Genomic DNA, 57,428 nt, shown 5'->3' with positions numbered 1-57,428 from the left:
TCTCTTTCCAGTGCGCAAACGTAACCTTCCAAGGGCCATGATGCTCGTCCTGATACTGGGACTGGCCGGCGGATTCTCCTTGTCGCTCACCGGATGCGGAGGCAATGGTTACAAGTATCCTGGGACCCCAACCGGAAGTGCGGTCCTGACCGTTACGGCGTCATCAGGAACCATAACGCAGAGCCAAACCTTCACCATCAACGTTTCGAAGTAATTGGGACGTTGCTGCAAGAGAGGCACGCAAGGATTTTGCGTGCCTCTCTTGCTATTTGCGAATATGCAACATCGACATTCATCCGATATGTAACGTGTCTCTTGCCCGTCCGAAGATCTTTCAAAATAGCTGAGTGCTTCAGGACAAAAAGGCGGAAGACACGCTCATTTGCGCGCCTTCCGCCCGGTTATGTCCTTCATGAGTGCAAGTACGGCAGTGATACTCAGTCAGCGCACAGAAGCTGACGGCCTATTGCTGGTGCGCCTCTTACTTTTTCGTCACATTGACCTGTACGAGAACGGCATTTGCAATCTGCGTCGTACCGGAGGTTCCCGTTGCGGTGATTGTGACGAGCGCTGTGCCGGTAGGAGTTCCCCGTGAAGAGGAGTCACCGCCGGAGCAGCCGGTCATCATTGCCAGCATACCTCCCATTGCTGCAAGCAGAACCAGAGCAGCCGGCAATCTCTTGCGGCGTATGCCGAGTGGAAGCGCTTAAGCCCTATCGTTCGTACGATTGCAAAGGGGACAAGAGTGCGGATGTAGACGACCTGTTTTCGACTACGGACAAAGGCCCTAAAAATATGATGCCCTGAATATATGTTTAACCTATATAACAAGTTGTTGATTTCTAGATTCCTGAAGTTTGCGGTTGCCCCTTAAACCACACAGTTTCGGTTGCGCAATTTGTCTACTCATTCTGGGGAGTTCAGGCACATTCGCAATTTAGATACAGACAATTCAAGCAAATCGCTCGAAGGAATATCTCTGTGCGCGGCCCATCGCGCTGCCGTTCATGGCCTATCGGAATGCTTCCTCTAGTCGGAAAGTAAGCGTTACGGCCTCGGGCCAGGCATGTTCGGTGAAGAGGTTCAATAGTCCGGCTACAGCAGTTGCTACGCTCGATTGTTTCAAGAGATCACGGAAATCAGCGATTGCCCTTAGCGTCAGGTGCTGCTCGAAGGGCAATGAGGCGAACTGAAAAAGAACAGGTTGGAGGACGCCACCGGCTGCCGGACCGAACTGCGCGCGTAAAAAAGCAAGAACTCATTGCCAAGTTCGTGGCCTAGCTTGTGAGCGAGCTGCAGGGGTGAATGCTGGTAGCGGTTTCGGATAAGGTCTACGTTGATCTCTCCATCCCGCACTTCCACGACTCTCGTCTCAAGCCTAGCAAGCAGTTGTGACCAAACCGGGTATCCCGCCCAGGAAGAAAGCCCCGCGCCGGTCATAGAAAACATCCGACGCGACCGCAGACTCTCTATCAGCCGCAGTATCGCTTGCTCGTTTAACTCTGGGCGAGAAATCGGCAAGATCGCGCTCCTAAACTTCACATTCTCTTAGGATAAATTGTTTATAAAGAATCCCTTGAAAGAATATCTTCTAACGACCGGTCATACGGGCTGCAGGAATAATAAAGTGTCATCCTCTTCAAAGCTCGTCCATGTAGTTGGTGCACTCATAGTCAACAAAAAGCCCCCGCTCTCTTCCGTCAAACTACACATTTTGTGTAGGAAAAATTACGCATCACCGATGTATCGGTCTTGCGTAGTTTGCAAAAACTCTGACTTATCCTATTGATTCTTCGCGTGTTGCGAGATGCAATGCGCCTTGAGTTTCCGACACTAGGAAGCTCGACCAACCCAGTCAACCAGCAAGAAGGCCACCCGTGAGGGTGGCCTTCTTTGTGCCTCTAAGCCAGGAGCGCGCACGATGTTCCGAGCTTAGGGCCAGCGGGCTCGTTGAGTTCTGCTAGCAATCGGCAGGATTCGTTGACAAGAAATCAAACAATTCTACAAAAAAGAGGAAATCATCATGGAGTTCCAGACGTACCAATACGCAGACATTTCGACCGCATATCTCGCCGAGTCCGATTTGGACTTGATTTCAAATTTCAATGCCCCTAACCATATCGCTGAGCACGACACCGGGCGCGCATCTTTTTTCTTCCCTCCGCCGCAGGATCAGGCCGTTCGCCAGCGTTTCGCAGAGGAATCCCGCGCATTTGGACTTAGTGAGCAGTTTATTACGATCATGCTTGAGTTAAGTCACCAGAGGATTCAATATGTGCGCTTCGACGCGGATGGCGGAACCGTCGAGGGACTCGATAGACGAGATGATGGCGATTCCAACTAGTATTTTCCGTCATCTGATGGGCCGACTCCTCCATGGGACGCTCGTCAGTCCGTCCAGTCGTTATTCAGAGATAGTTGTTGCCAACACAGCTCTGAGTTGAGGCGATGGACCCATCGCTTCACGTACTCCTGGTCTTCAGCGCGGTCGTGCATTCGCAATAACCTCGGAATCCTCTTAATCTTCACAAACCGTGATAACCGGGATTCTGTGTAAACGCTCCAGTGGCCGTAGCTCCAGATAAGGTTTCCCATGATTTCGTTGACATGACCAGCAACTTTACCAAGTGGAGTGGGCGTTTCATATCGAAGCAGTAAAGCAGACAATCCACTTCCGCCCGTGTGATCCACATCGATCAGAACTCGCGGATGGCAATTCTGGGCGGTAAAAACTGCCAGCAGATAGGTGCGACGACGTGGGCCGCAAAAGGAAAAGGCTGAGCCATAGTTCAGATAGTAAAGCCCTCTTGTCAGAGTCAACCCTGAATAGCTGTGTTCCACTTTGCCGAGCGTTTCATGCAGCAGTCCAAGGTCGCCGATTTCAGTCCACGGCGCCAGCGGGAGTACAGAGAAATCAACTGGGGGAAGCGCGTGGCCGAAAGCGACTTCCCCTACGCTTGCCGTCTGCGGGATTACTATTGGCCGCTTAGGAGTGACCTCTCGGGCTCCACTTATTTGCTGATTTCGTCGATTATTGGGCTCAGTTCCACTGCCAGATTGGAATGGGCTGAAACGGGTGCGGGCCTGCTTGACGATAAACGCATAATTGGCGAAGGAACCTCTTTTGCCGCCAAGAAGGAGCACATCCTGATTACGCCGTGTCTTGGACCCGACATTTCCATCAACAATATATTCACGGTTCCGGCGCGTGCGACCTGCGTTAACCTTGGACCGTCGCGCGCCACTGCCGGCATATAGGCTTTTACGCGATTTTTCATAGACGGCCGGATGAGTCCAGGTAATCGTCTCGGCAGGCAATAGCCGGCCAGAAATTGACAGTATCTCAAGCACGAGAGATTCTCCTTCGTGCTCAATGCCGCGGAACTCAATGCAACAGTTCTTTAACGCAGGCGGATTGAGGGCGAGAAAGTGCTCGCCTGCACTTCGTCTTCGGATGCTGTCCCATGCTCTGCGGCCGTCTGGATCGATGGCCAGCCACGCAAATTCATTCACGAATTCGAGTGAGATTGCTTTTCGAGCCAAGCGATCAGTAAATTCGATAGTAACTTCCTTATATCTGCCAGGGAGAGGCACAACTGCTAGATTCATCAGGCCCGACGGTAGCAGCAAATGCTCGGCCAAAACGCGGTTGTGGAGGAATAAGAATCGGATCAACTCAACAGTCGGCACGAGATATTCCTTTGAACCAGCCCTATAGCGCAGAATTCTCTGGTCACCACCACTGTGGCCAATCCGATAATGCTCTTTGAAGATATTGCACGTTTGCGCTGTGATTTCTTCTGCCAGCGACAAGTCCCCAAGGATAATTTGAGATTCCTTGCCTGTACGGCGTGCCATTTGTACTTCGCCCCTCGACAGAACAAGCCCAGGTGTAAGCAGTGGCAGCAGGCTAAATGGAAGTTCCACTCCGAACATTGCGCCACCGGTATGGCTGAGGAATTGGCCCTGAACTTGCAGCCCCTTTGCAGGATTGTCAATGTAACCGTCAATCCAGCGCAATTCCAGGTCGCCCCTATGACGGATTAACGATTTGATGACCATGCTGCGCTCCGTTCGGATGCAATCAATGCGGCCTCCACGGAAGGGGCGCAGTTATCAGACAATCCCGCAAGGCGCCGGATGCGCCAGGCGACTGTGGGCATTTCGGTGAGGCGGAGTTCATTAGCGGCCCACATGACACGACGACATTGAATTGCTTCTACTGATTCAGTTACCTCATTGAGTGCTGCTACGCAGAGAGGTAGCTTCTCCAGACGAGACTCAAACCAATTCGGTCTACCAAGCAGCCGCTCTAGCGCCGCTCGGGTAACTGGAACGGGTGGAGTCTTGGCACGAAGATGAGTCGCGCCGTCCTTCAATTCAGCAGCGAGCAGCGCATCGATTTTGGACCAGTTTTTCCGTGGCCTTGCTCCGCGTTTTGGCAACGGAAGAGGTGGCTGTGATTTCAGCCAATCTGCGTCATGGCGATAAAGCCAGGTGTAGACAGCCGGCATCTTCATACGGAGTTGCTGGCGTGACAAATTGGGCCAGACCTCGTGTCCCGAAGACCATTTGGCACGCATCCTATCTCCATCGTGCTTGGGCGGCTTGGGAACTACTGACCATCTCTTCCAGTTTGCTTGCAGGCCAAATTTGCTCGTATAGCGGCGAACGGTATTGGTATCGACTGACAAGGCACGGGCGGATGCACGTAAACCCGTTCCGGCGGCCACCAATTCACGCAGGCGCGCCTCGAAAAATGGCCCCAAGTCGAGAATCCTGATGCGACTTCCTAACTCAGTCGATTGACTGAAAGCATAGCCGCAAGTACAGCGAAACACTTCGATTGTCTTCCCACCTTCTTTATGAACGCCGCTCTTCGTCATAGAGAGTAGCTCAAAGTGCTTTGCTAAAGGGTTTCTACATGGCAAGAGGTCACGAGTGGAAAAGTACACTGGCTTACGCCGTGGCGTTGCTTCTAACAATAGCTGCAAGAGAATGTGCCGCAAAGGTGAGAACGATTTTCTATGCTTGCGCGTGATTGCTGACAGCCATTGATCTGGATCAGCGAACGGAAGAATGGTGATAATCGGGTCAAAATGCGACGTGTATGCCTCTAGCAATGATTCCTGATTGAGATGTGAGCTTCCTTTACAGAATCCGCGCTCCACCAATTCCGAACGATATAGGTTGCCCCACTGCTGTAATGAGCGAGGAGCCGGCGGATTAACCAGAACATCGACACTCTTCTTTGCTATATCAACTAGGAGCTTTACTGCCCTCGGGCTCCATTTTCGTCCTACTCGGCGCGGACGTGGCGGACAGTTGCTCACGTCGGCAACGATGAATTCATGTTGATTTGTCGCGGATGGAGTGACCGTACTATCGAGAAGAGGGACTTCGTGATGCGGACAAACAAGTACGCCGGGGAGTTGGTGAGATCTCATCCAATAGAGTTCTTTGAACTTAGCCAGCATTTCAGCTCTGCATATTGGGCAGTAGCGCAAATAACAGGAAAGCTGCACGTTTCCAGACACGAGTCCAAGACGGTAATGCACACCATCTGCTTTGCCTTCAGTTAAGAGCGAAAGCGCCCACTCCTGAACGTCTGGAGGATGAAATGCAGAAAGATAGGGAAAGAGAGTGGCACTCTTCGTGAGGCCTTCAGGCGTCAACAGCCTTTTAGCCGGAAGATTCCTGCAAAGGCGCGCCAGGTTGGTTTGCATTGCCACTCCCGCGCGCACACGCCTACTGCCAAAAAGATAGTCCAAGCTATGCTTAGGACTCTCGCTGCATGTAAGCCAATGGACGCGAGCCAGTAAGCTATACAGCAATTCATCAGGATGAATTGGGGGTAAGAAAACAGCCATTACGATGCTCGAAAGAGTTTCTCCGCTGGTGAAATCATGCCGGCAGATGCCAACGCTTCATGGGCCGTGATTTTCTTGCCTTTGCCATCCTTTACAATTTGACGGACATCACCATCCTGCAGGACAGGCTTTGGCTTTCGCTTGGTGGTAGCCGGCTTTTTAGACAAGGGGAATTTTGGAGTTGGAATTGATTTGGTAGGCTGCATTTGACTGAGAATCGCTGACATCAACATGGCCGGATCATCGGTCTGTACTTGCGCACAGGCTGTAGAAAGCAGCGTCTCAATGATGTCCTCGCCTATCTCAAGTTCTGCCAAGGAATTGCGAACCCTCTGCCGAGCATCCGTGGATTCTGCGGGAGTCCGAGGAGTACTCGGCGGTGCATACGGTGCATCCCTGTGGGCGCTTGACGGCACAGAGGTCATGAATATTTCTTGGATATGCTCATGAAAAGGTCTAATGTCGTCATATTGAGCAATAGCCTCCCTGTCACCTTTTTTCAGTGCAGTCAGCATCGACCCCAATAGCTTGAAATTCTCCTTTGCAACGTGCTTAAGCAACTTTGGAGTGAGTTCCTCTGAGCGAGGAGCATCGTGATTTGATTCAGAGTTAGTGATTACAGTCATCTGGGCAAGAATGAACAGCTTCACTGCCAAATCGAGAATTCCTTGCGTCTCTTCGTAAAATGTATTGATAATTTCATCGTTGATTTTGGTCTGCTTTGTTGTCCACTGGAATTTCCAGAGTTGATTAATAAAGTAGTCCCACCCTTCTGTGCGGTCGAGGCGGTCCCAAATACGGCTTCCGAGGCTACTGGCCCGGCGCGCCACTCGCAGCGAATCTATCAACAAAGGAGAGGCGGCCAGCGTGCCAACCAGCAACATCGGAACGCCAATCTTATTGATTAGTGTCAATAGGAAATTGAGCAGCTTTGCGCGCTCCTTATCACTCTGCCCTCTGTATCTCCGGTTGGGAGAATCCTTAGTGAGCAGGTTTTGTAATTCATCTATCACCAGCAATCCGAGCCCGTGTCGTGTCGCAACACTTCCCATCTGCGTTGCAAGCACGTCGAGATTGGATCGGTGATACTGGCGAAAATAGTTTGTGCCAATCAACGCATCCATTGCCTGAAAGAACTCAAGGCAGAGTTGACGGGCAGATCCGGCGTGCGGACATTCCAACTTTAGCCACACAACCTGCTGGAAGCTGAAAGGATTTACGTGCTCGATAACCTGTGGATACAACTTAAGGATTCTTCTGGCGGTCTCTGTCTTACCCATTCCAGAGCACCCAATCAGGGTTAGGCCCGCCGCAGTTGATGATGCTGAGTTTGCTTGAGCTAGCAGATTACGCTGAACGACTCGTGCATGGTTATTCTGCAGATGCTTTAAGTAGCTCCCGTCGCTGATATTCCGCCCATCATACCCATCGCGAATAAGATGTGCCAATAACGTCTCCAGTTCAAGATGCCTCCTCATCGGCCTAAAGAAGTGCCGATTTAGTCGCAATACGCACGCACGGCGCAGATGATGCGGATACTTTCTTTCTCTGACACTGAATATTGGATCTTCTGAGAGTTTCGCGATTGCATCTTGATTCGACATCAACGGAGGCAAACTTGCGATGAAGGGGTTACCTAAGTGCTCCGGCAGTATTGTCGTGGGAGTATTGATCTTCTTCATTTGCTTTTCCGGCTGAAATTGAGAATGTTGGGGGTTATTTCAGGAAGCCTATATTCATCTACATCAGGCTCCGACACGCCATTTTCTTTCGAGATCCCGAATTCGTGACCACGCGAATCACGCACAAATGCGTCGCGCTTGCGCAATGCCTTCTTTTCTTCTGCGCGGTTTGCTTGAATATTTGCAGTCTTTGCACGCTTACTCATCGGTGACGATGTTTGCCGGCCTTTTGCCGCACGCGCCTCCTTGACTACGCTTTCAACATGGCGCTTCAGATCGATTTTGCTTGCCATCTCCTTTGGGGCGTGATTGGCATTCATCTCTCGCTCTGACTCGCGTATTTCGTCGATTTCCCACAACGACATTGATCTAAAAACGAGACTGCGGTCAGTAAGATCGCATTTAATGAACTTTCCTTGGCCGTGCAGATAAATCGCATCCATGCAGCGCGGGTCATAGGAGATACGCACCTTCCAGACCCCGCGCTGACGCGCTCGCTCAAACCAGTGACTGCTCAAAGCCTCATTGCAGGAATAAAAGCATCCATAGAAGTCGATACCGGATGCCGTGATGGTTGCTTCGTCCGTTGGCAGTAGGCTCAGTTTGACTTGCTCATGCGGATACTGCAAAGATCGGCCATTGCGCCTCTGGACGCCCCACTCCCACAGTTCTACAGGGATTGGTTTAACCCCATCGGCAAGCATATCCAGATCACGAGGATAATCCTTGATTATGTGAGCATTATTGTGGTGCAGTACACAACCAATGACAACGCGGGTAAATTCATCGATATTCAACTCGGCGTCCAGTCGGTAGCAAGCATTCGCAGCCACTGTAGATTTTTTGTGAGAATAGGAGAGAAATCTTGTTCTGTAAAAATGTGAAGCGGAATCCCTTGCTCGGCCCACGCGCGGCGCTCGATTTCGAGTTTCTCCAGCACACGGTCTTTTTCGAGTTCAGAAGCCGGCTTCACAAAGCAGGCTTCCAGATTCGTCTTCCCATGTCGGCAAACGTCTACAAGGAAATCCGTAGTCATCACGATCTGCGTTTTCGTAACATTGTCAGCGGGATGGCGGACGCCTAGTTCCTGCGCAATGCGGCGAGTAATCTCTCGATTCAGTGGAAATTGCTCACGAATGTCCGTTACATAGTCGCACCAGTCCAAACGCAGGAACAAATTCCGCTCTAGGTCAGACAAAAAGTGATGAATGCGACCTGTCTTGCGGCCAAAAAACACGGTGTGAACGCCCTCTGGAGGAGACGTCTTGAACCGTGAGCCAAGGAAGATACTCTGCACCGCGCCCACGTCCTCTCCCTTCTTTTACCCACCGGGCAATTTTCTTTTCATCTATCCGTCGATTCCGATTAGCCATGACTAATCCCGAGCACATGGCATTCCAGTCGCGCCATCTTGTACATCACAAGTCTTTAATCTTCCTCTCTATAGCTTTTCCCGCAAGATTCTTTCTTCGGAGCGGCACGTACTTATTGTTCCCGATGTGAGAGGAACTTGGTTTCACAACTGTTTTCTGGTTATGGAGCAAATGCACTGAAATAATGCTGCGAGAATACTGATCCCGAATAACCGCGATATATGGCGGAAATATTTTGCCTTTGATTCCTAGTTCTCCCACAGTATCAAGGAGCATCAGGTCAAGCTGAGAATGTGTAGTCACAGGACACCTTGACGGCTTTCTATAACCTCAAATGTAGAGATTGCTATGACGAAGATCACATAGAAAAGTGCCCAATAATCGACCGATGTTGTCGGCTTAAGCTTGGAGCGTTGGATATTCTCGCTGCCAACTCCTCTCCCACCGCTTCCATGCCAAGGTTATTCGGATGCGAGTCGTCAACAGTTCGATTTCTCTGCGAAGAACCGAGCAGACCGGTGTTTCAATCGGGCGGAGGCACTTGTTTCTACAACGATTCGTTGCGCGCCAACCTGCCGGCGAGATCAGTGTCCCTATTTCTTCGACATTGGAAGTGATGCCCAATTATGCGAAACCGCATAATGCGATTTTGCATAATTGGTAACTGCTTCCAAGAATGGCTAGAACAACATCGGTGGTTAGTCAGGTGACTTAATCGGCTCGATTAGATCGGGATGATTGACGCGGACATTTTCCGCATCGGGCTTCACACGCCAGATTTTCATCAGCTCGGAATCGTATGGTCGCAATAAATCAACTGGAGGTTGCTGCGGACGCCGGGCTCAAGCCAGCGATTGTAGTCGTGCGGATCGAGGATATCGACATTGCCGCCGGCCTGCTCGGAGTAGACCTTTTCGATGGTGCCGCTGGTGGCGATGAGGTAGATGGTTCGCATGACTTCCTTAGCACTCAATCCTGTGGAGTTTGGCACTTTACAACTCTATCGCCGGCCAACTCCAAGTTCAGAATGAAACTTTATTAGTAAGGATGAGACTTTATTATCGAGGATGAAACTTTATTATTCTCGAACAGCAACAACGATTCGTCAGACACTGCTTATTCTACGGTTACAGATTTGGCCAGGTTGCGCGGCTGGTCCACGTCTGCTCCGCGGCGGACGGCGATGTAATAGGCCAGCAGTTGCAGGGGCACTACTTCGAGAAGCGGCGCCAGCAGTTCCGGCGCTGGTGGCACGAAGATTGTCTGCTCCACGAGGCCGCTGATTGTTTCGTCGCCTTCAGTGGCAATCGCAATGACGCGCCCTGACCTCGCTGTAACCTCCTGCACGTTGGAGAGCGTCTTTTCGTAGCGCAGCACGGAGGCTGGGTCCGATTTATCCCGCGTGGCCAGCACTACTACCGGCAGCGTTTCATCGATGAGCGCGTTGGGTCCGTGCTTCATTTCGCCGGCGGGGTAGCCTTCGGCGTGGATGTAGGAGATTTCCTTGAGCTTGAGTGCGCCTTCGAGCGCGATAGGGAAGTGGATGCCGCGGCCAAGGTAGAGAAAGTCGCGTGCGTTGGAGAAATGCACCGAAAGCTTTTCGCAGAGGTCGGAGGAAGTCTTCAGCAACTCTTCCAATTTGCCGGGGATTTTATTCAGCTCTTCCATCAGCACGACCGACTGCTCTTTATCCATGTGGCCGCGCAGTTGCCCGAGCTTGAGCGCGAGAAGGAACAGCGCTGTTAACTGCGAGGTGAATGCCTTGGTGGAAGCCACGCCGATTTCTGGGCCGGCGTGGGTATAGATGGCTCCGTGCGCTTCTCGCGCCACCATTGCGCCGACTACGTTGCAGATGGCGATTGTTTTTGAGCCTAGGGATTTCATTTCGCGCTGCGCTGCGAGAGTGTCCGCTGTTTCTCCTGATTGCGTGATGAGCAGGCCGAGCGCTGTTGGGTCGGGGATTGGGTTGCGATAGCGGTATTCGCTTGCGTAGTCCACGTCTACCGGCAGACGCGCCAGACGCTCAATCATATATTTGCCGGCAAGGGCGGCGTGCCAGCTTGTGCCGCAAGCTGCGATGTTGATGCTGGTGGCGCGTGCCAGTTCTTCATCCGGCAGGTCCATTTCGCCGAGGAAGACTTTGCCTGAGTCGAGCGAGATGCGGCCCATGGTGGTGTCGCGGATGGCTCTTGGCTGCTCCCAGATTTCTTTGAGCATGAAATGCTTGAAGCCGCCCTTTTCCGCCTGGATGGGGTCCCAGTGGATGCGTGTCAGCTCGCGCTTTACGGGGTTGCCGTCGAAGTCTGAGAACTCCACGCCCTGCGGGGTGAGGATGGCCATATCGCCGTCGGCGAGGAAGGCCATGTTGCGCGTGTAGTGGAGGATTCCAGGCACGTCTGAGGCGACGAAGGATTCGCCTTCGCCTACGCCGATGACAACGGGAGGGCCGGAGCGCGCGACGATGATTTTGTCCGGCTCAGAGGAGGAGAGCACGCCTAGCGCGAATGCGCCGGTGAGCATTTTTACTGCACGGCGCACGGCATCTTCCAGCTTTAGCGGGGCACCTGCGGATTCCGCGTCTTTCTGAATCTGCTCGATGAGATGCGCGATGATTTCGGTGTCGGTTTCGGTGACGAACTTGTGCCCCAGCGCTGTTAGCTCGCGCTTCAGCTCCAGGTAGTTCTCCACAATTCCGTTGTGGACGACCACGATGCGGCCTGTGCAGTCGCGGTGGGGGTGCGCGTTTTCTTCCGTGGGGCGGCCATGGGTAGCCCAGCGCGTGTGGCCGATGCCATAAGTTCCATCGAGGGGGTGCGTTTTGAGAACGGCTTCGAGGTTTCCGAGCTTGCCCGGGGCGCGGCGGAGTTCAAGCAGTGCCGCGTTGTGCCCGCCTACGGCGATGCCGGCGGAATCATATCCGCGATACTCCAGCCGACGCAGGCCTTCCACGATAACGGGAACGACTTTTCTGGGGCCCACATAACCGACGATTCCACACATGGGACGATTGTATGGGAGACCCGCTACTGAGTTGTAAGCGGAAAATAAATGCCGCTCGTTCTCAGCTAGTCCTCAATGCGGTACGTGTACTCTTCGATGACGGGGTTGGTGAGCACGTCGCGGGCAATCTGCTCTACGAGCGTCTTGGCCTGCTCGGCGGAGAGCCCTGCGGCGAGGTTCAGCACAAAATACTTGCCCTGCCGGACGCCTTCCACGTCGTTGTGGCCAATTTTGCGGAGAGCATTCTGGATGGTCTGGCCCTGGGGGTCCAGGACTGAGGTCTTCAGCGTAACGTAGACATGCGCCTTCATTATCCTTGATGATAGTAGGACGATACTCTTCACGTCCAGAACCCCAATAAAAATGCGGGTTTTGGCCGATAACTTTGCTGTCCACTGCTGTCCAGCAGCGTGGACAGCAAAAGGAGAGAATCGACCAGTGTTTTTCGATAGCCAAAGAAACACCTTTTTTTCGGTGCTCGGCCCTTTGGTGCGCGTCCAGCGCCGCCAAAGAGCGGCGGCACAGTCCGCGCAAGGGGCCTCGGTCAGTTCCGCCCGTTCGCGTCGCCGCACGCTGCGTCACCGAAACGCGCTGAACGCGCATTCGGCTCCTTGCTGCCAGTCGCTTCGCTCCCGGCTCGCTCACTCCCCTCCGGGCTGCTCGGCCCCCTCGCGGGGCGTCCGGCTCGTGCCTCGCCTACCTGCGCTCCATTCGTCGCGCCCCCGCGTCCCGCCTCGCCCCGCTCCGCTTCGCTACGCGGCGGGGCCGAAAAACAAAGACGGCCCCGGCCCTTCGTACACCAAGCCATAAAAGGCAACGGCAACAGCAACGGCAAAAGCCAAGACACTCGGCGTTGCCTCGCCACTGCGCCGCTTCGCGGCGCTGCCGCGTGGCGCGGTTCGGGTGCGCGTGTGTTCGCCTCAGTGTGTCGCACCTTGTCAAGGGCGCTTCGCGTGGCTTCGCCACTCCGCTGCGCTACGCCCCTGACTGGCGGCGCGGTGGGAAGCATCCATGAACACACGCGCTGTTGCTTCTCTCGTCACTCGTCGTCCTTGCCACTGGTGCTCGGTCCCAGTCGGCACGCACTCCCTGTTCGTTCGCACAGTCGGCCAGGTGTCCCGGGTCCGTCACTTCTGCTCAGTCGGCTGTCTTGCCGCATGGTCCCACATCACGGCAGGCCAGCCGCACCAGCCGCCATAGCAGCGCGGCGCTGGTGCGCCGCGCTGTCCAAAATAGTGCTGTCCAAAAATCTTTGGACAGCAATGGAAAAGCGCATAAATGCTGAACTTTACATTTTCCTCTTGACTCCTTGATGATAGTAGGACGGGTTGGGGCTGGAGATTCATCCAAATGCCTGGCCCGTGCATCTATCTATTCCGTACACTCTGTCTTTTGTTGGTCTGGCGGCAGCGCGGTAGTTGGAGGATGTGCAAGATTTCATGCCCCAGCCGGATAGAAAGAGAATCCCCCTGAAGAAGATAGGAGAAAGATTATGGTGAATTATCTGGAGTTGCCTATTGGCGACCGCTTTCCTGAGGCATTCCGCACGGTAATCGAGATTCCCAAGGACGGTACCAACAAATACGAATATGACAAGCAGCTCCATGTTTTTAAGCTTGATCGCAACCTGCACTCGCCTGTGCATTATCCCGGCGATTATGGTTTTATTCCGTCTACGCTGAGCGACGATGGCGATCCGCTGGATGTGCTGGTGCTGGTTCCGAATCCGAGCTTCCCGGGGTGCATTCAGGAAGTGCGGCCTATTGGCTTGCTGGAGATGCTGGATCAGGGCGTGCTGGATGAAAAGGTGCTTTGCGTTGGTACAAAGAATCCCCGCTATTCCAATGTGTGGAACTATACGGATATTTACCCCCACATGCTGAAGGAGATTACGCACTTCTTTTCGATCTACAAGGATCTGGAAGGCAAGCGCGTAGAAATCAAGGGCTGGCATGATGCTGCTTATGCTCGCGAGCATGTGATTCACTCTGCCAAGCAATTTGAAGAGAATGCAGCCAAGGTGGCTGCTGCTGCGGCGGCTAAGTAAAGGCTGTGTGGAAGAATGCAGGGCCGCTCCGAGGAGCGGCCCTGTTTATTTTTGGGGAATGTCTGCCGGGAGTTTGGGAGGCGGGCACACAAAATGCCGGAATTTGTAACTCCCTGGTACCCATATTGCGCGGTTCCGGTATAATCCAAGCAGACCCGGAGAGATGGCCGAGAGGCTGAAGGCGGCGGTTTGCTAAACCGTTATAGGGTTGTAAAGCTCTATCGAGGGTTCGAATCCCTCTCTCTCCGCCAGCGTCTCCCCTTCTGTCTATTCCCTAAATCCAAAAATACTGCGGCCGCGCTCTACTTTGGCGCTGTTTCTGTTGGGGCCGGATTGAGCCGGGCCTTGGCGCGCTTGTCCAGGCGCATGCGAATCCACGGAACGATGAACAGGCCGAGCACGAAGGTGAGCGGAACCAGCAGCCATGGGAACTCGCGCAGCCAGTAGCGCAGCATGTCCCACGGGGGTAAATAGCCAACATGATAGAAGCGATCGCCTACGCGGTAGGAAATAAATGTTGAGTCGTGCAGCACGCTTACGGATTCACTGATGTCGCTTGTTCCGGCGGATGTCCAGAAGGCGCTGATGAATGCGTCGGCAGACTCGTTTTGCTTGAGAGTGATGGTGACAACCGACCTGTTGTGGCTCCACGGAGATTCAATTCCCTGTATCAGCGCGTCTGGTGAAGCGCCGATGCTCTCAATCAAGCCGCTTCTCTGGCCCGACTGGCCGAGCTTGTACCACCAATCGGGGCGCAGCTCCGACACCTGCCACCAGGCATGCTCGATGGTCTGGAAGAATCCGCTTGTATCTTTGACGCTGTATCCATTTTGCTGCGGTACAACAGACAGCTTGTCTTTCAGGCGGTCAAATGCAGGCTGATCATTCGGCGTGCCAATTATCAGGTAATCCGAATCCTGACCAAGCTCTGCAGAGTTCCCTACTTGTACACGTAAAGCCGGATATCCTGTCTGCTCACTGAAGTAGCTTGTCAGCGCAAGATACGTTGCAATCTCATCCGCGGAAGCTTGCGCAGGCAAAATAACCCTCGTCTGCCCCAGATCCGCAAAGCGCGTGAATGGGAAGCCTGCGTTCGCGAAGAGCTGCAAGTTCGGCATCGGTGCCCAGTGCGGAAGCCCCTTAATATTCAGGTATGAACCGCGCAGAATTGCTCCCTGCAGGTTGATGGGTGCGGTGTCTTCGCATTGGCCTTTCTTGGCTATCTGGAAGTAGAAGTGGAACAGCAGCGTATTGGCAAAGGGCCGCATGTCCTGCAGTGGCACAGCTAAATCCGCAGCAAGTTGCTTGCTTGGATTGTCTTCGTGCGGCAACGGTACCTGCTGCACCATCGAGCCATTCGCATCAATGCGCAGAGTGGATTCATTGGCCAGCGCAATTGCGTTATAGCGGTAATCGGTGTGCAGTTGCAGCGTTTTTTTCTCGCCGTAATAGAGGTCAGGCGGGACGCGCAGGTAAACGGCTACCGGCGCGGAACCATCGCTTTGCAGTTCGGATATGCCTGCATAATCCCAGAACGGTACGATGCGGTCGGTCTTCATCCACAGCGGGGCATCGTCGGCCTGGCGCGCTGCAGGTAGCTGGAAATTGCTGATCTGTGCTGTGTCGCCTTGCAGAAGGATATTGCCGTTCGCAAGCGCCTGCGCCGCAGTCAGCATTTGCGCGGAGTCTGTTCCGCCAACAATCAGGATTTCGCCATACGGATCGTTGGGATTTGTACGCATGGCAAGCACTGGCCCATTGATTTGCAGATTGAGACCCGCTGGAAGTGCCTGCGCACTATCTACAAACAGCACGGCATGGCCTTTGGGGAGAGTTGTGCCTACCGTTATTGGAAAACGCAGCGGTTTGGATTTGACCTGCGTGCCAAACCAGGAGGCCACCACTCCCGCGGCACTGAGGGCCTGCTTGTTGGGCTGCGCTGTGAACATCACAGGGATTGAAACTGTGTCGCTGCCCACGGAGCCGTCATAAAACGGTAGCGGAAGGATCTTCAGATCGTCCGTGACATCTACTCGCGCGCCGGAAAGCTCAATCGAGCTGGTGTTTTCTATACGGCTCCAGAGAGACGAGTGCGATGGGTCTTCGCATTGCAGCGTGTAATGCCCAATAAACTGGAATTTTAAGTTGTTGTTGCGAACGATCATGTCCGTGGGCAGGGGAATCTCCGCATCCAGCTCTCTTTGCGATGGGCCGATATTCTGCGGAGCCGGCAGAGTCCCAACCAGCGTGTCGTTCAGCATCACGTTAATGTGGCTCAGCGAAGGAATCAGGCTTGGCGAGAAAGTATAGTGAAGCTTCAGAACTGCTTTCTGAACAACAGCAGTGTTCGGCAGCGTGAACGGAACATTCTGCGACGCATCTACTCCGCGAAAAACAATTGCCTGCGGAACCCCCACATCATGCAGCGCAAATCTGGTTTGATAGGTGCCGCCATTGTTGCTGTTGTCAAGCGTGCTTGCTGTCGCCGGAACCGGAGCAGGAAAGGCCTTCGGCGCATTTTGCCCATACAGCACTGCTGCTCCTGAAAGCAACATCCCAAGCACCAGCAGAGTCGCAGCCGGGGCAGTGCTCTTTTTCGGAATCCAATCAAAGAGTGCCCAGCGCACACCGTTCACCGAGAGTTGAACAAGGCGGAGGAAACTGTGCATCGGTCGATCCGTAAGACGATTTGCAGCGCGGCTTAACCAGGCATCAGCATCGGCATAAAGCACAAGCGTCAGTACCTCCTTCTCTTCTTCTGAGAGTGCATCGAACTTCACCTGCAGATCATTGCCCGGCGCTGCTACCACGCGCATCGGAAAGGTTGCATCACCATCTGCTCTCTGGAATGTAATGCGAATCTGGGTATCTTTCGCCAATGCAGTCGGTTGTTGAAACTTCAACCGGGCGCCGCCCAAGGACAGGTCCACAGTCTCTCCCGCTAGCTTCGTTCCATCCGGCAGCTCAATCTCGATCGGCTTCTTGGTATAAATACGAATCTCCGAGCGCACCTGCTTCGACTCGTAGGCAACCGCATTTGCCGTTCCCACAATAATCGTATTGAACAAAATCCAGACAACATTCATGATGACCGTGCCCGGCTGCCCAGGGTTCCACCAGAACATCCGAATCGGCGCAACGACCAGCCCCAGTACGTTCAGCAGAATCAGGAACACATACGGCCGCGCAATCGAAGCATCAAAGTAGCTGCTCTTCACAATGCCGCCCTTGGCCGTAACGTTAAACTTGCCCAACTTCGGATTGATCATCGCCATCAGCGTTGGCCCCAGGATGTAAGGCGCCAGCACTGTCTCATAGACCTCGTTCCAGAACGAGTAGCGATGTTTCCCTTGTACGCGGAAGTTTGTCAGGTTGGAAAGAAACAGGTGCGGCGCAGAGTAGACAAGAATCGCAGCCCAGAACCCCGGAATGTTGATCTTCCCCAGCAGCATATAAATCAGCGGTGAAGTAAGAAACACAAGCCGCGGTCCTGCATAGAGAAAGTGAATCATTGCATTGAAGTAGCACAGCCGCTGCGGCATCCGCAGCCCTTTTGCAAACAGCGGATTATCCGTACGCATGATCTGGATCATGCCGCGAGCCCAGCGGACGCGCTGGCCTACGTGTCCGGAAAGACTCTCCGTAGCCAGCCCAGCGGCCTGCGGAATGTTGATATACGCCGTGCTCCAACCGCGCGTCTGCATGCGCAGTGAAGTGTGCGCATCTTCTGTCACGGTTTCTACCGCGATGCCGCCAATCTCATCAATCGCGGTACGCCGCAAAATTGCGCACGAACCGCAGAAGAACGTTGCGTTCCACAGGTCGTTGCCATCCTGGATCACTCCGTAGAACAATTCGCCCTCGTTGGGAATCTTCATAAACTGGTGAAGATTCCGCTCAAACGGGTCTGGCGAATAAAAGAAGTGCGGTGTCTGCAGCATGCCCAGACTTTTATCCTTCAAAAACCATCCGAGCGTTAACTGCATAAAGCTGCGCGTAGGAATGTGATCGCAATCGAAGATCGCCGCATAAGGCGCATCAAGCTGCTGCAGCGCATGGTTAATATTGCCCGCCTTGGCATGCTTGTGCTCTGCGCGGATGATGTATCCGCATCCCACCTCTTCACAGAATGCGCGAAACTCTTCGCGCGTGCCGTCATCGAGCACGTACACATGCAGCTTGTCCGGCGGATAGTCCATATTCAAAGCCGCAATCACCGTCGTACGCACAATTGTCAGCGGCTCGTTGTAGGTCGGAATCAGCACATCCACATGCGGCCAGTCATTCACATCCTCGGGCATAGCCACCGGCGGACGATGCAGAGGACGGATCGTCTGGACATAGCCCAGGAAGAGAATTACAAACGCATAAACTTCCGCAGAAAGCAGAAGCAGCATGAAACCAATATTGATGAAGCCAAGCTTATGGCCGTCCTTCGAAATTGCTTCCACCACGCCGGAGATGCGCCAATACGCATAGCGGGCTGTGGACAGCATCGAAGCCAGCATCAGCGCAAGCGTAACGCCTTCCGAGTTCGAGATGCGGTGAATAAAATATCCCGCAAGAATGGTGGCCACAGCCAGCACAGCTTGCTCAGGCCATTGAAAGACAAGAGTAGCCACCTCGTAGCCAAGAAAAAGCAACGTGCAGTAAATGAACAGCCGTGTCAGGCGGGCAAAGTAGCCCTGGCCCGCACCAATCATGTCCCATCTTTCGATGATTCGAGTCATGCTTCACTCCACCGCCCAGAGTGCGTAGCGTGCTGCGTTACAGGTAAAGCTTTCTGAACCCACAAAGCCAACTCAGTAAAATCATTTGCGATTTCCGATTCCGATTCATAATCGACAACGGTCATTCTGCCCGAAATTGCCTCGGTTACAGCCGCGCTACGGCGAAGAGAGATAGGCAATAAACGGTCGCCAATCTGACGCTGAATCAGTTCCCGCCCCTGTTGTTCCCTCTCGCTCTGCTCATCCAGCTTGTTCAAAATGTAGAGAGGCTCGGGCAGGTCGGGCTGGCGTTCATGTACGGAACGGCTGAAAGCCTCCACGCGCGGAATACTCATGATGGAATTGATATCCACCACCAGCGGAATCAAAAACATCGAGCATAGGGGGAGAATTTCAGGCAGCAATCCAAGCGAAGCCGGACCAATATCGAATATCGTCCGCTGCGAGTTCTGCATCGCAGGCTTGACTTCTTTTTCCAGCCACTCGTGGGTAATGTTTTCTGCGCCCAGGATGCGGATGGGAGGAGTGTTTGACTCCGGCGAGTGAAACACGCGCATTCCGCGGCGCATATCCTCGGCACCAAAATAATACGGCAGCAAGCTGCTCCATGTAGCGTCCACCAGCAGCACATGCTCATTCCGTGCGCTCAGCACCCGCCCCAAGTTCGCAGCAATCGTAGTCTTGCCCACCCCGCCTGCAATGGACATGATTGCAATCGCCGGCCGATTCACGGCTTTGGGTTTAGTCGGGATCGGCGCAACCGGCGGCACAGAAACATGCACTGCAGGAGGCGCAACTGGTTCTACCACCGCAGGCTCTGCCTGCAGTGGTGGATCAGGCGCGGCTATAGGTGCCGCAGGTGCGGGTACAACTGCAGCCGATTCGGCCGGAGTCTCCGCCGGAGCCTCCGGCACGCTTACTTCCGCTACCGGATGCATCGTTGGGCGTGCTTTTTGAGCACGGGTAAATACACGATATGGCACATCTTCGGCATGGGCAAATGAGTATAGCCGAGCTACATCCCGTGCCAATCTTTCTGCCGATTGATCGTCCGTTTGAGGGTGTTCCGTATCTGCCACAGGGGAGCCTCTGTTCAGATTTAGCAGTACTGTCTATCAGTTTGGATGCACTCTACGACGTAAGTGTTGATTTCGTTAGGAGTTTCGGTGAAATTTCAAAACCCCTTTGGGCGGCAGAATAGCATGATTGCTATGCTGGCTGCGCGGTTTTCAGGCTATTCCGTGGCAAAGAGTGGCTCGGCTGCTACCTCTTGTGCCATGCGGTCCACGACGCTGGCCAGGGTTCGCGTCATGCGATAGAGGGCTTGCTCGCGCTCTGTAAACTCGTCTCCACATTCTTTCTTTAACGCATCGAGGTACGCGGCCAGGCCGCTCTCTGGAATGCTGGCTACGGGGCGCTTTCCTGTTTCCACTGCGGGTTTGCCGGGGAGCTGTTTTTCCAGACTTGCGGCAATCCAGCGCAAGTCGGCTACGCAGACTTCCCGGAAGCGGTCTTCTACGTGATAGAAGGCGCGGGTGCGCTCGGAGGAGTCGGCGAAGACGCGGAACTGCAGCAGAGGTGCTTGCAGCAGGTAGAAGGTTCGCTCCGAGGCTTGCCAGCGACGAATGCGGTCTCGCGCTGCCAGATGGCTGGCGCGCTGTGGGCCAGTTTCAAAGGGGATGGCGTCCATCTGCGCGTTTACTTCGCCGAAGTTTGCATAAATCTGGTCGCGCTGGCGGCGGAGTTTTACGATTTCTGCGGCGCCGGCGTTGATTACCGTCGTTTCTACGAGGTCGGCGAGAAGCCTTGTGTTGCGGACAAAGATGCTGACCATCTCCGCGGAGGCCTGCCGCGGATAAAACCGCTCAAAGACCAGCCACATCATGGAGATTCCGAGCAGCACGCCGAGTACGCGGTCTCGCGCTACGCTGAGCGAAAGGTTCAGCGTGGGTTCGCTCAGCGTAATCAGGTAATAAGCTAGTGCAATTTGCAGTCCTGCATAGGAGAGGCGGGAGCTGGAGGTGGAGACCCAGGACGCGATGGCTGTGACTACGGCGAATTGCACGACGAATCCGCCGATTGTGTCTACGTAGGGCAGGACAAAGATTTGCGTGCCCATGCCGAAGACGAATCCGCCGAGAATGGCTCCGGCTACGCGCAGGATTTGCTTTTGGCGGGATGCGCCGATGTTTGACAGGCCTGTCAGCGTGCACGTTGTGACCGAGGTGGCGATGGTGGGCCATGCGAGGCCCATGTAGAGGATGTAGCAGAGCATTGCGGCCAGCGTTCCGCTCAGTGCGTAGCGCAGATGCTCGGGATTGGAAAAGGCATCGCGAACGAGAATGGGAGAGGAGCTTTGCGCGGTGTCGAGAATCTGCAGGCGGGCGTCCAGAGAGGCATCGCCGGAAAGCACGGATGGGACCAGAGACATCATGGTCTCCAACTCATTGAGCAACGGCGTTGCGCCTGAAGCGCCTTCCGGTTCCCACTGTTCGAGATGCTCGTTTTGCAGCGTGGGTGATTGAAAGCATTGGCGAATCTCCGCAATGTGCGCGGCCAGTCTGCCTGCGCGCTCGCGGTCCGGCTGCTGCAGGCTGGGCGTGGAGGCGGCCAGGGCGGCTGCGAAATCAATGGAGCGGCCTACCAGCGAGACCAGCGCGCTCATGCGCATCCGATGCAAACGCTCGTCACTCATGCGCGCAAGATGACGGCGCAGCGAACCCATGCCAACTACCGCATAACGTGAGAGCTCGCGTACTGTTTCCGCAGGCAGCGGCTGATTGGCGGCGTAGGCCTTCATCAGGTCTTCCATCTGCTGGAGGCGCGCGCCGACGCCGGAGGTGACTTCATCTTCCTTGAGGAGGGCGTGAAATACGGCCTCAACACAAAGCGTTACGAATGCGCCAAGCGCTGCCGCGCAGACCTGCCATAGCGTGAGCTCCACATTTCGCTCTGCAGGGCCGGGAAGATACCAGATGGCCAGGATGTTGGTGACAATGAGCGGCAGCGTGGAGGCTACGGAAAAGTTTGCCACGACGCGCAGCGTGTAGAAGCAAAGAAAGATGCTTACCGCTTCCCACAAGAAGTGGGTGAGCGGAATGGACGCAAACATTCTGCCGCCGATGGGGATGAACAGGGCAGCCAGTGCGAAAGTTGCGACGCGCAGCAAGGCGGATTGGGCCGTGGCCAGGATGTCTTCGCGGGAGAGAATGAAGGCCAGCAGTACGCCGATTGCTCCGCCGGGAATACGAAATGCTGCTACGAGGATTGCCGTAATTGTGGCGGAAATTACCATTCGCGCTACAATCGCCCCGCGGCCCGGATAGGGAGCAAGCTCCTTGCGCAAAAAGTCCGGAAACCATGCAGTTAGTTGCGCTACATGGGGGATTCTGGGCGCGGTTGCGGGCGTTGTGCTCATAGTTGAACTCAGTGACGTTGATGCGGCAGTGGCGGCACAATTCCTGAATCGCCGCGAATTACGACAATTGCCGACTCGCCTAACCGGAAGATTTCCGATGGCGGGTTTTCGATTCGCACGCGCACCGGGAAGCGCGAGGCGAGATGTACCCAGTTCAGCGTGCGCTGTACGTCGGGCAGGCCGGGTTGCGTGAGCTTGCCGACCAGGTCGGCATCCGGCGTTACGCCGAAGCCAATGCTGTCTACTACGCCGGAGTAACGCACGGAGGGGTGCGACATTACATAGACATCCGCTTTCATTCCGGGGTGGATGTGTGACAACTGCGTCTCGCGGAAGTTTGCAACGGCCCACCATACACGCGTGTCAATCAGCGTAAAGATATGCTGGCCGGCTGTGGCGTATGCGCCTTGCGAGATGGTGAGATTGGTTACGCGTGCGTCGAATGGGGCTGTGATGCGCGTGTTCTCAAAGTTATATTGCGCGGTGTCGATCGCTGCTTGCCTGCCGCCAAGTTGCTCGCTGTAGGGCGCAATCGTGGTTACGCTGTGCGCGGCTTGCTGGATTCCATGCGTGCTGGCTTCTACGTTGGCCTGCGCTTGACGGTACTGCGCATTTGCCGCATCGAGGCTTGCCTGCGCCAGCGCCAGTTGCGAGCGTGCCTGTTCGACGGCCTGGCCATGCGCTACGGCGGAGGTACGCGCCTGGTCTACCTGGTCCACTGTTACAAATTGCTTTGCGAGTAGAGGCTCCAGACGCTTCAGGTTGTTATCCGCGTATGCCTTCTCGGCTACTGCGCGTTCGAGTGCGGCCTGCGCGTTTCCAACGCCTGCCTTGGCTTGCTCAATTGCTGCCTGTGCATGATGTACTGCGGCCTGCGCGCTGTCTGCCGAGGCCTTGGCTACATCGACGGCGCTGGCCTTTGCGGCGATGATCCGCTGCTCGTCGTCAATCTGCCCTTCGAGCGTGGCCTTGTCCGACTTTGCATGCTCCAGCGCGTACGCATAGGGGCGTGGGTCAATCTCAAAGAGCGGATCGCCTTGCTTCACCTGCTCGTTGTCCGCGACGTACAGATGCGTAATCGGGCCGTTCACAATCGGGGCCATACCGATGTAGTTAGCAAAAATCTCCGCGTCATCTGTTCGCGGATTATCCGAGACCTGCCGCAGCACCAGCAGTCCCGCAATCGCCGTGGCAAGCAGAATGCCGCCGCTCACCACATAACGAAGAAAGCCATGCTCTCCAACTGTCTCGTCAATCGCCATCGGTCGTTCTCACTAAACGAAAAATAACAGCCACAACACACAGGAAAAGAATGCTGCAATGCACGGATAGGTCAGTACCGGCCACGCAATCAGTTTTTCCAGCTTGAACCGCGCCAACACCAGATTCGTTATCGCGGCCAGAATGATGCCCAGAACGAGGCAAATAAGCCACGAAGGGAAAAAGGAGCCGAGGATGTTGAAAGTGGGCGCGTGCGAGCAGCCTCCCAGCGCCAACATCACCGGTATGGTCAGCGTAAATTTCAAAATCTGTTTCATGGAGTTCCTCTACCTGGCTTGGTCTCCAGCAAATCTCCTGTACGGAAGGCCAGCGTGGCCGACTGCAGCAGTAACTGCGTACGCGCAAATACATCTTCTGAGCGTGCAGCAGCAAGCGCCTTCTGTGCGGAGATTACATCAATTACATTGCGTACGCCGTAGCCGTAGGATTCCTGTGCGGCGTCGTAAGCCTCGCTGGACGAGGCCAGCAAGGCCGCTGCAGCCTGCTGCTGATGCAGGGCTGTCCGCATATTTGTGTAGGACGTCCATACTTCGTTGGAAATCTGGTCGCGCAGGGCGTCAATGCCTGCTTCTGCTGCTTTTTTCTCTGCCTGTGCGCGGGCCATTTCCTTCTCGCGGCGCAAGCCGTCAAAGAGATTCCAGCGCAGTTCCAGACCGGCGCTCCAGACCTCGGCCTGGGCATAGGTGCGCGGCAACTGGTCCAACTCGCCATAGGCGCGGGCCATGCCGCCATCGCCGGCTAAGGCGAGAGAAGGAATGTAGGCGGAACGCGCTTTTGTAATCTCCGCGGAGGCTGCCCGCAGCTTTGTCAGTTGTTCCAGCATCTCGGGGCGCTGGGCAAATGCGCGGTCAATCTCTTTGTCTACGGAATCGACCATTGCTTCCGGGGTGCGCAGCTTCTCAATGCCTTCTACCTTGAACTCGGCTTCCGGCGGCAGGCCCATGGTTGTGGCTAGTTCGCCGTGCGTAATCTCTTCCGCACCCAGCTTGGCTTGTAGGTCATATTCGGCTTGCGCTCGCGCTGCTTGTGCTTCGAGGAAATCCGGCTTTGTGGCCAGACCGTTGTCCAAGCGGCTCTTTACCTGGTCTTCTATGGCCTGCGCGTTTTTCAGATTTGCTTCGGCGGCTTCGCGCTGTCCGCGCGCATTCAACAGGCGGTAGTAGGAGGAGGCTATCGCGTAAATAATCTTGCGGTGCGTATCATTGAAGTGCAGATTGGCGGCGAGCAGGTTTGCTTTTGCTGCGTCAATGGTTCCGGCGCGTTCACCGCCGTCAAAAATCAGCCACGTTACATGCAGCTCGGGGATGAAAAGCCCTTCTGTTTGCCGGTCCCAGTGAGTTGATAGCAGAGCGGCCTGACGGATGCTTGATGCAAGCACTACCGCTGTCAGCGTGGGATAGTACGCGCTGCGTGCAATGCCTAAGCCATCTGCGCGGGCCTTTGCTTCCAGCCACGCTTCGCGTGTCTCGGGATTATGCAACTCGGCGAGGTCGATGAGCTCGGCAAGCGTGTACTCCTTACTGGCGTCCATCTCGTATTTCTTTTCCGGATGGGCTGCAAGCTCGCGGCTCAAGGACGGCTCGGCTGGGGAGTGCCATACTTTGTCAGGAGTGGGTGGGGTATTCTGCGCAGATGCGGATACAGCGCTGGCAATAAGAATAAGGGTCGCCGCTGTTGAGAGAAGTTTCTCCATTGCTTTCAAAATCGGAGCGTAGGCCAGAGTATCCCAAACCAATCCACGCAATGGATTGCTGCTGCCGAGGGGAAGCCTACTTCTGCTGCTGAATCCACCGCCAGGGGCCAGTGGGATAAGATGCGATGGTCGGGGCGAGAGGATTTGAACCTCCGACCCCCTGGTCCCGAACCAGGTGCGCTACCAGACTGCGCTACGCCCCGAACCTCTGCTTTAAGAAGGCGTTCCGTTAGCCGGCCTGACTAGCAGGTTGGCTTCTTGGTGCGCCTTGTCTAGTGTAACAGAATCGCGCCGGACGCGCTGCACTGCTATCGCGCTACAATTTCACCCAGCGGTGCGGAGCGCATCCAACCCAATGATGACAATGAAACGGAATTATAGATGGGCTGTCGCTCTGCTCCTGGGCGCTGCGGGAGCAGTCTCCATTGCAGCGCAAACCCAGCCCTGCTCCTCGGCACGCATTGCGTCTGTTCCTGCGCGCGCTACGGAAGATTGGAATGCTTCGAGCCCTGTGCGTATCGGCACGGCGGGAACAGTCTCCCGGAACCAGACGAATACCGTGCAGAACGAAAGCGCTGTGCCGGAAAATCTGCGGATTGAGCACATGATTCTGCTCCTGGAGCCTGACGCAAAGCAAAAAGTAGCGCTCGACGCTGAATTGGCCACGCAGCAGGCGCAGGGTTCCTGCCAGTTCCACCAATGGCTGACGCCGGAAGCGTTTGCCGCGCAATTTGCGGTCGCTTCGGAAGACGCGAAACAGGTTGTGGCGTGGCTGGAATCTGAAGGCTTTACGGTAGCTGCACTTCCTACCGAACGCGGGTGGATCGAGTTTTCCGGCACCGCAGCGCAGATCGAGCTGGCCTTTGACTCCGAAGTTCACCAGCAGGGCGGCGCTACAGGCCAGCGCTACGTGCTGAGTAAGGCTATTTCCGTCCCTGGCGCTCTTGCGCCCATAATTCATGGCTTGGTTTTGCCGGATACAGCAGCCACGGGGAATTTCTCCTGCAAAACCGGCACCAGCGAGGCAGGCCATGCGTACTGCGCGGCCCTGGACCGGCAAAATGCCGCCGAAGGAAGAAACACCGTTCAGGCATGGGCTGCGCAGGCAACTCCCGCGGCTACGGTGATTACCCTCACGGCTTCGCCCAAGACGCTCACTATCGGCATTCCGGAGGCTTTTACGGCTGTGCTTGCGCCGGCTGCTGGCTCTACCGGCAGTGACAACATTACCGGCACGGTTGATTTTTATGACGGAGCCACGCTGCTGGGCAGTGCCACCGTCAACTCCTATGCCGCTACGCTCTCCAGCATCACGCTCGATACCTCCAAGTCGCACACCATTACCGCTGTCTACTCCGGCGACACCAACTGGGCTGCGGTAACATCTGCTCCGCTAAGCCTAGCTTCCGCGCAGCTTGCGGATACGGTTACGCTCACTGCGGTTCCCGTTTCCGCCGGTCCGGGGCAGTCCATCACGTTTATTGTCACGGTTGCGCCTACCAAAACTCCTGACTCCACCTATGAGCAGAACCCCACAGGCACGGTCACCTTCTACAACGGGACCACGTCGATTGGCGCCGCTACGCTGGCCGCTGCAACCGGGAATTCCTCTACGGCTTCGTTCAGCACATCGAATCTTGCCGCAGGCAGTGACAGTATTACTGCCGTCTATGCGGGCGACACCTACTACGCTGCTGGAACCTCTAACGCTGTTACTGTCTCGGTGCAAGACTTCTCTGTCGTTCCTACCTCGTCCAGCAATCTGACGATTGTGAAGGGGCAGTCGGGGCAGGCGTCGTTTGCGGTGAGCGGGCTTGGCGGGTACAACAACCAGATACAGATTACCTGCACCCCGCCTCCGCAGGATGATATGACCTGCTCGCCGAGTCCTACGCAAGTTACGCCTAACGCGACCGTTACCTTTACTGTGCAGACTTATACGAAGGGCGGGCCGTCTGCTGTTGCGGCGCATCGCGGGAGCGGGACTGCTGTTCTTGCGAGGGCCGCGGGTGGCTTTGCGATTGCGTTTGTGTTGCTGCTGGCTCCGGTTGGGCGCAGGGCTAGGGTGCTGCGGCGTTCGCTGGCGCTGGTCCTGTTCCTTAGCGCGCTTGGTGGTGCGGGGATCGGGTGTGGGGGCTCCAGTAGTAGCAGTGGTTCGAGTGATAGCGGGACTCCGCTGGGCACTACTACGCTGACGATTACGGCGACGTCTTATGTGAACCAGGCTGTGGTGAATCACACGGTTTACTTGACGGTGAATGTGGTTCCGGGGACCTAATCTCTTCATCGAATGGTGACTACGGCGGTCTGCGTGGGGTGATAGGCTGCTCTTTACTGTCAGGAGTGCTTTCCCCGATGAGTTCAGGTCAGTCGTATCACTTTAATCTTGTGGCCGCTGCGCATGCGGCTATGTTGGATCGTGGTTTTCAGCCGGATTTTCCCGAAGGAACGGATAAGGAACTTGCCGCGATTGCGGCGGATGACTCCTTGCCTGAGGGCGTGACGGACCTGCGCAAGCTGCTGTGGTCCTCGATTGATAACGATACGTCGCGGGACCTTGACCAGATTGAGTGGGCGGAACGGCTTGGCGATGGGCGCATTCGCGTGCTGGTGGGCGTGGCGGATGTGGATTATCGCGTGCATCTTGGCTCGGTGATTGATAAGCATGCGCAGTCGCAGACTACTTCGGTTTATACCGGCGTGAAGGTTTTTCCGATGCTGCCGGTGGAGTTGTCGGAGGGTGCGACCTCGCTGAATGAGGGGCAGGACCGCGCGGCGATTGTGATTGAGTACTGCGTGGATGCTGCCGGGGGCGTCAGCGACGGCAAGGCTTATCGTGCGCTGGTGCATAACCGGGCGCAGCTTGCTTATCCGAGTGTGGGCACGTGGCTGGAAGGGCATGGAACCGCTCCTGCGAAGGTTGCTGAAAATGCCGAACTGGCGGCGCAGGTGAAGCTGCAGGATGAGGCGGCGCGGCGCATGGTGGGGAGCCGCTTTCAGCATGGGGCGCTGGATCTGGAATCGGTTGAGACGCGGCCCATTATGCAGGGCGAGCAGCCTACGGATATTGCGAAGCAGGAGAAGAATCGCGCTACGTCGCTGATTGAAGAGTTTATGGTGGCGGCGAACGGTGTGATGGCGCGGCACTTTGAAGAGGCGAAGGTGGCGTCGATTCGGCGGATTGTGCGGGTGCCGAAGCGGTGGGACCGCATTGTTGAGCTGGCGGCGGGGCTTGAGGCTACGCTGCCTGCGGAGCCGAATTCCAAGGCGCTGAATGATTTTCTGCTGGAGCAGAAGAAGAAGGACCCGGATCGCTTTCCTGACCTTTCGCTGTCCGTGGTGAAGCTGATGGGGCCGGGCGAGTATGTGCTGGTGCGTCCGGGTGTGGAGTCGCCGGGGCATTTTGGGCTGGCAGTGCAGGACTATACGCACTCTACGGCTCCGAACAGGCGCTTTCCTGACATGGTTGCGCAGCGGATTTTGAAGGCCGTGATTGCTGGCGGGGCTCAGCCTTACTCGAATGATGCGCTGGATGCGATTGCTACACGGTGCACGGAGATGGAAGACGCGGCGCGGCATGTGGAGCGCGATATGCAGAAGCGGATTGCTGCCGTGGTTCTGCATCCGCGGATTGGGCAGGTTTTCAACGGGATTGTTACGGGCGTTAATCCGCATGGGACGTTTGCTCGTGCGCTCGATCCGCATGTGGAGGGCATGGTGGTTCATGGAGCGAAGGGGCTGGATGTGGGGGATCGCGTGCGGGTGAAGTTGATTGGGACGAATCCGGAGCGGGGATATATCGATTTTGCGGCGGTATGAGAGGCAGGGGACAGGGTACGGGGTGCAGAGGAGGCGTGCTTACCTTTTGTGCTGATTTGCCTCAATAGAGGAGTTTTTCTTGTAAGTTATTGAAATTTAAAACTATATGTTTGGTTTTACCTATTTACCTATTCGTTAACAGGTTGGCGAAAAGTGGTTACTTTGCGGAAAAATGTCGCAAAAAAACTTTTTGGGGCGGAATGGCGAACGGCCCGATTCCATTGGAATCGGGCCGTTTTTCTACTTGATTCTTAGTGTGGCACAAAAGGGGTTAATTGAGCGCAAGAGTTATCCACAGATTTGGAATTTATTTTTTGGGGGCTTTTTACCTGAAGTTTGTGGGAGAACCACGACGAGGGGGCTGGCGGTACGGGTATCCCATGTCCCCAAATGCGAGGTACATGGGGCACCCGATATTTGTGGACTGACTGAGAAAAGGCAATGGTAAGAACAACTGCAGGTTCTTCGGCTTCGCTCAGGATGGATGACAAATATAACGTAAATAATTATAAATAAACAAGATAATTTTCTGATATTATCTGTACGAGTCCTGCACAGATACGAGGATTCAACGACTTACAAAAAAATCCTACACGGAATCTGCACAGAACGAGTCAAACGATGGAGGCCAATTATGGCATTCGTCACCGAAAAAGAGGAACTGAAGCCGGGCCTGATTCTCTTCCGGCGCGGCGACGTGGGGCATCGCATGTGGTATTGCCGCATGAAGATGCCGAAGGCCGACCGCTATAAAACGGTTTCGCTGAAAACCTCCGATCAAGACGCGGACATTCGGTTTCGCATCAAGCATGATGTTCCCGTATTCAATCCCCTTCCGCGAGGTTGGAAGAGAGTACCTGCTGACCCAGGAGGCGCGGGCGCAGCGCGGGGAGATCAGCAAGGCGCGGCCTAAGAAGATTCGCGCCATCATCGAAGGTTCATTAGATAAGTATGTAGGCTCCACGCAGGTTCATCTTATCGGGGATGAGCTTTGGGGCGGCTATCCCGCATGGCGGCGGGTGAACGGCGCGGGACGCAACAAGCGCAACGGGGTCCGGGAGGTCAGCGAAGAGATGGCCCAAGCCTTCGCTGACCATGAAGCTGAGCGTCGCACCAAAGTTCAGCACACGCTTGGCATCCGGGTTTTGAAACCGATTGAGGTCAAACCTTCCGATGAACGGGTGGTCCCCTTTATTAGTGATTCCACCATCCGGTTTGAAATGTCGATCTTCGGCGCGGTGATGAATTACGCCATCAAGAAGCGTTATGTTCCCGCAAGCCAGCGTTTCGACGAGCGCCCCAAGCTCAAGACGATGCGCCGTGACGAGTTCACGTTGGAAGAGTACCGCAAGCTCCACACCGTAGGCCGCAAGTGGATTGGTGAGGCAGATAAGCCATCCAGCACTTGGTATCACACCGTCACCTACAACATGATTCTGATTGCCTGCAATACAGGCATGAGGCCAGCGGAGATGAAGAATCTCCGCTGGCGGGACATTATGCCCGCGAAAGACCGCGAGGGCCGCGAGATCGTTGTGCTGTTCGTACAGGGTAAGGGCAAGTCCCGCAAGCTAGTCGCTCCTAAGAGTGTTGGAGATTATTTAGAGCGCATCCGTGCCATCTCCAAAGCTACGGAACCGGAAGATAGAGTCTTTACCAATATTACGGGCAAGCCCGCAAAATCTCTTTACAGCAGTCTGATTGCAGACCTTCTAAACGAGGCAAGTTTGCGCGAAGGAACGCAGGGCGTTCCGAGATCGACGTATTGCTTCCGGCATACCTATGCCACGCTCCGATTGCAGGAAGGCGTGGACGTATATTTCCTTGCCGAGCAGATGGGTACTTCCGTCCATATGATCGAGGAACACTACGGGCATGTGAACACCATCAAGCACGCTGACCGTGTGTTGCAGGGCATGGCGGGATGGGAGCTGCCGCACCCGGACGTGGACGTTACCAGGGCGAAAGCGTCGAAAGCTGCGGAGACGCACGATAAATCCAAGAGAGGTCAGCACCGCAGGGCAGGCTGACCGTGGAACCTCCCGGAGCCGTGGCGGAGGCTGGCGTAGGGAGTTCAATATCTTATATTCGTCTCTTTGGAGATTGGTTCTGATTTGCCGCTGCCCCACCGGGGCGTTCTTAGCGGCAAATCCCCGCGCACGAGCCGCCGCTGGCGGCTGTTCTTCGTGCGGCGCTGTGTTTGCTTGATGACAGACAATCCGCAAGCATCCCATACCTTCCAGAACCATTTATGAGCGTTTTTTACGGCTTCTCTTTGAAGCATCCCCGGCCTCTTTGAAGGGACGCCCGATTGGTTGCGGCACAAACGCCTCTACCTCGGACCGACGCACCACAATGCGCCCGGCGATTTCACGGGCTGCCAGCCGCTTTCGCTGAATCAGTTTGGCTATCGCCTGCCTTGATACGCCGCGCAGCCGGGCCGCTTCTGCCTGGGAAATCCAGTCATCGAGATTATTTCTGTCAATAATAGTTGACAATGACACCTATTGTTGTCATCTTTCACGCTGAAGTGGTAATGCCAAGCTCTAACTATAGAGCGGGTGCGCGGCTTCGCGTACTCATGCAGCTCCCTTTTGTCTCGAACGAAGACCATTTTGCGAAGGGGAAACCGAATGAAACGGGAGCGGATCATCAGCCCGGAATTACGGCGCAGGATTGAAGAACGCCGACGCTGCAATGCTCAGGTGGTTGCTCGCCTGCGGACCGAGAAGGGCTGGACGCAAGCAGAGCTGGCGGAGCGAGCCGGGGTTTCCCTTCGATGGCTCAAAGCGTTGGAGTCGAATCAACTCCCCCATGATTATCGGATGCAACACGAAATCCGGGTGGTGATGGCGTTGGGTTTTGGGCTCTACGAGCTTAAGGATTTCTACGGCCTCGTTGACGACATGGTGAACAAGAATCTAGGCCAGCGTCGGAAAGGCAAGCCATGAGCAAAAAACTCAAGTGGAAACAGCCCGAAGTTTTTATCGAGGAAGCCACCGGCAAACATATCCGACGCCTGGTTGTTCAGGGACCGCCTACTCCAGACTCCAACGATTTCGACATCCTCATTTTCTGTGACGATGACCCGCTGATAGTAATTGATCTTTCGGTGCTGTTCTGCTTCGGCGTCAACTACGAAATCACCGTCGATGGAGAACTGGAAATTGCCAAACAACATCCCAAGCAATTACTCGAAGGCTGGCGGAGAAAATGAGCAAAACACGGAAAAAGGCGATTGGGTTGGAACAGCAAGGTGATGTTGTCATCGAGTACGGAGCCAAGGGAAAAACGGTAGACCATATCCGATTTTCACGCTCAGATACTCGCACATTGTTTGTTGTGGTGGCCTTCACCGACCGTACAGAATGGGCCGTCACTCTCGATTCCGTTTCCGTGGCAAAGGTCACGGTTTCTGCTGCAGATGGAGGAGTGCTTGGAGACCTGGAACCTGTTGCTGAAAGCAACTATATACGGCTGCCGGGTGGCTACAGCCCCTTTCCATGGGATCAGATCGAAACGCCCAAGGCACACAAGCCCCGTAAGCGGTCCATGTAGAGGGTCAGCCGCCGGTATTCACCACCCCAAAGGATTCTATGAAGCAAGGCGACCCGGAATTTATCTCCACAGCTTCGGCCCTATCGCTCCAGCAGTTGGTTTTCCAATTCACGGACGGTATGCAGCGGGCAAATGAGGCATTATTAGGGCTTGCCAAATTCAAGCAATTTGCACACCAGATAAAGTCTTTACGCGAGGACGCGGCACAACTGCGAGAGTTTCGTGGCAACATACTCGACTATGTTTTGGAGACGTGGCGGGATATAGAAACAGACGAGGCGTATGACCTGCGAGCGAAACGAAGAGCACAGGAACGGCGTGAACATGAGGCTGATCTGGCCTCGATAGCGAAGGCCAAAGCCCGATTGAAGCCAGGGAAACTCTCTCCAGCCACCGGACACTTGCAGAACTCAAAGATCGTGCGAAAGTAGACCGAAATTTCTTCTTTCATCAAGTGCCCGCTTCATGCGGCTTTGTGGCAGAGCCGGTCGGAACCTGTCAATGCTCTCCGCTGCGCTGCGATGAATGCGCAAAAGAACGCGCAGCATTGACTGAACCCGCCTCGCCTCTGCCCGCCGCAAAGACATGAAGCGGGGTACTTAACGAAAGAAATTTGGTTGAGAGCCAAAGGCGAAAAACCCTCCTTCAGATTCCGCCCTACGCATGCGGCTCATTCCCGCGTAACCTTTACACCTGTAACCGTTGCATTAGATTGAAGCGGTTGTGCACTAAAATCATCCGTGAATATAAGGAAAAATGCTTGACAAGATTTTTCGGATTACCTAGTGCGCTTAGTGGGGCTCTCGGTTTCACACAAATCAAAATAAACATGGTTTCAGCATTGGCGCGAATTCGCGCTTGGTGGACTTGTCTATTCCTTTTTAGCCTGCTGCCAAGCAGGTTCGGAAAGTTGCCTTTCTGGTTCTGCGTACCTCTGTATCAATTTTTGAGAGCAGTTACGAGTAATTATTCGTGGCTGCGTCACACGTTCTGCCTGTAGAGACAGAAGAGAGGTTTTGCGCGCACTAACGGTATTCGCACTGCCGTCATATTCCTGATTTTTGTTCTGATGATGGGCACAGTGGAGGCATGGCCGCACAGGCACGGACAAAGAGCGCGGGGTATGCGACGAAGAGGACAATCAGGCTAAGATGCTCGGCGCGGTAATCGGTAAGGCAATGGGTTCTCTGGATTCGGGACAAGGGATCATCGAAGTGCTCGTGACGTTGCAGTAGTATTTGTAATTGCAGCGCCTGCTACGAATCTCGGTGAGCCACACCGCTCTCCTCAAATATTGAAGTTGGTTTAAAGATTGCTTGAGGTGTCTCTCATGTTTTTCTTGCACGTATCCTTCAAGAACAATCGAGCTTGCTGGGCGGATGTTAGGCGAAAAGGCTGGCGTAGGCTATCTGCCACATTACTTTTCTTCCTAGACATTGGTCATCGACGGCTGGTCGAAACTTCAACTTGCGAGAGGCAGCTGTTTTTCCTTCCAGGAGTCTTTCTCTTTATATTCCTAAGGGCTGTGGTATCGCCTGCCTCCAGTAGGCACAATTGCACCAGCGTCCGATGGCGCAACTGTCGGATTGACGGTGGCTTCCCGATCGGAAAAGGAGAAGCGTTGATTCAGCATATGATCAACGCGCAACCATCCTTGCCTCTGTCGACGCGCGATTACGCCACTCTCTATCTGCCTGACAAGGTTCCCAAAAACGTGATGACGCGTTTTCCATCTTACTTTGTTGTCGGATTTCTGGCTTGTGCCGGTCTCAGTGCAGCAGCGCAGGTTGTTAATCTGGACAACAATACCGTAACGCCCTCGTTTGGGGTTGGTCACTCGTATATCCAGGATGCGTCTGAGACGGTCAACCCAGCCAATGGATCAGTAAGCCTGCGAATGAAACTGCCAACACCTCCGGGCAGGGGCCTGAGTCTCCCATTCTCGATCAACTATAACTCGTCCACCGCCGTGCAGCTTCTACCTCTCGGGTATACTCCTGATCCAACCGCCGACGGAAATCCAAATGCTATCTGGTCGGAGCAAACGTCCTCCATTATGGGATACTCTGCGGGATGGTCCTACGGACTGCCAGAGATAACAGCGTACATTTTCACGGCCAATTGCCCTTCCAATCCAGGCAATACCTACGAGGGCACGGCAAACTACTTCTTCACGGATAGCAGTGGTAGCTCTCATCCGCTCAATATCTCCTCGAGCAATGACCAGTGCGGAACAGGCACGCCTCCCGGCACTCCAAGTAGCGGAGATAACCATTACACCGCGACTTTGGTCGGCGACTGCTATAACTGCACCACATATTGGCCACCACTTCTAGTGGCGGATTCTAATGGAACCTCGTACTACTTCTCAGAACCTGGAAATGAATGGTTCCAGATGCAAGATGCGGGGCAGAGCAACAATTTCATTGGGGGCTCTTTTCCGGACTATATAGAGGACCGGAATGGCAATAAGATCACTCAAACAACAAGCGGTCAAACGATCAGCTTTCAGGATACGCTTGGCCGGCCGCTCTTATCGCTTCCAGTGACCAATGGGAGCACGACGAGCATCCAGGTGGGTAATCTCACGTATCAGTTGACTTGGACCAACATCAGTGGGTCCTACAGCGTGAATCCTGTTCAGGAAAATGCGACTTCGGGCGTTCGCTGCGCGGGTGTCCCGCAAGTGACGTTCACTGCAACCGTGATTTCATCCATTACTTTTCCCAATGGCGATGTATACCAGTTTCACTACAATTCATGGGGACTGCTGTCGGAGATCGACTATCCGGGATCATGGGTGAAATATCAGTGGAAACTTAGTGACCAGCCATCAGACCATGCCGCCTTCGATGGCGCTTCCAATATTCCGCCCAATTGGAATTACTACATTGATGCTTGCCAGTACATCTATCAAAGTCCTGTCGTGGGCACACGAAGCGTGGGCTTGGCAGGCAACTCCACCCCTACAGAGACACAACAGTTTTCGTATGCGACCCAATGGGGATCGGACTACACTACCTGGACGTCCAAGCAAACTACGGTGGCGACGACTGACAACGTTCGATCTCTCACGAGCACGACAATCTACAACTACAGCCCAATGGATACCGGGAATTCGTCTACTGCGCTACCGTCGGGCGGACGTCAGCCATCAAACGTAGTCGGCTTTCCCCGCGCATTTCCTGGCCACATTGCAGTCGAATCGTCCATACAATATTTCGATTGGGGAAATACCTCCACCCCGATCAAAACCGTGAGTCAGACTTGGGCTGACCAGTTCAACCTTTCGTCCAGCACGACAACTCTTCCCACTGGGCTATCGTCTCAGCAGAAATACACTTATTACTCACCCTACTCGGTTGTGACCGAGAAAGACGAGTACGACTTTGGCCAGAGTTCACCGACTAGAATTACTGCAACGAGCTATCAGGCTCTTGCCGGAAATCCCGTTGCCCCGACTGGCAGTACGCAATTCTTTTACCTTCCCCAAAGTGATTGTCTGTTCAGGATCTGCCGGAGCCGGTAACTGCACGTCGTCCAGCACCTATAAAGTCGCTGAAACGGATTACAGCTATGATCAGACGGCGGTCGCGGCAGTATCCGGGTTGCCAACCGGCACTCACGATGAGACCTACTACTCCGCAAGCTCTTCCACGCCGCGTGGGAATGTAACTACAAAAACGAGGTGGTCGAGTTCAGGAACATCACCGAAGAGCACCTACACCTATGATGAGACAGGCCAGGTTCTGTCCATGACAGAACCATGCGGCAACGTAGCTTGTTCGGATATGTCCAGTGGCGGCGTCCACACAACAACCTATTCCTACTCCGACAATCCGTCCGGCAGTAATCCCGGAGGCGGCAACTCCAATGCATATCCGACCAAAATTATCTACCCAGCCGTCAACGGCGTGGTTCACCAGGAGAGCTTCTCCTACATCTATGGCACTGGTCTGCTCGCATCCAGCACGGATGAGAACTCGAATACAACCAGCTATGCCTATAACGACCCGCTGAACCGGATGACCAAGATCTCCTACCCCGACAGGGGCCAAACGCTCTACACCTATAACGATTCCGAGCCTTCACCTTCGATAACGACCGCGCAGACGATCAACTCCAGCACGACTAAGACCTCCGTCTCGATCATGGATGGCATGTGGCGCGTAGTTCGGACGGAGCTTACATCCGACCCGTCAGGAACAGATTATGTGGACACGGCCTACGACGGAATTGGACGAATTTATACGCAAACCAACCCATACCGAACCACTTCGGATAGCACCTATGGCATATCCACCAATACTTACGATGCTCTGGGAAGGACCGTAGCGCAGCAGCAGACTGATGGCAGCTTTCTTACATGGTGCTATGACGGTGTCGCATCCGTCCTGCCGAAGGGGGCGATGGCAGGCTGCAATAGCAAGATTGGCAGTTCGACGACGGGCACCTGGGTTGATTCGACGGACGAAAACGGAAACGACTGGCAGCGGACATATGATGCGCTTGGGCGAATGAATCTGGTAGTGGAGCCCAGCGGATCATCCCAGGCCCCTACGATGCAAACAAGTTATTCCTACGATGTTCTGGGTAATCTTCTTTCGGTAACGCAAAATGGTCAAAGCGGAAGCACTGCGCGTAGCCGCAGTTTCACCTATGACAGTCTTTCGCGGCTTATTCAGGCTTTCAATCCTGAATCTGGATGGACGTGCTATGGAACCACTGGAGGGGCGCTCCCCAATGGAAGCAACTGTACAGAAGGCTATGACGGGAATGGCAATGTAGCTTCCAGGACGGATGCTCGCGGCGTGACGACCAACTATTCGTACGACGCCTTGAATCGTTTGCTCTCTAAACAGTATTCCAGCGGTGATCCAACGGTTTTATTTGGCTATGACGGTAATGACGAGAACGGTAGCCCACTGAGCCCTGCTGTCGGTAATGCGATAGGACGATTAAGCGCTTCATCAAACGGTAATGGATTTAAAGCCCATTATTCCTATGATGCGATGGGTCGTGTTGTAGCCAGAACTATCTGCGTTCCTGGCAACTGCACCTATACCTCTGGCGCAAATGCAGCTTATGACCTAGCTGGAAACCTGACCGTGTCCACTCTGACAGGCGGCGCAATGGTTAATACCAGCTACGATGGAGCAAGCAGGCTAAACCTCGTCACTCTAGGACACTATTATTCGCAGGACGCGAACCCCGATACGCTCTGGTCAAATCCTACTTATGGTCCGTTAGGTTTGACAGCAGCGACGTTAGGCAATGGGCTTAAGGAAGAGTATGCCTATGACAAGCGTAGCCGCGTGATTGCCTACGCGGTCGGTAAGCCGGATGTTGCAACCAGTGGGAGCACAGTACCGAACGGATGGGTGGATTCCGTGAGCAATGCCAAAGGCGGCGGCATTTCGATTCCACAAGGCGGCAGCCTTAATGTTATCGGATGGACAGCCAGCGTGGAGAATGGTTCTCCGCTAGCACAGGTCGCGATCCTCATTGACGGTAATCCCATTGGCATGGCAACACTCGGGCTTTCACGTGCCGATGTCGAAGCAGCATACAATCAACCGAACTTCCTTTACAGCGGTTTTAGCTTCACCGGTCCCATCGGAAATGTATCTGTTGGAACACATACGGTGAGTGCTATTTCTTACGATTGGAACCAAAACTCGGTAACACTGAATAGCTACACCATCATCGTTACCGCAGATACACCACCGACAGGCCATATAGACATCGCTCAGGGTGTAGCAAGTGGTGGAGCTACAGTCGTGAGCGGAGGATTGATTCAGGTTTCGGGCTGGGCGGCAGACCAGGAAGATGGTTCTCCGGTTGCCAAAGTTGCTGTATTGTTGGATGGCCAACCGATTGGCACTGCCACGCTCGGAGGCAGCCGTCCTGACGTAGCCTCAGCAAAGAACAATCCCGCTTGGGCGCAAAGTGGATGGACATTCACCGGCTCTATTCAATCAGCCCCTATAGGAACACACCAGATTTCCGCTGCCACATACGATTCGAGCGGTAACGAGACGATTCTTAGCTGTTCCATCTCCAGTTCGTGCAATGCCACGATCACGGTAACAGCGAACAACAACACCATGACCGGCAATCTGGATTCGGCGGTGAACGCGTCAAACGCATCGAGCAATACGGTGCCGCTGGGTGGCAGTATCAAAGTTCAGGGCTGGGCGGCGGAGCCGGACGTAAATCCCGGCGCACCCCTCTCACGCGTCGAGGTCACTCTGGATGGTCAGCCCCTGGGGTTGGCTACACTTGGGGGGGCGCGATCAGACGTGGTGACCGCCACGGGACGCTCCGACTACCTGAACAGTGGATACACATTCACTGGGGCCATCACCAATGTCGATCCTGGTGAGCACCTTTTATCTGTAAGGGCTTATCAGCAAGGGGGCGGTTCGTATCTGTTCCCGCCGCTGTCCATCATCGTCGCCGGTACCATGCCTGCTCTTTCCAGCGGAAGCACACTCCCAGCCCGCTACGCTTACAATGTGGACTACATGCCGAACGGGAATGTAGCGGACGCCTCGGACACAGTGAACGGCAGTTGGGTCTATCAATATGACACACTGAACCGTTTGACAGCGGCGCGTTCCTCTAGCACGGGGCTTGCGTGGAATTACGATGCCTTCGGCAATCGCTGGGCACAGACGGCCTCAGCCGGTTCGGCTCCCCAGCCTCAGTTGACGTTTAACAACAGCAGAAACTGGATAGATTTCTACTGCTATGATGCGGCAGGTAACATGCTGGACGCGGGCGGTTGCCATGCATCCGTTGCAAATGAATACAGCTACGACGGCGAGGGAAGGCTGGCGTCATCGAACCAGGGAGCCTATCAGTACATCTACGATGCTGAGGGTAACCGCGTCGCTAAGTCTGTTGGCGGCACCATTACGAATCTGTATTTCTACGATATAGCCGGTCATCGTGTGGTAGATATGGACGGCACGATGAGTACGGTGCAGCGCACGGAACTGTGGGCTGGAAATCGTCATCTGGGCACTTTAGTGGGCAACTCGTATTACTACACTCATGCAAACTGGCTCGGAACAGAAGCGGCCCGCAGTGACGGCAATGGTAATCTGTGCGAGACGGAGTCGAGCCTGCCATTCGGCGATGCTGCGCAGACCAGCGGATCGTGTTCTCCTTCGCCCAACTTCTTTACCGGCAAAGAACGGGACGCAGAATCAGGCAATGACTACTTTGGGGCCAGATACTACGCCTCTACGATGGGGAGGTTCTTGTCCCCGGACCCAAGTGGGCTCATATATGCAGACCCAACGAATCCTCAGAGCCTCAATCTCTACAGTTATGCTTTGAACAATCCGCTTAAGAACACCGATCCAACAGGGCTCTACTGCTACTACGGAAGTACTGATGCTGATATTGGGGACGACTCGCAATACGACTTTCACTCGAGTCAAAGCGAGTGTGAAACTGCTGATGAGAACGGGAATAAAGGGCAGTGGGTTCCAGATGCAACGACGACCGTCAATGTAAACGCGGAGACTGGTGACACTGATACGTTGTCAACGTTCACCGGAAATGTGGGTAGCATTCAGTATCAGACAATCCAAAGTTTTCACACAACAGGTTGCCCTTCCGTCCCGACGGCCCCGAGCAATGCCAACTTGAACGCCAACATGAATGCAGCGTCAGACGCCGCGTTCTTGCCCGATCCAATAGGCCTTTTGTGGTTCAGGAATAAGGTCAATTACGGTGGCGTGTGGGACTACAAGACGCAGGGTGCGCAGTATGAGAATTTCGGCAACTTCAACTATGGGGCAACTGGGACCATGATGAACTTGCCTCCTTTTACACTGGACCGGGCGGCGGGAAGAGCACAGCGAGGACATCCTTCATCCCCTCAGTTTGGAGGCGATCCAGGCAGTCTTCCAAGCATCTTCTTAAATCCCAATGGCGGCGTCTACCCATACGGAGATGACCCTAACGATCAAAAATTCATCAATCTCGGTATCAAATATGCGCAACTAGGGTGTGGTGGCTAATGCGAGCGGAAATAAAAGCCCATACGAAGAAGTCGGAGATGAGCTATTTGATTCGGGAAATATTGCTTGGACGAATCACGCTGATGCTAGCGTTGGCGGTGGCTTGTTGTGGCTGTCGCAACTCTGCGAGTCATGAAGTGGCACGCATACCATCTCCAGATGGACGTACAGTTGCAGTCCTCATCGAGTCGAATGGGGGTGCCACAACCTCTTTCGGCTATGACGTTAGTGTTGGGCCAAACGGCAGTAAACAACTTGAGAAGGTTGCGACCCTTTATGGTGCAGTCAGAAATGATCAAGCCTATGGCGTAAATCTCCACTGGACAGACAACAAAACCCTACGTGTTGAGTATTTAAAGGCAAAAGCGATTCTCAATGTCAGAGGTACGGCCACAGTGAATGAACAGCAAATTCACGTATTGCTCGAAAGCGGAGTTGAGGATCCTAGTGCTCCTGCTGGAGGAATGCTGTTCAATCTTCAGAAACAACCCCACTGATTTTCTGAGGTTTACGTCTATGACGGCGAGGTCCACATTTATGATGTACTTCGCCGCATGTGCAACCAATGTGTGCTTTTCGCGATTGCATTCTTCCGCCAAAGAACGTGATACAGAATCCGGCAACGACTACTTCGGGGCAAGGTACTACGCGAGTTCGATGGGCCGGTTCATGAGTCCGGACTGGAGCGCCAAGGTTGAACCTGTTCCCTATGCGAAACTGGATAACCCGCAGAGCCTCAACCTGTACAGCTATGTACTGAACAACCCTTTGAGCAGAGTGGACGCGGATGGTCACAGCCCCCTCGCCGACAACAACCAGCACTCCCTCTGGGAGGGAGGTGATGGTCTCAACGGGCCATCCTGCCCAGACTGTGCTGCCACAGTCGCCGCAAGCAGCCCGCCGCAGGCCCAACATCAGAGTCCCTATCAAGCTGGCAATCGTGAAGCAAACGTGGTCTATCACGAGACCGCTGCACTTCGGCCAGTTCCTGGACAATCGGATGATGGCGACCTTCACGATGCAAGGGTTGATGCGGCACACGTCTATAACAACGTGACGAACAAGTCAGCATTCCAAGATTCCGGCACCCTTAGTGCGAGAGAACAGAAAGATCTCGCCGGAGGATATCCACCCGGAGTGCGAGCGTACAACGATTCTGTTGATGCAGTGAATGAGGCTGCTCATAGCGCTGACCCGACGAATGGATCAAGGCACTTTTTCGTGCGTGACACGACTCTTGGGGATGCCCAGAGAGTTCCCTCATGGGCAAATGGAAATCAGATCGTCTTTGGGCCTTTCAAAACTACCGCCAATGGTGACGGCGGTATAAGCAAAGGCGACACGATCTACATCTGGATCAACAATACGAGGTAAACCGATGAAATTGTCTTTTGTACTTTGTTTGATGGCTCTTGTCTTGCCGCTAAATGCACAGGTTACGTCGCAGAAAACGCGGGATTCTAAAGAGTTTCTACCCGCGATAGCCCAGGCCATCGAGGACGAACTGTACGACCTGCGACATGAGGCCCTCTACTTTCAAATTGACGATAACGGTGGAGGTGATAATAGCCCGGCGCAAATAAGCATGTACGTCAGCAAAACTATCGCGCCGAACGGTACAGGTGTCGTGGTTTACAAAGACATGCCTTATGGAGAGGTCTATCGTTATTTTGTTGTTGACGCCAATGGCGTGGTTGAACTGTCTGGAGAGCCGACATCAAAGTTTCCTCCACATGGGGGGAGCATGTTGACGGTTTACATGACGGATGAAGAAGTGTGTGACTTCATCCAAAACAAGGCGTATAAGGCAAAGTTCACCATCAATCCGAAAGCCTCTGCTGAGCGCATTCGTGATGCTGAAAATCGTCAATTAAAGCGTCTGGGGTATTCATTCAGGCTGCATAAAGGTCCAGGACACAAATGAGCCAAAGGGTCAGCGTGCGATGCCCTATGCCTATGATGCATTGGCTCGCTGTGTTGGCCCAACAGCAGAATGGTTCCTCAAAAGGTCCGGGTTTTTGGGGTCGTTTGGGGCAAAGGCTTGATAACTTCTTCCATGGCAATGGACTTGTCACGAATGCGGAGCTGGAAGGAATTGGTGTCCTCACAATCGTGCCAGGTTCAGTTCACGAGGTTGAGCCCGAGCCTAATCCATACGTTTCTTTGGGCTTGGATGCTCTCGGTACCGCTGCCACGCTCACTGGCCATGATGCTGTGGCAAAGGGAACTGCTCTCGGAAGTGGATACTATGATCCCAGTCCTTTAAACCTGCTCTTAAATGGCGGCTCGTTCATCCCGGGAACCTTTGGCGAAGCCTTCGGTCCAATAACGGTGGTAAATGACGCCGGAGGTCTCGCGGGAGGCGTTATCACGAATAACATCATGGCTCCGATGATCAACGCAATTCCCGGAAATACGATGGGCAACGGGAACGGTGTATCGATACAAACTCCTGAGGCACAGTGCGTGCTATCTGGAATGTGTTGAGGAAAGTCGGTGCTGTAGAGAGCTGGAAGTCGCATGAGCAGGAGGGCAAAAGGAGAGATGGTTCATGTCTGATCCGACCTTAAGGCCGTACGTTTCGTTGATTATTGGCGTGTTCCTAATGGGACTGGGACTAGCGTCGACGTTTTCCGGAGAAGCGTTGGGGCGCTTTGGCCGAACGGCCTCCCGCCTCAAAGAACCGACGAAATTCTGGAGCTTGGTCGCAATAGACTACCTTGGCGGCGCTTTCGGCATTGGATACTTCTTGTTTGAAAAGTACGTAGCAAAGTGAACTGATCTTCTATGGCGATCATAGACTTGCAGCGCCTTATATTCGGTGCGTTTCCACGGTTGCGCCCGCTCCGCTTCGGGGCAGGCTCCTATGTGTGCGAGATCGAGACTCGCACGCATCATTCTGGTTTGTATGCAGTGCCGGCAAAACCGACGAGGAGTGCGTGGTTCAGCTGGGTAATGTTCTACGCATTCTGCGTCATATTGGGATGCCGGACGCCCTCTCCGGACTGGAACGGCACATGGAAACTGAATCCTTCAAAGAGTAGCTTTCAGGGGCCAGCTTTTACGATCTCGATTTCAACAGACGGTGAGTATCGCTGGGATGACGCCAACTCGAGCTATGCTTTTTGCTGCGATGGACAGTTCCGATCGATGGGGAAAAATCGTACACAAGCTTGTGTCAGAAGCAGTGTCAATACATTAGACATGACCCGAAAGGAGAATGGGGTAAAGACAAACGTCTACCGGTGGGAACTTTCGGATGGGGGGAAGATTTTTACATCGACGGCGACCGCGTTCCGTGCGAGCGGGCCCGTGATCACAAATCAGATCGTCGCCTCACGAATATCGGGTTCCAATGATTTTGCTGGCCAGTGGCGGAATACGAGCTACCTGCAGCAACATACCGAGATGGCCTTGAGGCTAGATCATCAGGTTCTGCATATCGGTTATCCAAACGCCGGTCTGTATATGGACACGCCACTCGATGGAGCCGACACAGTAGTACATGGGCCTAGCACTGAAGAGGGAACGAGCTACTCCGCACGGTCGGTTGGACGACGCGAGATTCGTACTCTGACGAAGCGCAATGGCAAGGTTCTCACTCAAGGCTCGCTGAAACTGAGCAACGATGGTAAAACCATCACCGAATCGTGGTGGAATCCAGATCGGCCAGCTGACAAGGGTACGCTTGTCTACGAAAAGCAGTAGATGCCGCTCTGCGGGGAGGCCTGTGGCGCGTTTACATCTGTAAACAGCAGTGGCTCGTTCCCATCGAAGAGCAACGCCGCTAAGGCGGCGGGTGGAGTAGCGACACGTCACCCCCAAATGGGATGCTACCCGTAAACCGGCTTGAAATCTCAGGCTGGGTGACGTGAACGTACTTTGAATCAGCAATTTGACCATTCGCGCATCCGGCATAATGTCAATGCGTTTACGCGCGTAAACGCGCAGAGCGCCTTAGAGCGCCCAATGCGTAAACGCACTGATAGGCAAAGGCTTCCAGCATCCTTGCGCTTGACGGCCAATTTGCGGAGGTGCAAGCTGGTTTCGAGGCGGGTTTCCCCATGAGTACTCCCCGCATCCCGGCTCCCTTGCAGTCTCCGGCCTCTCCAAAGGACGAAGCGCGTTCGGTTTTGCGCGCTAAAACCATCGCAACCAGAGTAACGCCGGAAGAACTGGCCGAGGTAGAAACCGCCGCCGAAGGCGCAGGAAAAACCGTGGCCGAATGGCTGCGCGAGCTGGCCTTGAAAGCCGCCCGGCAACGTCCGGCAGACCCTACCGAATTGGTGCTGGCCGACGCCCGAAAGATTCTCGCGGAGTTTCTATCCAGGAGGGACAAGACGGAGGCAAACAGTGAGCCGCCCCATGCGTTTTCCGAGCCGGACAGGGCGGCTATTCTGGTTCCTTTTCTGGCTTGCAGTTGGCCCGCTTATTCTCATCTTCCCGGCGTCGGCATGGCTCTAATGGACACTCACGCCGTTGCAAAAGGTCTACCTCACGACCTATGCCGCCAGCTCCGTAGGGGCGGGGATGCCGCGCAGTGAGATGACGATCCGATGGGTGATGAAGACCGCGCCCAGGCGGAAGGCGATTCCTGCCTCAGCCGAGGATGTAGTGACCGGGCCGGACGCGAAACTGCCCGTCCGTCTCTCGCCCAAAGCCATCGCGGAGGGTTGGCGTGGAGTGGAGTTCAGCGCCCCGGAGCAAGTGCCTGCCGACGCGCTTGCCAAAGGATTGCAGGAGTATGTTTATGACGGCGTGAGCGTGTGGTGGTTGTTCGGACGGCCCATGCTCAACAGCCTTGCCGTGTTGATGCTGCTCTATGTGTTGCGACTTTGGATGAAGCAAGGTTTTGCTCGGAATCGGCAGCAGGAAGAACGCCACGGACGCAGGACCAAAGGCCCGGAGTTGGCATCGGCCTTGCGATGGAGAGGCGCAAAGACGGACGGCATCCATTTCCGTCTGCGCTTCGAGAATCGCTATTTGCGATGGCTTTCAGTCGGGCCAAGCTACCGTATTCCAAAGCGCCTTGAAGCCAGCCACATTCTGATGATGGGTGATACTGGCAGCGGGAAGTCGAACGCCATCCGGCAGCTTCTCCGGCAGGTGCGGGAGCGTGGTGAAACTGCCATCGTCTACGACCCGGCAATGGATTTTGTGAGTGAGTTCTACTCGCCCTCGCGCGGCGATTTAATTCTGAATCCTCTTGACCAGCGTTATCCTTATTGGAGTCTTGGCAAGGATATTGACCGCGACGAAACGGCAGCGACGATTGCCGCCGCGTTCCTGCCGGAAAAAGAATACGAGAAGGAGTTTTTTACCGATGGACCGCGCCGGATACTGGCCCACTTGCTCAAGCGGCAGCCTCAACCCAGGGACATTCTGAGCATGATGGCCGAGCCGTCACGGATCGAGTTTGCGGTGAAAGGAACACCGCTGGCCGCGTTGCTCGATGCAGGAGCGCCCGCACAGCGGGCCGCAGTGTTGGCGAGCTTAAACATGGTAGCCGACAGTTTGGAACTGTTGCCGGAGTGGGAACATACGAGGCCCACGTTTGCGACGGCGGAGTGGTACACCGAGCGTAAACGATGGGTGTTTCTGACTTCCACTCCGGCTTATCGCGCGAAGATTCTGCCGCTGCATTCGGTGTGGCTCGACTTGTTCATTCTTCGCATGATGGGGTACTGCGAAGACCACACCGCAAAGCCGGTATGGTTTGTGCTGGATGAACTGGCAAGCCTTAACAAACTGCCGCAACTCCATACCGCCGTAACGGAAAACCGCAAGTACGGCAATCCTGTTGTGTTGGGCTTTCAGGGCCGCAGCCAGCTTGAAAAACGCTACGGGCAGGACGCCGAGGCGATGCTTTCGCAGCCCGCAACCAAGCTGTTTTTCAAGACCACCGAGCCACGCGTGGCCAAGTGGATTTCCGATGCCATCGGGGAAATTGAAGTCGAACGGTTGAAGGAATCGCGCAGTATGAGGCTGTTCGGCAGCAGGAAATCGTATGCGATGGAGATTGCGACCAAGCCGCTTGTCATGGCTTCGGAAATCTCCGGCCTCGAACCGTTGCATGGCTTCATCAAGCAAGAGAATCGCGTTGTGCCGGTTCACTTCCAGTTCGCAAGGAAGCACGGCGGACAACCGCAGTTTATCGAGCGCAAGTTGCCGGAGGTTGCGCCCAGGCCGTCACCGCCGACGCCGGTAGTTCGCACAGAGCAACCCAAACCATCGGCAGCGGTCCAGACTACGCTTCCACTTTTCGATGCGCCTGTTGATACGCCCACCGACCAATCCACCGATAAACCCAAAGAGGCGTTTGTGTGGGATGAGTCTAAGGGAATTGAGTGACTGGAAGCCCGTTTTCAGGACAAATTTCGATCAAAGCGGGTTCACGAGTGCATTTGCCGGGAATCATAGAAACAGATTGAAACCTTCGGTTTGCCGTGATATGGCGCACCCTTTAAGGCCCGCTATTCCAGTTCCTTTAGTTTCCTTTGCATGGCTGCATCACATTCTTGTGGAGTAAATTTATGGTTCGCTTTCGATCCGGCGTTCCATTCGGACTCTGGGACATAAACAACATCTCCATGGTGTTTCTGAACCACGTCGATCCGCATGTCAATAACCACACCGTCCTCGTCACACTGGAAGAACGTACCTTGCGTATCGAGCAGATACATCCCTCCATGAAGTTCGTAATGATCCCCAAATGATTTCCCCTCCATGCTCTTAGTCAAAGCTGGTTGCTTTTCATCCATTTTGGTTCGATCAACTACTTCAACTTCATTTGCTGAAGGATGAATGAGCAGCGTCGTTGTCGTTGCGCCTGAGAGACCCCGTTCAGCATCCGTTGCGATCACTTCGTCAGGGTTCCAGGAAACAATATGGTAGGTTTGTGTGTCGTTTTGAATGCTTCCAAATCGGGTATAGCCCTCGGTTTCGGTGCAAATATTCGAGTCATCTCCTACCCGTTTACCGTCGGTATAGGCACACGTCAATTTCACTACGTTGGAGTCTGCGACCGATTGCTGGCCGGGATCAGGACTCACGGCTCCCCAATAGCCCTCTACGTAAAGATGATGCAAGTTGCCGTAATTCGACTGAATCACATGCAAAGGTGATTCGTTGTGGTGCCACTTCGGAGGCGCGACGAATCCGTATGTAAGATCACTAACGGTGTAATTCATGGCCCCGACATTCTTAGAGTCTGAAGTCACCTCGACCTGAACGCAGGTATGAAGCTTTCGACTAAAAAAGGATTGGTCGGTCATTCCCTTCTTTTCATCCGGAGAGAGCTTGGACAGATACCCATCATTCATCTTGCCAGCACAATAAGCGTCCATCTCTTGCTGAAAAGATGTCTGCGTAGCGGGTTGGGCACCTTTAGAAAGATGATGTGCCCCTACTAGGACTCCTGCGCCAAATGTAACCAGCGCCAAGGTCACAAGCAGCCAAACGCGGTTCGCTGAAGCCTTCATCTCGTTCTCCGAGTTGCTGTATGCGGTGGATTCAGCATAAATGCAAAATGCGAAGTGTAGGGGAGCATAGCGTAAAGCGGTTGGTCGCGGATTAGAATTTCCGTATGCTGACGATCTCCAAGCCGCTGTCAGCCTCGCAGGTACGGACGTACCATGAGCGGGAGTTTGCCTCAGAGCGGCAGAACTATTGGAGCCGCGACCAGCAGGGGTATAGCGAGTGGCAAGGCAAGCTGGCCGAGCAGTGGGGCTTAGAAGGCGCGGTTGGCAATGAGCACTTTGCGCGTCTGACCGAAGGCCAGCACCCGCACACGGAAGCGCAGCTTGTTCGTCATCAAGCCTCAAAAACCTACGAGGGAAAATTCGGCAAGGAAGTAACGAGCGTAGAACATCGTGCCGGTTGGGATGCTACGTTCTCCGCGCCGAAGTCCGTGTCACTCACCGCCCTTGTGGGCGGGGATGAGCGCGTAAGAGAGGCGCATCGGGAGAGCGTGCGTGTTGCCCTAACCGAGTTGGAGAAGTACACGCAAGCCCGCATCGGCAACGTCCACGCGCCGGAGACGACAGGCAAATTCGTTGCGGCGACCTTCGAGCACGATACCGCGCGGCCTGTAGACGGTTACGCCGCGCCGCAGCTTCACACCCATGCTGTGATCTTCAACGTCACCGAGCGCGACAACGGACAAACACGCGCCTTGCAGCCGCAGGAGCTATTTGCTTCGCAACGCTATGCCACCAGCGTTTACCGCTCCGAGCTTTCGATGCGGTTGCAGGGATTGGGTTACGAGTTGGAGCGCGGTAAGCACGGACAGCCGGAGATTAAGGGCTATACGAAAGAATATCTGGAAGCCAGCAGCCCGCGCCGCGAGCAGATCAAAGACCATCTGCGCGAGATGGGGATAGATGGAGCGGAAGCCGCACAAGTCGCAGCCCACCGTACACGGGACAGCAAAGAGCTAGTATCGCCGCAAGAGGTATTAGCGCGGCACCGTGAGCTGGCCGCGCAGTATGGACATCAGGCCGACCGCGTTGTGGCCGAAGCGCGGGCACATGAACAGCGCCACGCTTACGAACCTGACCGCATCGCGCAGCAGTCCGTCACCTATGCCCGCGATCATCTCTTCGAGCGTTCCGCCGTGCTGGACCGACGCGATCTTCTGGAAGCGGCTCTCAACCGTGGCATGGGTGAAACGACGTATGCCCACATCCGGCAGGAGTTCGCGCAGCGGGCCAGCAGTACACTACTGCCGCGATGCTTCGCATGGAACGCGAGATCGTTACACGGATGGAGGAAGGCAATCAGCGTGGGATGAGTGACCCGATGCTGGTTTCTCCGCAGATTCGGATTACGACGGAAGACCGCCACCCGGAGCTGAATGCTTCGCAACGCCAAGCCGTTGACCAGGTGTTTCTCTCCCGCGAAAAGATGGTGGGGCTGGATGGCGTTGCCGGGGCTGGCAAGACAACGGCGCTGGCCGTCATCCGGGAAGGCGCAGAGGCGCAGGGATACAAAGTGGAAGGCTTCGCGCCCACGTCCCGCGCGGCGCAAAAACTGGCCGACGCAGGCATGGAAACATCCACGCTGCAAAGACATCTTGCGCGTAGAGAAAAGCCCGATACTGGCGAGCGCCGCCTGTATGTGCTCGATGAATCCTCGCTCGCGTCCACCAGACAGATGCACGAGTTCGTGAATCGCTTACATCCGAATGACCGTGTGTTGCTAGTGGGCGACCGAAGGCAGCATGAGGCAGTCGAGGCGGGGCGTCCCTTCGCGCAGCTTCAAGATGCGGGCATGAAAACGGTCAAGCTCGAAGAGATCGTCCGCCAGAAAAACCCGGAGCTGAAACAGGTAGTCGCACAGCTTGCGCGGGGTGAGGTGCGCGAGGCCGTGCAGGGTTTGGAGCGGCAGGGCCGCGTCCATGATATTCCAGAGCGTGAGAATCGCATCGCCGCGATTGCGAAGGAATACGCGAAGTCGCCGGAGGGTACTCTGGTTGTCTCGCCCGACAATCGCTCCCGCGTAGAGATCAACTTAGCGATTCGTGCCGAGATGCAGGAGCGCGGCTTAGTCCGTAAAGAAGAACATCCCATTGCGGCGCTTGTGCCGCGCCAAGACCTCACCGGGCCGGAGCGGACATGGGCCGCACGGTACGAGTTCAACGATGTAGTGCGCTATGCCCGCGCGTCGAAAGAAACTGGCATGGGGCGCGGCGAGTACGCGCGAGTCAAGAGCGTGGACTCTGACAAGAACCTGTTGACGGTGGTGCGGGCCGATGGCTCAGAAGTGACTTACGATCCGCGACGGCAGCAGGGCGTCTCTGTATATCGGGAAGAACCGCGCAGCTTCGCTGTGGGCGACCGCATCCAGTTCACCGCACCGGCAAACGACTTGAAGGTTGCCAACCGCGAATTAGGAACGGTCGAAGCCATCGGCCATGACGGGCAGATGCGCTTGAAGATGGACGGAGGCCGCGACGTGCAACTCAATCCGCGCGAGCATCCGCATCTCGATCATGGCTATGCGGTAACGAGCCATTCCAGCCAGGGACAGACTGCCGAGCGGGTATTGATTCACGTCGATACCGAGTTGGCCGCGAAAGACTTGCTCAACAGCCGCATGGCTTACGTTGCCGTCTCGCGCGGCGCGGAAGACGCGCACCTCTACACCAACGACCGCGCGAAGCTGCCGGAGGCGTTAGGGCATGATGTTTCTCACGAGAGCGCCCATGTGCCGACGATGAAGCCGGAGCAAGCCATCAAGCCACCACAACAAGAAATCGCGCTGGTCATCGAACACGGCTTAGGGATGGGCCATAGTCTCTAAAAAGCGCATGTTCGCTACACTGTTTCAAGAAGGGCATAGCAGCGGAAACGACGAAAAATGCACAATTCCCCTGCACAGTTCCTACCCAGCCAAAAACAGGCTATTTATCTCCAAATAAATCAGCGATTTCTAAAAATAAACTCTCCCGATAAGGATGACAACTGCATATTTGATTGCTACTTCTGGTTTTGTGGGGGAACGGGGAGAGGGGCTTGCTGGGGGATAAACCTCCGGTTTGGCGTATCTATGCGGTGTCTTCCTTATCACAATTCATTTTGGATGCAAATTTTTTACAGGTTAGTGGGTTACCCTGAAGTTGCGGGAGGCTCTGTCTGGAGCGGTTGGCACGTTGTTCCACGCCGGCTGCCGGAATTTCCCCTTACTTCCGCCGCGCGCATGGAGACGGCCCCTGTGCGGCGCTTCTGGTGAAGAATGCAGCATTCCCTTCGGGCGATGTTTTGTGGCGCGGCGGTTCTGTTCGCGGTGGGTGCGGGTGCGCAGACGCCTACGTATGAAATGAATAACGGCAATGCGGAGGTTGCGCGTGCCGTGACAGGGTCTGCTTCTGCGGAAACGCAGGGGCTGGAAGAGGTTGTGCGGAACGGCGCGCCGGATGGCGAGTTGCCGGATGCTCCGGAGCCAGAGTGGGCTGGGGCGCAGAGCAATGACGCACAGCAGACGGGCGGCACGCAGAGCCAGCATGACAGGGCTGCGCAGGAGATCAAGAAACAGGAGTCGCAACGGGCGTTTGGGATTATTCCCTCGTTCAATACTTCGTTTACGGGCGATGTGGTTCCGCTGAGCCGGGGGCAGAAGTTGAGCCTGGCGTTTCATACTTCGGTTGATCCGTTTACCTTTGCCGAGGCGGCGCTGATTGCCGGGTATCGCGAGCTGGGGGATAACTACTCCGGCTATGGATGGGGCGCGCAGGGGTATGGGAAGCGCGTGGGCTCGGCATATGCGGACTCGTTCCTGGGGAACATGATTGGCAATGGATTTTTGCCGGGGGTATTGCACCAGGAGCCGCGGTACTTCCAGTTGGGACATGGGAATTTCTTCCATCGCGCGGCTTATGCGGCGCTTTCGGCGGTGCGGTGCAGGCATGACGGCACGAACAAGTGGGAGCCGAATTACTCGAACGTGACTGGGAATATTATTGCCGGTGCGATTTCCAATGTTTATTACCCGGAGGACGAAAGAGGCTGGGGGCATACGTTTGGCGATGGGCTGGTGAATACGGCTACGGGCATCATCGGGACGGAGTTCCAGGAGTTCTGGGTGGATATTGCGAAGAAGCTGCCGCACAAGAAGGACAAAGGGGCGCAGCCTGCGGGGAAACCTTAAAGGCAGGTGACAGGGTACGGGGTTCAGGGTACAGGGAAAAGCAAAAGCCCTGGGAGCTAATTGGCTTCCGGGGCTTTTGTTTTGCTGCGTGCTGTTTGGAAGGTTAGTCCGAGGCGGTGTTGGAGAGGAAGATGGCCTTGCGGTGGGACTCGCGATGGACGGCGCGTTTCCGCCCAGTTAGCAGGTTGTCAGCGCGGATGGTTCCCATGGGTTTGCTGGTGGCGCGGTCTACTACCAGCATTGTGAGCTGGCCGCCGGTGGCGGGTGATTTGCCGGAGTGCTTTTGCGAGCTGGGGCGCGGCTTCGGTTAGTTCGCGGGCGTGGCTTTCAGAAAGGCGGTTGAGGACGCGGCGGCCTTTGCGGGTGATGGAGAGGATGGCGCGGCGCTTGTCTTCGGGGTCAGCTTTGCGGGCGAGAAGGTCTTCGCGTTCGCAGCGGTCCACCAGCTCGACGGCGCTGTTGTGCTTGAGGCCGAGGCGTTCTGCGATGTAGGCGATGCTTACGGCTGTTTGCGGCGGGGCTCCTGCGATTTGGAGGAGTAGCTGGTGTTGCTGAGGCTGAAGTCCGGCTTCGAGTGCGGCTTGTTCGCTGAAGGAGAGAAAGCGGCGGAGGTGGTAGCGGAATTCGGCGAGGGTTTCTGTGAGTGTGTCAGGTGGAGTGGTGGGGTGCGGCATATTTATATCGTATCACGATGTATTTGAGGTAAGAGGAAAGGACGAGGGCTACTGCAGATCCTCAGGCTTTCTGTGGTTGCTGTCGAGGATTTTAGACGGGGGTTTCTACGCAGGTTTTGAAGTAGTCGAGGCTTAGCTTGAGGCCAGTTTTGAGATCGATTTTCGGCTCCCAGTTGAGCAGGGCGCGGGCCTTGGTGATGTCGGGCTGGCGCTGGATGGGGTCGTCTTCCGGCAAGGGGAGATAGACGATCTGGCTGGTTGAGCCTGTGATTTCAAGGACTGCTTTGGCGCAGTCTATGACGGTCCACTCGTTGGGATTGCCGATGTTGACGGGGAAGTGCTCGTCGGATTTGGAGAGGCGGAGGATGCCTTCGACTTCATCGGAGACGTAACAGAAGCTACGGGTCTGGGTGCCGTCGCCGTAGACGGTGAGGTTTTCGCCGCGGAGAGCCTGCGTCATGAAGTTGGAGATGATGCGTCCGTCGTCTTTTTGCAGGCGGGGGCCGTAGGTGTTGAAGATGCGGACGATGTGAGTGTCAACGCCGTAGTAGCGGTGATAGGCCATGACGAGGGCTTCAGAGAAGCGCTTGGCCTCGTCGTAGACGGAGCGCGGACCGACGGGGTTGACGTGGCCCCAGTAGTCTTCGGGCTGGGGGTGGACGTCGGGGTCGCCGTAGCACTCGGATGTGGATGCCTGGAGAAACTTTGCGTTGTATTTTCGTGCGATGTCGAGGGCGTTGCGTGTGCCTTGCGAGCCGGCCATGAGGGTTTCTATGCCGAGGCGTGCGTAATCGACGGGGCTGGCAGGGGATGCAAAGTTGAAGACGTAATCGACGGGGCCGGGGTCGAAGGCGATGGTGATGTCTTGTTCGAGATAGGTGAAGCGGGGCTCGTTCTGGAGATGGGCGAGGTTGGCGGTGGAGCCGGTGGAGAGATTATCGACGCCGAGAACGGAGTGGCCTTCGGCGAGGAGGCCGTCGGTCAGGTGCGACCCGAGAAAGCCTGCTGCTCCGGTGACCAGAATGTGCATCCAAAAGCCCTTTGTTGGGAAAGATTGCCGGTTTGCAGAGTGAAATTTGGTGCCGGGAGGGGGGGTCGAACCCCCACGACCGCAAGGGTCGGCGGATTTTGAGTCCGCTGCGTCTGCCAGTTCCGCCATCCCGGCTTTATGAGTGGCAGATTTGAGTATCGCATAGGCGTTGGTGGAGACGCTATAGGGCGGGGGAGAGTTCCTGCTGCGTTTTGGTGCTGGTGGGTGATGAGGTACGGCGCTTGAGCGGGGCGTTGGTGCGCTTGAGGAAGTCGTCGCCCCATTGCTGCATGGCGGTAATGAGGGGGATGAGGGATTCGCCGGATTTGGAGAGGGAGTACTCAACCTTGGGCGGCACTACGGGGTAGACCTTGCGGACGATGACTCCGTCGGCTTCCAGCTCGCGTAGTTGCGCGGTGAGGATGCGGGGGCTTAGGTCGGGCTTGAGGCGGCGGATTTCATTAAAGCGCATGACGCCGTTGGTCATGAGGTGAAAGAGAAGGACGCCCTTCCACTTTCCGCCGATGACTTCGAGAGTGGCTTCAACGGAACAGCCGGATTCGAGTTCATAGGAGGCATAGCGGCGCTTGCGTTTTACGGTTCCCATTTTGTAAGTATAGGATAAATTTGTAAGTACAACAAAATATGAAACTTATGACGTGCTGCCTTCATCTGACTAAGGGAAAGGGTGAGGGCGTGTCGGTGGACGGTCTTTGCACCTGATTGAGTGAAGGAGCTGGAAAGTGGCGGGTTTATTTGATTCCTACAGTTTGAAAGGCGCGAAGCTGCGCAATCGTATTGTTGTTCCTCCCATGTGCCAGTACATGGCGGAGGATGGGGTGGCGAATGAGTGGCATCGCGTTCATTATTCGTCGCTGGCGCGGGGCGGCGCGGCGGTGGTGATTGTGGAGGCTACTGCGGTTTCCGCTGAGGGGCGGATTACGTGGGGCGACCTTGGGCTTTGGAATGACGCGCAGGCCGCGGCGCTGGAGCCGATTGTTGCCGAGATCAAGAAGTATGGCGCGGTTCCGGGAATCCAGATTGCGCATGCGGGGCGGAAGGCCTCGGCGAATCGTCCCTGGGAGGGCGATGACCATATTGCGCTGGGTGAGCCGCACTCGTGGAAGACGATTGCGCCGTCTGCGGTGGCGTTTGGTGCGAACCTGGCACATGTGCCGGAGGAGATGAGCCTGGCGGAGATTGCTCGGGTGCAGGCCGACACGGTGAAGGCCGTGGAACGGGCGCGCGATCTTGGCTTTGAGTGGCTGCAGATGCACTTTGCGCATGGCTACCTGGCGCAGAATTTCTTTTCGCCGTACTCCAACCAGCGGACGGACCAGTATGGCGGCAGTGCGGAGAACCGGGCGCGGTATCTGCTGGAGGTGCTGGCGGCGGTGCGGAAGGTCTGGCCGGAGGATAGGCCGCTGACGGTTCGGCTGGGCGTGGTGGAGTTTGACGGCAAGGATGATGTGATGCTGGCTGAGGCTATCGACATGCTGCGGAAGATGAAGCAGGACGGGCTGGACTTTGTGGATGTTTCGATGGGCTTTAATACGCCGGATGCGAAGATTCCGTGGGGTCCGAACTTCATGGGAGAGATTGCAGAGAAGGTTCGCCGTGAAGTGGAGCTTCCGGTGACGACGAGCTGGTATGTGGATGGGCCGAAGGGTGCAGACGCGCTGATTCGCGAGGGCAAGATTGACCTGGCTTCGATTGGAAGGCCGATGCTTGCGGACCCGCACTGGCCATATTTTGCGGCGAAAGAACTGGGAGTGGAGAATCCTGCGTGGGCTACGCTGCCGGCTCCGTATGCGCATTGGCTGGCTCGGTACAGATGAACTAACTGAGCGGAGTGCGCCGTGTTCCCGGAACATGGCGCACCGGGAAGTTCATCTGTACCGCACTAGCAATGATGCCTTGGGAATGTCGCTCACTCCATAAGACTTGCGTGTGTGTTAGGATTCGCTGTCGAACAGCGAATTGCCTGATATCGCACGCCAAGGAGCGGCCTTTCCATGGAAATTATGAGCCCACGTTTTACTCGCAGGGATTTTACTCGTCTTTGTGCGATGGGGGTTGCATCGCGCTTTGTGCCTACACTTGATGCGCAGGGGAGTGGGCGCAAGACTCGCTATGCGGTGATTGGGCTGGGGCGCATTGCAGGGCACTTTATGCCAGGCGCGCTGGCCAGCACCAACTCTGCGATTACCGGGCTGGTCAGCGGGCATCGCGATAAGGCGGAGCGCATTGCTGCGCAGTACAACGTGCCGGCGAGTTCTATCTATAGCTACGAGAACTTTGACGAGATTGCGCACAATCCTAATATTGATGCGGTTTATGTGGCTCTGCCGAATTCGATGCACGCGGAGTACACGATTCGCGCGGCCAAGGCGGGCAAGCATGTGCTTTGTGAAAAGCCGATGAGCACCAGTGTTGCCGATGCCGAGGCGATGATTGCCGCGTGCAAGGCTGCCAAGGTCAAGCTGATGATTGCGTACCGCTGTCATTATGAGGCGACGAATCTGCGTGCGATTCAGCTTATTCGCGAGGGAAAGCTTGGGCAGGTGCAGGCGATTGAGAGCGCCTTTGGATTCAACATTGCGAAGGGTGAGTGGAGGACCGATAAGAAGCTGGCCGGTGGTGGACCGATTTATGACGTGGGTATTTATTCGCTGAACGCATGCCGCTATTTGACGGGCGAAGAGCCTGAGCATATCTCCGCTTATGTTTCCACGATTGACCATGACGGGCGGTTCGACACGGTTGAGGAGAATACTTCGTGGACGATGCGGTTTCCTTCAGGGATTGTGGCGAGCTGCGCGACTACTTACGGCGCGAATATGGATGGATACTTCAAGGTCTACGGCTCGAAGGGATGGATGCAGGTAGACCAGGCATTCGTCTATGAGGGGCTGCATCTGCATGCGCAGATAGGCAAAGAGACGATTGATGAGCCTAATCCCGCTCGTGACCCCTCGCAGTTTCAGGCTGAGGCGGAGCACTTTTCCCATTGTGTGCAGAACAATCTTGAGCCGCAGAGCCCCGGAGAAGAGGGGCTGCGCGATATGAAGCTCATTGCGGAGATTTACCGTTCGGCGGGTGTATCTGCGTGATGTGATGCGGCTGCGATAAGCTTGGACGGATGCTTACGCAACGTTTTTTGCGGACTCCTTTTCGTGCGTCGTCCTGGGTTATGGGGGCGGTGCTTGTGGCTTTGCTGTGCGGTGTGTCCGTGGCGCAGAGTCCGGTGGAGCGGGCTAAGCTGGCTGCGAGTGCGTTGCAGCGGTGGTACGACCCGCAGAAGGGGCTTTACCAGGCGCCGACGGGGTGGTGGAACTCGGCGAATGCGATTACGGCGCTGGTGGACTACTCGCGGATTACGGGCGACCGGCAGTACTTGAGCGCGGTGAAGAATACTTTCCTCCGGGCGAATGCGGCGTCGAAGGTTCAGGATTTTCTCAATGATTACAACGACGATGAGGGCTGGTGGGCGCTGGCGTGGATTGATGCGTACGACCTGACGCATCGCAAGGAGTATCTGCGGGCGTCGCAGGTGATTTTTGCCGATTTG

47 protein-coding genes and 3 tRNA genes (1 of these 50 cut by a window edge) are annotated in these 57,428 nt (G+C 55.2%); 28 read left to right on the top strand and 22 right to left on the bottom strand.

Annotation, left to right across the window (positions count from 1 at the left end; all coding sequences use genetic code 11):
- Positions 1-214, top strand: a 214-nt coding sequence (locus tag AC5S3R_RS08175; protein ID WP_494266526.1) for a lipo-invert putative C-terminal anchoring domain-containing protein, incomplete at its 5' end; no start/stop codon positions are given.
- Positions 215-481: 267 nt separating this feature from the next.
- On the opposite strand, the gene AC5S3R_RS08170 is transcribed toward AC5S3R_RS08175, so the two are convergent.
- The gene (locus AC5S3R_RS08170; protein WP_494266525.1) at positions 482-676 is read right to left on the bottom strand and encodes a hypothetical protein; all 195 of its coding nucleotides are present in this window, start codon (positions 674-676) and stop codon (positions 482-484) included.
- Positions 677-2,023: 1,347 nt separating this feature from the next.
- On the opposite strand from AC5S3R_RS08170, the gene AC5S3R_RS08165 reads away from it, so the two are divergent.
- Entirely contained in the window at positions 2,024-2,344 is a 321-nt protein-coding gene (locus AC5S3R_RS08165; RefSeq protein ID WP_494266524.1) for a DUF5983 family protein, read from the top strand.
- 44 nt (positions 2,345-2,388) lie between these two features.
- Here AC5S3R_RS08165 and AC5S3R_RS08160 read toward each other — a convergent pair whose 3' ends face one another.
- From AC5S3R_RS08160 to purS, 8 genes are all read right to left on the bottom strand, one after another.
- A complete protein-coding gene (locus AC5S3R_RS08160; protein WP_494266523.1) occupies positions 2,389-4,062 on the bottom strand; it encodes a hypothetical protein in 1,674 nt (557 codons plus the stop codon).
- Complete coding sequence (locus AC5S3R_RS08155; RefSeq protein WP_494266522.1) at positions 4,044-5,870, bottom strand: TnsD family Tn7-like transposition protein; 1,827 nt, start codon at positions 5,868-5,870, stop codon at positions 4,044-4,046. The genes AC5S3R_RS08160 and AC5S3R_RS08155 overlap by 19 nt, the downstream gene beginning before the upstream one ends.
- Positions 5,870-7,552 carry an ATP-binding protein gene (locus AC5S3R_RS08150; protein WP_494266521.1) on the bottom strand — a complete coding sequence of 561 codons (1,683 nt, stop codon included), beginning with the start codon at positions 7,550-7,552 and terminating at the stop codon, positions 5,870-5,872. Before AC5S3R_RS08150 ends, AC5S3R_RS08155 begins: the two co-directional genes overlap by 1 nt.
- Entirely contained in the window at positions 7,549-8,349 is an 801-nt protein-coding gene (locus AC5S3R_RS08145) for a Mu transposase C-terminal domain-containing protein (RefSeq protein ID WP_494266520.1), read from the bottom strand. Before AC5S3R_RS08145 ends, AC5S3R_RS08150 begins: the two co-directional genes overlap by 4 nt.
- Complete coding sequence (locus AC5S3R_RS08140; RefSeq protein WP_494266519.1) at positions 8,346-8,858, bottom strand: TnsA endonuclease N-terminal domain-containing protein; 513 nt, start codon at positions 8,856-8,858, stop codon at positions 8,346-8,348. Before AC5S3R_RS08140 ends, AC5S3R_RS08145 begins: the two co-directional genes overlap by 4 nt.
- A gap of 851 nt (positions 8,859-9,709) precedes the next feature.
- The gene (locus AC5S3R_RS08135) at positions 9,710-9,880 is read right to left on the bottom strand and encodes a hypothetical protein (RefSeq protein ID WP_494266518.1); all 171 of its coding nucleotides are present in this window, start codon (positions 9,878-9,880) and stop codon (positions 9,710-9,712) included.
- A gap of 161 nt (positions 9,881-10,041) precedes the next feature.
- Positions 10,042-11,925, bottom strand: a complete 1,884-nt coding sequence (gene glmS / locus AC5S3R_RS08130) for a glutamine--fructose-6-phosphate transaminase (isomerizing) (RefSeq protein WP_494266517.1) — start codon at positions 11,923-11,925, stop codon at positions 10,042-10,044.
- Positions 11,926-11,990: 65 nt separating this feature from the next.
- Positions 11,991-12,236, bottom strand: coding sequence for a phosphoribosylformylglycinamidine synthase subunit PurS (gene purS / locus AC5S3R_RS08125; RefSeq protein WP_494266516.1), 246 nt, complete (start codon positions 12,234-12,236; stop codon positions 11,991-11,993).
- 1,181 nt (positions 12,237-13,417) lie between these two features.
- Between purS and AC5S3R_RS08120 the strand changes: the two genes are divergently transcribed.
- Both AC5S3R_RS08120 and AC5S3R_RS08115 read left to right on the top strand, forming a co-directional pair.
- On the top strand, positions 13,418-13,972 hold the full coding sequence (locus tag AC5S3R_RS08120; RefSeq protein WP_494266515.1) for an inorganic diphosphatase: 555 nt from the start codon (positions 13,418-13,420) through the stop codon (positions 13,970-13,972).
- A 157-nt stretch (positions 13,973-14,129) separates the two neighbouring features.
- Positions 14,130-14,223, top strand: a tRNA-Ser gene (locus tag AC5S3R_RS08115).
- Positions 14,224-14,274: 51 nt separating this feature from the next.
- Here the strand turns inward: AC5S3R_RS08115 and bcsA are convergent.
- The 7 genes from bcsA to AC5S3R_RS08080 form a co-directional block, all read right to left on the bottom strand.
- Positions 14,275-18,702, bottom strand: coding sequence for a UDP-forming cellulose synthase catalytic subunit (bcsA, locus tag AC5S3R_RS08110; protein WP_494266514.1), 4,428 nt, complete (start codon positions 18,700-18,702; stop codon positions 14,275-14,277).
- Positions 18,699-19,640 carry a cellulose synthase operon protein YhjQ/BcsQ gene (locus tag AC5S3R_RS08105; protein WP_494266513.1) on the bottom strand — a complete coding sequence of 314 codons (942 nt, stop codon included), beginning with the start codon at positions 19,638-19,640 and terminating at the stop codon, positions 18,699-18,701. The genes bcsA and AC5S3R_RS08105 overlap by 4 nt, the downstream gene beginning before the upstream one ends.
- A 296-nt stretch (positions 19,641-19,936) precedes the next feature.
- The gene (locus AC5S3R_RS08100; protein WP_494266512.1) at positions 19,937-22,120 is read right to left on the bottom strand and encodes a hypothetical protein; all 2,184 of its coding nucleotides are present in this window, start codon (positions 22,118-22,120) and stop codon (positions 19,937-19,939) included.
- Positions 22,121-22,128: 8 nt separating this feature from the next.
- Positions 22,129-23,382 (bottom strand): HlyD family secretion protein, encoded by a 1,254-nt coding sequence (locus AC5S3R_RS08095; protein WP_494266511.1) that lies wholly within the window; start codon positions 23,380-23,382, stop codon positions 22,129-22,131.
- A 12-nt stretch (positions 23,383-23,394) separates the two neighbouring features.
- Positions 23,395-23,658: a YtcA family lipoprotein gene (locus AC5S3R_RS08090; RefSeq protein WP_494266510.1), complete on the bottom strand. Its 264-nt coding sequence runs from the start codon at positions 23,656-23,658 to the stop codon at positions 23,395-23,397.
- Positions 23,655-25,094, bottom strand: coding sequence for a TolC family protein (locus AC5S3R_RS08085; protein ID WP_494266509.1), 1,440 nt, complete (start codon positions 25,092-25,094; stop codon positions 23,655-23,657). Before AC5S3R_RS08085 ends, AC5S3R_RS08090 begins: the two co-directional genes overlap by 4 nt.
- Positions 25,095-25,220: 126 nt before the next feature.
- Positions 25,221-25,297 (bottom strand) — tRNA-Pro (locus AC5S3R_RS08080).
- A gap of 161 nt (positions 25,298-25,458) precedes the next feature.
- On the opposite strand from AC5S3R_RS08080, the gene AC5S3R_RS08075 reads away from it, so the two are divergent.
- The 4 genes from AC5S3R_RS08075 to AC5S3R_RS08060 all read left to right on the top strand — a co-directional run bounded on the left by AC5S3R_RS08075 (position 25,459) and on the right by AC5S3R_RS08060 (position 30,943).
- Positions 25,459-27,372 (top strand): Ig-like domain repeat protein, encoded by a 1,914-nt coding sequence (locus tag AC5S3R_RS08075; protein WP_494266508.1) that lies wholly within the window; start codon positions 25,459-25,461, stop codon positions 27,370-27,372.
- Positions 27,373-27,449: 77 nt separating this feature from the next.
- Positions 27,450-28,913 carry an RNB domain-containing ribonuclease gene (locus tag AC5S3R_RS08070; protein WP_494266507.1) on the top strand — a complete coding sequence of 488 codons (1,464 nt, stop codon included), beginning with the start codon at positions 27,450-27,452 and terminating at the stop codon, positions 28,911-28,913.
- A gap of 634 nt (positions 28,914-29,547) precedes the next feature.
- Complete coding sequence (locus tag AC5S3R_RS08065) at positions 29,548-29,826, top strand: hypothetical protein (protein ID WP_494266506.1); 279 nt, start codon at positions 29,548-29,550, stop codon at positions 29,824-29,826.
- Positions 29,723-30,943, top strand: coding sequence for a tyrosine-type recombinase/integrase (locus AC5S3R_RS08060; RefSeq protein ID WP_494266505.1), 1,221 nt, complete (start codon positions 29,723-29,725; stop codon positions 30,941-30,943). The genes AC5S3R_RS08065 and AC5S3R_RS08060 overlap by 104 nt, the downstream gene beginning before the upstream one ends.
- 219 nt (positions 30,944-31,162) lie before the next feature.
- Here AC5S3R_RS08060 and AC5S3R_RS08055 read toward each other — a convergent pair whose 3' ends face one another.
- A complete protein-coding gene (locus tag AC5S3R_RS08055) occupies positions 31,163-31,411 on the bottom strand; it encodes a helix-turn-helix domain-containing protein (protein WP_494266504.1) in 249 nt (82 codons plus the stop codon).
- A gap of 135 nt (positions 31,412-31,546) precedes the next feature.
- On the opposite strand from AC5S3R_RS08055, the gene AC5S3R_RS08050 reads away from it, so the two are divergent.
- From AC5S3R_RS08050 to AC5S3R_RS07985, 14 genes are all read left to right on the top strand, one after another.
- A complete protein-coding gene (locus tag AC5S3R_RS08050) occupies positions 31,547-31,864 on the top strand; it encodes a helix-turn-helix domain-containing protein (RefSeq protein ID WP_494266503.1) in 318 nt (105 codons plus the stop codon).
- A complete protein-coding gene (locus AC5S3R_RS08045; RefSeq protein ID WP_494266502.1) occupies positions 31,861-32,130 on the top strand; it encodes a hypothetical protein in 270 nt (89 codons plus the stop codon). The genes AC5S3R_RS08050 and AC5S3R_RS08045 overlap by 4 nt, the downstream gene beginning before the upstream one ends.
- Positions 32,127-32,471: a hypothetical protein gene (locus AC5S3R_RS08040; RefSeq protein ID WP_494266501.1), complete on the top strand. Its 345-nt coding sequence runs from the start codon at positions 32,127-32,129 to the stop codon at positions 32,469-32,471. The genes AC5S3R_RS08045 and AC5S3R_RS08040 overlap by 4 nt, the downstream gene beginning before the upstream one ends.
- Positions 32,472-32,509: 38 nt before the next feature.
- Positions 32,510-32,902: a hypothetical protein gene (locus tag AC5S3R_RS08035; protein ID WP_494266500.1), complete on the top strand. Its 393-nt coding sequence runs from the start codon at positions 32,510-32,512 to the stop codon at positions 32,900-32,902.
- A 1,190-nt stretch (positions 32,903-34,092) separates the two neighbouring features.
- Positions 34,093-36,000 carry a hypothetical protein gene (locus AC5S3R_RS08030; RefSeq protein WP_494266499.1) on the top strand — a complete coding sequence of 636 codons (1,908 nt, stop codon included), beginning with the start codon at positions 34,093-34,095 and terminating at the stop codon, positions 35,998-36,000.
- Between the two features lie 79 nt (positions 36,001-36,079).
- Complete coding sequence (locus AC5S3R_RS08025; protein ID WP_494266498.1) at positions 36,080-40,507, top strand: RHS repeat-associated core domain-containing protein; 4,428 nt, start codon at positions 36,080-36,082, stop codon at positions 40,505-40,507.
- A 38-nt stretch (positions 40,508-40,545) separates the two neighbouring features.
- Positions 40,546-41,004, top strand: coding sequence for a hypothetical protein (locus AC5S3R_RS08020; protein WP_494266497.1), 459 nt, complete (start codon positions 40,546-40,548; stop codon positions 41,002-41,004).
- A gap of 40 nt (positions 41,005-41,044) precedes the next feature.
- Positions 41,045-41,881, top strand: coding sequence for an RHS repeat-associated core domain-containing protein (locus AC5S3R_RS08015; RefSeq protein WP_494266496.1), 837 nt, complete (start codon positions 41,045-41,047; stop codon positions 41,879-41,881).
- Positions 41,882-41,885: 4 nt separating this feature from the next.
- A complete protein-coding gene (locus AC5S3R_RS08010; RefSeq protein ID WP_494266495.1) occupies positions 41,886-42,431 on the top strand; it encodes a hypothetical protein in 546 nt (181 codons plus the stop codon).
- Positions 42,432-42,463: 32 nt separating this feature from the next.
- Positions 42,464-42,994, top strand: a complete 531-nt coding sequence (locus AC5S3R_RS08005) for a hypothetical protein (RefSeq protein WP_494266494.1) — start codon at positions 42,464-42,466, stop codon at positions 42,992-42,994.
- A 64-nt stretch (positions 42,995-43,058) separates the two neighbouring features.
- A complete protein-coding gene (locus AC5S3R_RS08000) occupies positions 43,059-43,283 on the top strand; it encodes a hypothetical protein (protein WP_494266493.1) in 225 nt (74 codons plus the stop codon).
- A gap of 536 nt (positions 43,284-43,819) precedes the next feature.
- Positions 43,820-44,215, top strand: coding sequence for a hypothetical protein (locus AC5S3R_RS07995; protein ID WP_494266492.1), 396 nt, complete (start codon positions 43,820-43,822; stop codon positions 44,213-44,215).
- A gap of 356 nt (positions 44,216-44,571) precedes the next feature.
- Entirely contained in the window at positions 44,572-45,051 is a 480-nt protein-coding gene (locus AC5S3R_RS07990) for a plasmid mobilization protein (protein WP_494266491.1), read from the top strand.
- Between the two features lies 1 nt (position 45,052).
- On the top strand, positions 45,053-46,858 hold the full coding sequence (locus tag AC5S3R_RS07985) for a type IV secretion system DNA-binding domain-containing protein (RefSeq protein ID WP_494266490.1): 1,806 nt from the start codon (positions 45,053-45,055) through the stop codon (positions 46,856-46,858).
- Between the two features lie 122 nt (positions 46,859-46,980).
- On the opposite strand, the gene AC5S3R_RS07980 is transcribed toward AC5S3R_RS07985, so the two are convergent.
- Entirely contained in the window at positions 46,981-47,988 is a 1,008-nt protein-coding gene (locus tag AC5S3R_RS07980; protein ID WP_494266489.1) for a hypothetical protein, read from the bottom strand.
- Positions 47,989-48,092: 104 nt separating this feature from the next.
- Between AC5S3R_RS07980 and mobF the strand changes: the two genes are divergently transcribed.
- From mobF to AC5S3R_RS07965, 3 genes are all read left to right on the top strand, one after another.
- On the top strand, positions 48,093-49,298 hold the full coding sequence (gene mobF / locus AC5S3R_RS07975) for a MobF family relaxase (RefSeq protein ID WP_494266488.1): 1,206 nt from the start codon (positions 48,093-48,095) through the stop codon (positions 49,296-49,298).
- A complete protein-coding gene (locus AC5S3R_RS07970; RefSeq protein WP_494266487.1) occupies positions 49,247-50,809 on the top strand; it encodes an ATP-dependent DNA helicase in 1,563 nt (520 codons plus the stop codon). Before mobF ends, AC5S3R_RS07970 begins: the two co-directional genes overlap by 52 nt.
- A gap of 432 nt (positions 50,810-51,241) precedes the next feature.
- Complete coding sequence (locus tag AC5S3R_RS07965) at positions 51,242-52,153, top strand: hypothetical protein (RefSeq protein WP_494266486.1); 912 nt, start codon at positions 51,242-51,244, stop codon at positions 52,151-52,153.
- 188 nt (positions 52,154-52,341) lie between these two features.
- On the opposite strand, the gene AC5S3R_RS07960 is transcribed toward AC5S3R_RS07965, so the two are convergent.
- The 4 genes from AC5S3R_RS07960 to AC5S3R_RS07945 form a co-directional block, all read right to left on the bottom strand.
- A complete protein-coding gene (locus AC5S3R_RS07960; protein WP_494266485.1) occupies positions 52,342-52,827 on the bottom strand; it encodes a MarR family winged helix-turn-helix transcriptional regulator in 486 nt (161 codons plus the stop codon).
- Between the two features lie 91 nt (positions 52,828-52,918).
- Positions 52,919-53,857 carry a UDP-glucuronic acid decarboxylase family protein gene (locus AC5S3R_RS07955; RefSeq protein ID WP_494266484.1) on the bottom strand — a complete coding sequence of 313 codons (939 nt, stop codon included), beginning with the start codon at positions 53,855-53,857 and terminating at the stop codon, positions 52,919-52,921.
- A gap of 47 nt (positions 53,858-53,904) precedes the next feature.
- Positions 53,905-53,992 (bottom strand) — tRNA-Leu (locus AC5S3R_RS07950).
- A 46-nt stretch (positions 53,993-54,038) separates the two neighbouring features.
- A complete protein-coding gene (locus tag AC5S3R_RS07945; RefSeq protein ID WP_494266483.1) occupies positions 54,039-54,464 on the bottom strand; it encodes a winged helix-turn-helix transcriptional regulator in 426 nt (141 codons plus the stop codon).
- Between the two features lie 136 nt (positions 54,465-54,600).
- Here AC5S3R_RS07945 and AC5S3R_RS07940 point away from each other — a divergent pair, with 136 nt between their 5' ends.
- From AC5S3R_RS07940 to AC5S3R_RS07930, 3 genes are all read left to right on the top strand, one after another.
- Positions 54,601-55,695: an NADH:flavin oxidoreductase/NADH oxidase gene (locus AC5S3R_RS07940; RefSeq protein ID WP_494266482.1), complete on the top strand. Its 1,095-nt coding sequence runs from the start codon at positions 54,601-54,603 to the stop codon at positions 55,693-55,695.
- Positions 55,696-55,881: 186 nt separating this feature from the next.
- Positions 55,882-56,970 carry a Gfo/Idh/MocA family protein gene (locus AC5S3R_RS07935; RefSeq protein ID WP_494266481.1) on the top strand — a complete coding sequence of 363 codons (1,089 nt, stop codon included), beginning with the start codon at positions 55,882-55,884 and terminating at the stop codon, positions 56,968-56,970.
- A gap of 95 nt (positions 56,971-57,065) precedes the next feature.
- Positions 57,066-57,428 carry the 5' end (the start) of a glycoside hydrolase family 76 protein gene (locus tag AC5S3R_RS07930; protein ID WP_494266480.1) on the top strand. It continues 699 nt past the right edge of the window, so the window shows 363 of its 1,062 coding nt (coding positions 1-363); its start codon is at positions 57,066-57,068; its stop codon lies beyond the right edge, outside the window.

The sequence above is a fragment of the Occallatibacter sp. FHG110214_02 genome (genome assembly GCF_059115385.1).
This window is presented reverse-complemented; position numbering and strand designations above follow the sequence as displayed.

Coding starts and splice junctions, on each gene's coding strand:
- AC5S3R_RS08070 (WP_494266507.1), top strand. CDS start 27,450: ATGAGTTCAGGTCAGTCGTATCACTTTAATCTTGTGGCCGCTGCGCAT.
- AC5S3R_RS08120 (WP_494266515.1), top strand. CDS start 13,418: ATGGTGAATTATCTGGAGTTGCCTATTGGCGACCGCTTTCCTGAGGCA.
- AC5S3R_RS08075 (WP_494266508.1), top strand. CDS start 25,459: ATGAAACGGAATTATAGATGGGCTGTCGCTCTGCTCCTGGGCGCTGCG.
- AC5S3R_RS08095 (WP_494266511.1), bottom strand. CDS start 23,382: ATGGCGATTGACGAGACAGTTGGAGAGCATGGCTTTCTTCGTTATGTG.
- AC5S3R_RS08035 (WP_494266500.1), top strand. CDS start 32,510: ATGAAGCAAGGCGACCCGGAATTTATCTCCACAGCTTCGGCCCTATCG.
- AC5S3R_RS08010 (WP_494266495.1), top strand. CDS start 41,886: ATGAAATTGTCTTTTGTACTTTGTTTGATGGCTCTTGTCTTGCCGCTA.
- AC5S3R_RS08150 (WP_494266521.1), bottom strand. CDS start 7,552: ATGAAGAAGATCAATACTCCCACGACAATACTGCCGGAGCACTTAGGT.
- AC5S3R_RS08165 (WP_494266524.1), top strand. CDS start 2,024: ATGGAGTTCCAGACGTACCAATACGCAGACATTTCGACCGCATATCTC.
- AC5S3R_RS07985 (WP_494266490.1), top strand. CDS start 45,053: ATGACGATCCGATGGGTGATGAAGACCGCGCCCAGGCGGAAGGCGATT.
- AC5S3R_RS08085 (WP_494266509.1), bottom strand. CDS start 25,094: ATGGAGAAACTTCTCTCAACAGCGGCGACCCTTATTCTTATTGCCAGC.
- glmS (WP_494266517.1), bottom strand. CDS start 11,925: ATGTGTGGAATCGTCGGTTATGTGGGCCCCAGAAAAGTCGTTCCCGTT.
- purS (WP_494266516.1), bottom strand. CDS start 12,236: ATGAAGGCGCATGTCTACGTTACGCTGAAGACCTCAGTCCTGGACCCC.
- AC5S3R_RS08135 (WP_494266518.1), bottom strand. CDS start 9,880: ATGCGAACCATCTACCTCATCGCCACCAGCGGCACCATCGAAAAGGTC.
- AC5S3R_RS08040 (WP_494266501.1), top strand. CDS start 32,127: ATGAGCAAAACACGGAAAAAGGCGATTGGGTTGGAACAGCAAGGTGAT.
- AC5S3R_RS08155 (WP_494266522.1), bottom strand. CDS start 5,870: ATGGCTGTTTTCTTACCCCCAATTCATCCTGATGAATTGCTGTATAGC.
- AC5S3R_RS08065 (WP_494266506.1), top strand. CDS start 29,548: ATGGCATTCGTCACCGAAAAAGAGGAACTGAAGCCGGGCCTGATTCTC.
- AC5S3R_RS07960 (WP_494266485.1), bottom strand. CDS start 52,827: ATGCCGCACCCCACCACTCCACCTGACACACTCACAGAAACCCTCGCC.
- AC5S3R_RS07980 (WP_494266489.1), bottom strand. CDS start 47,988: ATGAAGGCTTCAGCGAACCGCGTTTGGCTGCTTGTGACCTTGGCGCTG.
- AC5S3R_RS08000 (WP_494266493.1), top strand. CDS start 43,059: ATGTCTGATCCGACCTTAAGGCCGTACGTTTCGTTGATTATTGGCGTG.
- AC5S3R_RS07990 (WP_494266491.1), top strand. CDS start 44,572: ATGAGTACTCCCCGCATCCCGGCTCCCTTGCAGTCTCCGGCCTCTCCA.
- AC5S3R_RS07970 (WP_494266487.1), top strand. CDS start 49,247: ATGGAACGCGAGATCGTTACACGGATGGAGGAAGGCAATCAGCGTGGG.
- AC5S3R_RS07945 (WP_494266483.1), bottom strand. CDS start 54,464: ATGGGAACCGTAAAACGCAAGCGCCGCTATGCCTCCTATGAACTCGAA.
- AC5S3R_RS08045 (WP_494266502.1), top strand. CDS start 31,861: ATGAGCAAAAAACTCAAGTGGAAACAGCCCGAAGTTTTTATCGAGGAA.
- AC5S3R_RS08020 (WP_494266497.1), top strand. CDS start 40,546: ATGAGCTATTTGATTCGGGAAATATTGCTTGGACGAATCACGCTGATG.
- AC5S3R_RS08015 (WP_494266496.1), top strand. CDS start 41,045: ATGATGTACTTCGCCGCATGTGCAACCAATGTGTGCTTTTCGCGATTG.
- AC5S3R_RS07965 (WP_494266486.1), top strand. CDS start 51,242: ATGCAGCATTCCCTTCGGGCGATGTTTTGTGGCGCGGCGGTTCTGTTC.
- AC5S3R_RS07955 (WP_494266484.1), bottom strand. CDS start 53,857: ATGCACATTCTGGTCACCGGAGCAGCAGGCTTTCTCGGGTCGCACCTG.
- bcsA (WP_494266514.1), bottom strand. CDS start 18,702: ATGACTCGAATCATCGAAAGATGGGACATGATTGGTGCGGGCCAGGGC.
- mobF (WP_494266488.1), top strand. CDS start 48,093: ATGCTGACGATCTCCAAGCCGCTGTCAGCCTCGCAGGTACGGACGTAC.
- AC5S3R_RS08060 (WP_494266505.1), top strand. CDS start 29,723: ATGATGTTCCCGTATTCAATCCCCTTCCGCGAGGTTGGAAGAGAGTAC.
- AC5S3R_RS08005 (WP_494266494.1), top strand. CDS start 42,464: ATGATGCATTGGCTCGCTGTGTTGGCCCAACAGCAGAATGGTTCCTCA.
- AC5S3R_RS08050 (WP_494266503.1), top strand. CDS start 31,547: ATGAAACGGGAGCGGATCATCAGCCCGGAATTACGGCGCAGGATTGAA.
- AC5S3R_RS07935 (WP_494266481.1), top strand. CDS start 55,882: ATGAGCCCACGTTTTACTCGCAGGGATTTTACTCGTCTTTGTGCGATG.
- AC5S3R_RS08160 (WP_494266523.1), bottom strand. CDS start 4,062: ATGGTCATCAAATCGTTAATCCGTCATAGGGGCGACCTGGAATTGCGC.
- AC5S3R_RS08105 (WP_494266513.1), bottom strand. CDS start 19,640: ATGCATCCGGTAGCGGAAGTAAGCGTGCCGGAGGCTCCGGCGGAGACT.
- AC5S3R_RS08100 (WP_494266512.1), bottom strand. CDS start 22,120: ATGAGCACAACGCCCGCAACCGCGCCCAGAATCCCCCATGTAGCGCAA.
- AC5S3R_RS08090 (WP_494266510.1), bottom strand. CDS start 23,658: ATGAAACAGATTTTGAAATTTACGCTGACCATACCGGTGATGTTGGCG.